Consider the following 44,347-nt stretch of genomic DNA (forward strand, 5'->3'; position numbering starts at 1 on the left):
CCCAGCGCGCCAGATGTCGCCCGCCGGCGGCTGGCGGCCGCGCCCCCCCCCGCCGCGCCGCCCCCCGCCCCCCCCCCCCCCCCCCCCCCCCCCCCCCCCCCCCCCCCCCCACCCGCTGGCCCTCGGGCAGCGGCTGCGCCGCGAGGGGCACGAGCCGCACCTGGTGGCCCTGGCCATGACCCAGGACCGGCTGCGGCGCAAGGCCGTCGCCAAGCTCGGCCCGCGCGGGCGCGAGCTGCTGCTGACGCCCGCCGGCGTCGAGCAGGCCACCCGCGCCGCCGTCGCCGCCGCCCACGCCGCCCGGTACGCGGGCGCCGGGGTGCGCCGCGTGGCCGACCTCGGCTGCGGGATCGGCGCCGACGCGCTGGCGGCGGTCGACGCCGGCCTGGACGTGCTCGCCGTGGACGCCGACCCCCTCACCGCCGCCGTCGCCGCCGCCAACCTCGCCGCCGCCGGGCCCGGGCGCGCGCGGGTGCGCTGCGCGGACGTCACCGCCGGCGTCGTCGACGAGCTCGGCCCCGGCGACGGCGCCTGGTTCGACCCGGCCCGGCGCACCGCGCGCGGCAGGCGCCTGTTCGACCCCGAGGCCACCAGCCCGCCGCTGTCCTTCGTCCTGGCCACCGCGCAGCGGGTGGCCGCCACGGGCGCCAAGCTGGCCCCCGGCCTGCCGCACGAGCTGGTGCCCGAGCGCGCCGAGGCGCAGTGGACGTCCGTGGCCGGCGACGTCGTCGAGTGCGCCCTGTGGTGCGGGCCGCTGGCCCGCCCGGGCGTGCGGCGCAGCGCCCGGCTCCTGGCCGCGGACGGCGCCGCGCACGAGGTCGACGACCGCGACAGCCCGCCCGCCGCGGTCGGCGCGGTCGGCGCGTGGCTGCACGAGCCGGACGGGGCGGTCGTGCGCGCCGGGCTCGTGGGCGCCGTCGCCGAGCGGGTCGGTGGCCGGCTGCTGGACGAGACCATCGCCTACGTCACCACCGACGAGCCGGTGACCACCCCGCTGGCGAGCGCCTGGGCCGTCCACGACGTCCTGCCGTTCGGCCTCAAGCCGCTGCGCTCGTACCTGCGCGGCCTCGACGTGGGCCCGCTGACGGTGAAGAAGCGCGGCACGGCCGTCGACCCCGACGAGCTGCGGCGGCGGCTGGGCCTGCGCGGCTCGCGCGCGGCGACCATCGTGCTGACCCGCGTGGCCGGGCGCCAGAGCGTCCTCGTCGTCTCCCCCGCCGGGGCGTCAGCCGCCGGCTGAGCCGCGCAGGTCCGCGCGCAGGACGAGCGCGTCGACGTCGCCGGGCTGGTAGTAGCGGGCGCGCCGGGCGATGCGCCGGAAGCCCTCCGCGAGGTACAGCGCCTGCGCGGGCTCGTTGTCGGCGCGCACCTCCAGCAGCAGGTGGGTGGCGCCGCCGTCGCGGGCCGCGGCCACCAGCCGCCGCAGCAGCGCCCGGCCCAGGCCCCGCCGCTGGGCGCCGGGGGCGACGCCGAGGGTCTGCACGTCGGCGTCCGCGCCGGGCACGACGACGCCCCCGTAGCCCAGCAGCTCCTCCCCGCCCGGGTCGCCGGGTCCACCCGGCTCCACGGCCACGAGGTAGGTGCGGCCCGGGTGGGCCAGCTCGCCCCAGAAGGTCTCCGCCGACCAGGCCGTGGGGCCGAACAGCTCGCGCTCCAGCCGGTGCACGGCGGCCACGTCCCACCACCGCATCGGCCGGATCTCCACGCCCGCGAGGCTACGCGGAGCCGCGGGCGGGCGGCTCCGGCGCCCGTCCCGGGCTGCGCCCGGCCGCCCCCGCGGCGACCATCGGTGCATGGCGCCCGCACCGACCGCGACCGTCCGGCCGCCCGGCCCCGTCCCCGCCCGGTGCCGCCGCAGAGCGCGCGCGGGGCTGCCGGGGGTGCTGGCGGGCGCGCTCGTGGCGACGCTGGCCGCCTGCTCCGGCCCGCAGGAGGCCGCGGACGCGCAGGACCCGACCGCGTCGGCCCCCGCCGCGGGACCGGCCGGCCCCGGCGACCCGGCCGTCGAGGTGCCCGAGGTCGCGCCGGTGGAGGTCGCCACCACCGACGACGTCGAGACGTCCGGCGACCCGCTGGCCCGCTGGGCCGCCGAGACGGACGCCGAGCCGGTGACGGTCGTCTCCAGCGTCGACGGCGTCGAGCAGGACATGCTGTGGCAGCCGCCGGCCGAGGAGGGCGCGCCGCTGCTGGTGGCGGTGCACTCCTGGAGCAGCGACTGGACGCAGGAGAACGGCATCCCCTACGCGCGGTGGGCCCAGCGCGCCGGGTGGGGATTCGTGCACCCCGACTTCCGCGGCGTCAACGAGCGCCCGGAGGCGACCGGCTCGACGCTGACCACCTCCGACGTGGTGGACGCCGTCGACTTCGCCGTCGCCGAGGGCGGCGTGGACCCGGAGCGCGTGTACGTCGTCGGGTTCTCCGGCGGCGGGACGACGGCGCTGCTGCTGGCCGGCCGGCACCCGGACCGGTTCGCCGGGGCGGTGTCCTGGGTGCCGATCAACGACCTGACCCGCTGGTACGCCTACAACCGCGACGAGCGGCCGGAGGAGGACTACGCCGACCAGATCGCCGCCTCGTGCGGCGGGGACCCGACGGCCGGTGGCGAGGCGGCCGACTCGTGCGCCGGGCGCAGCCCCGCCTCCGTGCTCGGCGCCGCCCGGGAGGCCGCCGTCCCCGTGTACCTGGGGGTCGGGATCCGGGACGAGACGGTGCCGCCCGTGGAGGGGCTGGAGGCGTTCGACGCGCTCGCCGACGAGGAGGACCGGGTGGGCGCCGAGGCGCTGGCCGCCGCGGCGGACGGGCGGCTGCTGCCCGAGGTCGCCGGCCGCGACGAGGCGGACGCCCGCTTCGGCGAGGGCGACCCGCCCGTGCTGGCGACCCTGGCGTCGGCCGCCGCCACCGCGGTGGTCTTCGACGGCGGCCACGCCATGGTCTACAACCCGGGGCTGCGCTGGCTGCTGGAGCTGGACGCGGCGCGCTGAGCGGGCGCCGCGAGCGCGCTCAGCCCGCCGGCTCCTCCCGGTCCAGGGGCAGCGACGGCGCCAGCCGCCGCAGCGTGCGGTAGGTGGGCACCAGCGCCTCGTACAGCTCGGCGAACACCGGCCGCAGCGAGGCGTAGACGGCCGCGTCGGCCGGGTCCGGCCGCAGGCGCGACTCGACCTCGACGAGGTCGGCGGCCACCTCGACGCCGGGCACCAGGCCCAGGGCCTCCATGCCCAGCAGGGCGGCCCCGAAGCTAGAGCCCTCGTAGCCGCCCGCGAAGCCGATCTCGGTGCCCAGGGCGTCGGCGAGCATCTGCCGCCACAGGGGGCTGCGCGCGAACCCGCCGGTGGCGCGCAGCTCGGTGATGTCCAGTCCCGCCGCCCGCAGGGACTGCAGCACCGTGGCCAGCTGCAGGCACACGCCCTCCACCGCGGCGCGCACCAGGTGCTCGCGGCGGTGGGCGCGGGTCAGGCCGACGTAGGCGCCGCGCGGCAGGGAGCTCCAGTGCGGGGCCCGCTCGCTGAGCAGGTACGGCAGCATCAGCAGCCCGCCGGAGCCGGCCGGCACGCGGCCGGCCAGCTCCATCAGCGCCTCCTGCGGCTCCTCGCCCAGGTCGGGCGCGAGGGTGTCCCCGGCCCAGCCGAGGACGACGCCGCCGTTGTTGATCGCCCCGCCGACCACCCACAGGCCGGGGGTCAGGGCGTAGCAGAACACCTGCCCCAGCGGGTCGACGACGGGACGATCGACGACCACCCGCAGCGCCCCGCTGGTGCCGATCGAGCAGGCCGCCACCCCGGGGCGCACGGCGCCGACGCCGACGTTGGCCAGCGGCCCGTCGCTGGCGCCGACCACGACGGGGGTGTCCTCCGGCAGGCCGGTGGCGGCGGCCCCCTCGGCGGTCAGGCCGGGCAGCACGTGCGTGGTGGGCACCGGCTCGGGCAGCTGCTCCAGCTGCACCCCGGCGAGCATCAGCGCCTCGGCGTCCCAGCGCAGCGACGCCAGGTCCAGCAGGCCCGTGGCGGAGGCCACGGAGTGGTCGACGACGAGCGCGCCGGCCAGGTGCAGCAGCACCCACTCCTTGACGCCGATCCAGAAGCTGACGCTCTCGCAGAGCTTGCGCTCCTGCTCGTGGAACCACACGAGCTTGGGCAGCGGGGACATCGGGTGCAGGGGCGTGCCGGTGCGCCGGTGCAGCGCCAGGCCGCCCGTGCCGGCGCGCAGCCGCTCGGCCTGCTCGGCCGCGCGGGTGTCCGCCCACGTCACCAGCGGGGTCAGCGGGCGGTGCTCGGCGTCGATGCCCATGAGGCTGTGCATGGCGGCGCTGAAGGACAGCGCCGCCACCCGCCCGGCGCCGACCTCGGCGACGACGGCGCGCACCGACTCCTGCACGGCCCGCAGGATCAGCTGCGGGTCCTGCACGGCGTGCCCGGGGTGCGGCTCCTCCAGCGGGTAGCCGACCGCGTGCTGGGCCAGCGCCTCGCCGCGCACGTCGAAGGCGACGACCTTGGTGCTGGTGGTGCCGATGTCGACGCCCAGCACGACGTCGCGGGCCCCGTCCGCGAGACCCTCCGCGGGGCCGCTCACAGGACGAGGTAGCCGACGAACGCCAGGCCGAACCCGACGAAGCCGATGATCGTCTCCATCACCGTCCACGTGCGCAGCGTCGTCGGCACGTCCATGCCGAGGAAGCGCCCGACCAGCCAGAAGCCGGAGTCGTTGACGTGGCTGAGGGCCGTGGCGCCCGCCGCGATGGCGATGACGATGAAGCACAGGTCGAGCGTGGTCAGCCCGCCGGTGGCCTCGACGGTGGGGGCGATGAGGCCCGCCGTCGTGGTCAGCGCCACCGTCGCCGAGCCCTGCGCCACGCGCAGGCCCAGGGAGATGACGAACGCGGCGACGATGACGGGCAGCCCGGTCTCGGCCAGCGTGTCCGACAGCGCCTGGCCGATGCCGCTGGCGCGCAGGACGCCGCCGAACATGCCGCCGGCACCGGTGATGAGGATGACCGCGCACACCGGGCCGAGGGCCCCGTTGGCCAGGTCCTCGACCTTGCCGCGGCTGAAGCGGCCGCGGCCGAGCACGACCATCGCCACGAGCACGGCGATGAGCAGCGCGATGGGCGTCTGCCCGATCAGCCGCAGGGTCTGCACCCAGCCGGCGTCGCCGTCGACGGTGCCCGCGGTGGCCAGGGTGTTCAGGCCGGTGTTGAGGAAGATGAGGACCAGCGGCAGCAGCAGGATGAACAGGACGGTGCCGAAGCTGGGCGGCGGGCCGGGCAGGTCGTCGCTCTCGCTGGCCGCGGGCCCGTCGCCGGTCGCCGTGGCGGGGGCGCCGCCGGTGCCGGCCGAGCGGCCCTGGCCGCCGCCGACGTTGGCCGCGACGCGCCCGGCCCACTCCGCGGGCAGCGGCACGTCGATGCGCCTGGCCGCCCACAGGCCGAACAGGTACGCGGAGACGAACCACGTCGGCACGGCGATCACGGTGCCGACGAGGATGAGCACGCCGATGTTCGCGCCCAGCCCGAGCAGCTCACCCGCGGCCACCGGGCCGGGGTGCGGCGGCACGAAGGCGTGCATGATCGCGAAGGCGCCCGCCGAGGGCAGGGCGTAGCGCAGCACGGAGCCGCCGAAGCGGCGGGCGACGGCGAAGATGATCGGCAGGAAGACGACGAAGCCGGCGTCGAAGAAGATCGGGAAGCCGAACAGCAGCGAGGCGATGCCCAGCGCGAGCGGGGCGCGCTGCTCGCCGAAGCGGGCGATGAGGGTGTCGGCGAGCACCTTGGCGCCGCCGGTCACCTCCAGCAGCTTGCCGATGATGACGCCGAACCCGACGAGCAGGGCGACGCTGGCCAGCGTGCTGCCGAACCCGCTGGTGAGGGTGTCGACGATCTCGCCGGTGGGGACGCGGGTGGCGACGGCCGTCAGGGCGCTGACGAGCACGAGCGCCGGGAAGGCGTGCAGCTTGAAGCGGATGATGAGCAGGAGCAGCAGGGCGACGGCGGCGGCGGCGATGAGCAGCAGCGTGCCGGTGCCGTAGGCGGGTTCGACGGTGTCCACGGTGCCTCCAGGGACGGCGGTGTCTCGGCGGCGCACCCTAGCCCACCCCGCGGCCCTATTCGTCGTACTTGTCGAGCCCGACGCCGTGATTCGTGTACGGACGGGACGTGGCGAGCGGGTCCGGCAGGATGTCCGGGTGCCTGACGACGACGAGCCTCCCACCGGGACGACCCCCGGGCACGAGGACGCGCGCGAGGACGGGCGCGGGGAAGGGCACGGGGAAGGGCACGGGCACGACGAGCCGCACGGCGACCTGCACGGCCGCGTCCTGGACCGCCTCGGCCGGCGCGTCGTCGACGGCGAGCTGCCCCCCGGCACCGTCCTCGGCCTGGAGCGCATCGCCGGCGACCACGGCGTCTCGCGCACCGTCGCCCGCGAGGTCGTCCGCGTCCTGGAGTCCCTGCACCTGGTCGCCAGCCGCCGCCGCGTCGGCGTCGTCGTCCAGCCGCCCGAGGGGTGGACGGTCCTGGACCCCCGCGTCGTGCGCTGGCGGCTGGCCGGCCCGCAGCGCCCCGCCCAGCTGCTGGCCCTGTCCGAGCTGCGGCTGGCCGTCGAGCCCGTCGCGGCCGCCCTGGCCGCCGACCGCGCCACGCCCGAGCAGTGCGGCGCCCTCGTCGAGGCCGTCGTCGGGATGAGCGTCACCGCCCGCACCCCCGACCTGGCCGCCTACCTCGAGCACGACGCGCGCTTCCACCGCACCCTGCTCGCCGCCACCGGCAACGACGCCTTCGCCGCGCTCGCCGGCACCCTCACCGAGGTGCTGTCCGGGCGCACCCAGCACCGGCTCATGCCCGCGCGGCCGCTGGCGCGCGCCATCGGCTGGCACCGCGAGGTCGCCGAGGCCGTCGGCGCCCGCGACGCCGCCGCCGCCGAGCGGGCGATGCGCGAGATCGTCACCGAGTCCACCGCGGCGATGACCGCGGCCTTCGCCACGCCCGCCACCACGCCCGCCACCACGCCCACCACCACGCCCGCTCCCGCCGCCCCCGGCGGCTGAGCGCCGTCAGCCGGTGACGCGCTTGGGGCCGGCGGGCACCACGGCGTCCGGCCGGCGCAGGTAGAGCGGCTCCACGGGCAGCAGCGGCAGGCTCGTGCGCCCGGCCAGGGCGAGCACCGCCACCCGGGCCAGCGCCCCGGCGTCCACGTCGAACGGCTCCGCCGCCGGGCCCAGCGCGTCCGGGTGCAGCAGCGTGCCGCGGCCCACCACGGGCAGCCCGCCGCGCTCGACGGCCGCCGGCGCCACCACGTCCGGGCCGGCGGTGCGGTGCAGGCCCGCGAGCGCCTCCCCGCCGTCGCCGGGCGGGTCCAGGCGGTAGCGGGCGGTGTGCACCTCGCGGCGGCGCGCGTCGGTGGCGACGAGGAAGTCCACCGGCTCCCCCGCCCCGGCGCGCACGGTCCCGCGCTCCACGGCGTCCGCGGCGATCGCGTCCAGGGAGCACACGCCGTGCGGGCGAGCGCCCCACGCCAGCGCCAGCGCCTGCGCGGTGACCAGCCCGACCCGCAGCCCCGTGTACGGGCCCGGGCCCACCCCGACGGCCACGTCGGTCACGTCGGCGCGCGCAGCGCCCGCCTCGGCCAGCACGGCTGCGACCGTGGGCGCGAGGACCTCGTTGTGGTGGCGGGCGTCGCCCGCGCGCCGGGAGGCGAGGACCCGCTCGCCGTCGCAGACGGCCACGGCCACGCCGTCGGTCGCGGTGTCCAGGGCGAGCAGCAGCACGCGGGGAGTCTAGGGAGCCGCGTCCGGGCCGGGGCGGAGCAGGGCCGCCAGGTCGACCCCGGCCCAGCGCCCGCCGACCGCCCGCAGCCGGACCGCGCGCGGCTCGACGGGCACGCCGAGCTCCGCGCCGGCGGGGTCCCCGGCGTCCCCGGCGTCCCCGGCGCCGGCCGTCGCGCCGTGCGGGCGCAGCAGGTCCACCTCCAGGCGGTCCTCGGCCAGCTCCTCCACCATCCCGCTGCCCCACTCCACGACCGTCACGGCCTGCCCGGCGGAGGCGTCCAGGTCCAGGTCGTCGACCTCGGCCAGCGAGCCGAGCCGGTAGGCGTCCACGTGGACCAGCGGCGGGCCGCCGACCAGGGAGGGGTGCACGCGGGCGATGACGAAGGTCGGCGAGGTCACCGGCCCGCGCACGCCCAGGCCGTCGGCCAGCCCGCGCGTGAACGTCGTCTTGCCCGCGCCCAGGTCGCCGGCCAGGACGACGAGGTCGCCGGCGCGCAGCAGCCCGCCCAGCCGCCGGCCCAGCGCGGCGGTCGCCTCCGGCGTGGGCAGCTCGCCGTTGCTCGTGCGCTCGCTCACGGGTGCCTCCCGGTCGCCCGGACGTCGGGGACGACCACCTCGTGGGGCGCCGGGCCGCCCCGCTCGACGTGCCCGGTGCCGGGGACGCCACCGCCGGGGCGCCCGGCCACGTGACCCACGTGCCCCACGTGCCCGCGCCCGCCCGGCACGTGCCCGGCGTGGCGCACCTCCCCGGCGCGGGGGTCGGCGGGACGGGCGGCGCGCGCGGGCGGGACGACGGCCCGGCCGGCGACGCGGGCCAGCAGGCGCTCCAGGCGCGCCGTGACGATCCCCGGGTGCTCCAGCATCACCAGGTGCCCGGCGCGGCGGACGAGGACGTGCTCGGCGCCCTCGACCGCGTCGGCGATGCGGCGGCCGTGGTCGGCGGGGGTCATGAGGTCCCGGTCGGCGGTCACGACGAGGACCGGGCGGCCGGACAGCGCGGCCAGCGACCCGTGCAGGTCCAGGGTGCTGAACGCGGGCAGCAGGTCGGCGATGACCTCCACCGTCGTGCCGGCCATCATCCGCGCCGCGAACCGCGACACCTCCGGCGGCACGGGCGAGGCGAAGGACCAGTGGTGGACCAGGCGCTGCTCCACGTCGGCGCCGACCTTGCGCCCGCGCTCCAGCAGCGCCGTGCGGCCGGCGGCGCGGGCCAGCAGCAGCTCCGCCCAGCGCACGAGGTGGCGGCCCAGCAGCGGCAGGCCGTGGTCGTACCCGGCCAGCCCGCCGGCGCTGGTCGCCACGAGCGCGACGCCGCGCACGCGCTCCAGCAGGTCGGGCCGGCGCACCGCCAGCGCCATGATCGTCATCCCGCCGAGGGAGTGCCCGACGAGCACGAGGGGACCCTCGGGCACGACGGCGTCGAGGACCTGCCCCAGGTCGTCGGCCACGCGCTCGACGGTGACGGGGCCGGCCGGTCCGCGCCCGGAGCGCCCGTGCCCGCGGTGCTCGGGCAGGACGAGGCGGTAGCGCCCGCGCAGCGCGCGGCGCTGGAAGTGCCAGGCGTCGGCGGACAGCCCGTAGCCGTGCAGCAGGACGACGGTGGGCGCGGGCTCCTCCCCCGGCGCCCGCCCGGGACCGGGCGCCCCCGCAGCGCCGGCTCCGCCGGTCTCGTCGAGCTCGTCGACCTCCACGTGCAGCAGGGCGCCGTCGTCGGTCTCCACCTCGCGCGCCGACCCGGTCAGGGGCGTGATGTCGCGCCCGCGCCGGGGGCGCGCCGGCAGGAGGCGCAGGCGCCGGGAGACCAGGCTCACGAGCCCGCCCCCGCCGCCGGACCGGCGAGGCGGCCGACGTGCCGGCGCGGCACGCGCGGGCCCAGGCGGGTGACCACCTCGTAGGAGATGGTGCCCGCGGCGTCGGCCCAGTCCTGGGCGGTGGGCTCCAGCGGCCGGCCCGCGGCCGCCCCGGCGCCGAAGACGACGACCGGGTCGCCCGCAGCAGCGTCGTCGTCGGGGCCCAGGTCCACCACGAACTGGTCCATGCACACGCGCCCGGCCACGGGCCGCCGGTGCCCGCCGACGAGGACCTGCCCACCGGCGGGCGCGCCGTCGGCGCCGGTGCGGGAGGAGGCGTGCCGCGGGACGCCGTCGCCGTACCCCAGCGGCACCAGGCCGAGGGTCGTGGCGCGCGGCGCCGTCCACGTCGCGCCGTAGGACACCCCCGCCCCGGCGGGCACGCGGCGCACGTGCGCCAGCCGCGCCGTCAGCGTCATGGCGGGCACCAGCCCCAGCTCGGCGGCGGACGCCCGCGCGGGGGCGGGGGTCAGGCCGAACAGCGCCAGCCCGCAGCGGGCCAGGTCGAAGCGCGAGCGCGGCAGCAGCAGCGCGGCCGCGGAGTTGGCGTGGTGCAGCAGGCCCGGGTCCACCCCGCGCGCGCGGGCGGTGGCGACCGCGGCGGTGAAGGCGTCCAGCTGGGCGCCCACGCCCGGGTCGTCCGGCTCGTCGGCGCTGGCGAAGTGCGCCCACGTGCCGACGACCTCGACGGCGCCCTCGGCGACGGCGGCGGCCAGGGCGTCCAGCAGCTGCGGCCACTCGTGCGGCGAGGCCCCGCCGCGCGACATGCCGCTGTCGACCTCCAGGTGCAGGCGGGCGGCGCGGCCGGTGGCGCGGGCCGCGGCGACGGCCGCGGCCAGCGCCCAGCCGGCCGCGACCGACAGCTCCACGCCGGACGCGACGGCGGGGCGCAGGTCGGTGCCGGGCACGAGCAGCCACGCGAGGACGGGCGCCTCGATCCCGGCGGCCCGCAGCTGCAGGGCCTCGGCGACGTGGGCGACGCCGAGGCGGGTGGCGCCGCCGGCCAGCGCGGCGCGGGCGGCGGGGACGGCCCCGTGCCCGTACCCGTCGGCCTTGACGACGGCCATCAGCTCGGCGCCGCCCAGCCGCCCGCGCAGCAGCGCCGCGTTGGCGGCCACGGCGTCGAGGTCGACGACCGCCTCGGCGGGCAGCCCGGTGGACGGCTCGGGCGACGGCGCGGGCGCGGGCTCCGGCGAGCGCTCGGACGGGTCCGCGGGCGCGGCGGTGGACGAGCTCACGCTGCGACCGTACCCGCGCTCACCAGCCGGGCAGCGAGGTGAGCGCGGCGGGCAGCGCCTCGGCGACGTCGGCGGCGGCCACCGGTCCTCCGGCGCTGGCCAGGGCCGCGGCCCGCCCGTGCAGCACGGCCGCGGCCGCGGCGACGTCGGCGGCCCGCTCCGGGTGCTCGCCGAGCTCGGCGGCGCGGGCGGCGAGCATCGTGCCCAGCAGCCCGGCCAGCACGTCGCCGGCCCCGGCGGTCGCCAGCCACGGCGGCGCGGCGGCCGCCGTCAGCAGCCGCCCGTCGACGGCCGCGACGGTCGTCACGGTCCCCTTGAGCAGGACGGTCGCGCCGGTCAGGTCGGCCGCGCGGCGCGCGGCGGCGGCCGGGTCGGCCTCCACCGCGGCGCGGTCGGCGTCCTCGCCGAGCAGGCCCAGCAGCCGGGACAGCTCCCCGGCGTGCGGGGTCAGCACGTGGGCGGGCCCCAGCTGCGGGGGCAGGCCCGCGAGGGCACCCGCATCGACGACGGCCGGCTCCCCCGAGGTCAGCGCCGCGCGGACACGGCCCTGCTGCTCCTCGTCGTCCGGGGACACCCCCGGCCCCAGCACCCACGCCTGGACCCGGCCGGCGCCCGGGACCGCCTCGGGGCGGTGGTGGCGCACGAGCTCGGCCGGGTGCTCGGGGCCGAGGTAGCGGACCATCCCGGCGCCGGCGCGCACCGCCGCGTCCACGGCCAGGAGGGCCGCGCCGGTGTAGTCCGGGCCGCCGGCGACGACGCCGACGACCCCGCGGGAGTACTTGTCGTCGCCCGGCACGGGCCGCCGCCACGCGGCCGCGACGTCGGCGGGCTCGATCCGGCGCACGACGGGCTCGGGCAGCTCACCGGCCACGCCGATGTCGGCGACGACCAGGCGCCCGCAGCGCCCGGCGGCCGGGCCGAGCAGGTGGGCGGGCTTGGCGGTGCCGAAGGTGACGGTGAGGTCGGCGCTCAGCACGGTCCCGGTCACGGCGCCCGTGTCGGCGTCCAGCCCGCTGGGCAGGTCCACGGCCACCACGACGGGACCGGCCACCCGGTCGGCCGAGGTCGCCGGCAGCGCGTCCAGCGGGGCGCGCAGCCCGCCGCGCCCGCCGATCCCGACCACCCCGTCGAGCAGCAGGTCCGCGCCGGCGCAGGCACCGCCGGGCGCGGTGTCGGCGGCGGTCAGCGCCCGGACGCGGCACCCGGCGGCGCGGGCGGCGGCCAGCCCGGCGGCGTGGGAGCGGTCGGAGGTCAGCAGCACGAGCACCCCGGCGCCGCGGCGGGCCAGCAGGGCCGCGGCGAACAGCGCGTCCCCGCCGTTGTCGCCCGCACCGGCCAGGACGACGACGCGTCGCCCGCTGACCCCGCCGGCCGCCGCGCGCAGCGCCCCGGCGCACTCGACCGCGAGCGCCGTCGCGGCCCGCTGCATGAGCGTGCCCGCGGGCAGCCGCGCGGCGACGGCGGCCTCCGCGGCGCGCACCTGCGCGGCGGTGGCGGCGCCGATCACGGCAGGCCGCCCTCGGCGACGACCACCGCCGAGGCGATGCCGGCGTCGTGCGACAGGGACAGGTGGAAGCGCTGCACACCCAGCTCGGCGGCGCGGGCCGCGACGCTGCCGCGCACGACGACCTCGGGGCGGTGGCCGTCCTCGCGCTCGACGCTGCAGTCGGTCCACACCAGCCCCACGGGGGCGCCCAGGGCCTTGGCGACGGCCTCCTTGGCGGCGAAGCGCGCGGCCAGCGACTCGGCGGGCAGCCCGCGCTCGCCGTCCCCGAACAGCCGGTCGACCAGCCGGGGCGTGCGCTCCAGCTGCCGCGCGAACCGCGCGACGTCGACGACGTCGATCCCCACTCCGACGATCATGCTCGCCCCCTCCGGCAGGGCAGCACCGTCCCACGGGGGTGCGGCGCCCCCGCCGCCGGGGTCCCGCGGGCCGGGACCCCGGTGCCGGGGCGGCGCGGCGTCACTCCACGGTGACGGACTTGGCCAGGTTGCGCGGCTGGTCGACGTCCAGGCCCTTGGCGGTGGCCAGCTCGCAGGCGAACACCTGCAGCGGCACCACGGCCAGCAGCGGCGACAGCAGCGTGGACGTCTGCGGGACGCGGATGACCACGTCGGCGTACGGCTCGACGGCCGTGTCGCCCTGCTCGGCGATGACGAGGGTGCGCGCGCCGCGGGCCCGCACCTCCTGGATGTTGGAGACGACCTTCGCGTGCAGGGAGTCGCGCCCGCGCGGGCTGGGGACCACGACGAACACCGGCTGGCCGGGCTCCACCAGCGCGATCGGCCCGTGCTTGAGCTCACCGGCCGCGAAGCCCTCGGCGTGGATGTACGCCAGCTCCTTCAGCTTCAGCGCCCCCTCCATCGCCACCGGGTAGCCGACGTGCCGGCCCAGGAACAGCACCGAGCGGGTGTCGGCCATGTAGCGGGCGATCTCGCGCACCTGCTCCAGACCCTCGAGGACCTGGCGCAGCTGGTCGGGGATCTCCTGCAGCTGCTCGAGGACGACCCCGACCTCGTCGGCGAACTTGTTCCCGCGCAGCTGCGCCAGGTACAGGCCCAGCAGGTAGCAGGCGGTGATCTGGGCGAGGAACGCCTTCGTCGAGGCGACCGCGACCTCCGGGCCGGCGTGCGTGTACAGCGCCGCGTCGGCCTCGCGCGGGATCGTCGAGCCGTTGGTGTTGCAGATCGCCAGGACCTTCGCGCCCTGCTCGCGGGCGTGCCGCACCGCCATGATCGTGTCCATCGTCTCCCCCGACTGGGAGATCGCGACGACGAGCGTGCGCTCGGACAGCACCGGGTCGCGGTAGCGGAACTCGTGGGCCAGCTCCACCTCGACCGGGATGCGGCACCAGTGCTCGACGGCGTACTTGGCGACCTGCCCGGCGTAGGCGGCCGTCCCGCACGCCACCACGACGATCTTGTCGACGCTGCGCAGGTCGGCCTCGTCGATCTTCATCTCGTCCAGGACGAGGCGGCCGGAGGGGTCGGTGCGGCCCAGCAGCGTGTCGGCCACGGCCTGCGGCTGGTCGTGGATCTCCTTGGCCATGAAGCTGGGGAACCCGCCCTTCTCGGCGGCGGAGGCGTCCCAGTCCACGTGGTAGCGCCTGCCCTGCGCGGGCCGGCCGTCGAAGCCGGTGACGACGACGTCGTCGGGGGTGATGGTGACGACCTGGTCCTGGCCCAGCTCCAGCGCGTCGCGGGTGTGCGCGATGAACGCGGCCACGTCGGACCCGAGGTAGTTGGCGCCGTCGCCGAGGCCGACGACGAGCGGGGAGTTGCGGCGCGCGCCGACGATCGTGCCGGGGTGGTCGGCGTGCACGGCCAGCAGCGTGAACGCGCCCTCCAGGCGGGCGCAGGTGCGGCGCATGGCCTCGGCCAGGTCGCCGGGGCCGTCCCCGGTGCGGGTGCCCCCGTAGGCGGCGGCCAGCAGGTGCGCGACGACCTCGGTGTCGGTCTCGGACGCGAAGTCGGCGCCGGCCTCCTCCAGCTCGGCGCGCAGCACCGCGAAGTTCTCGACGATGCCGTTGTGGATGACGGCCACGCGCCCGCCGGTGCCGACGTGCGGGTGGGCGTTGACGTCGGTGGGGCCGCCGTGGGTGGCCCAGCGGGTGTGCCCGATCGCGGTCGGCGAGGACGGCAGCGGCTCGGTGTCCAGCGCCTCGACGAGGTTGGCGAGCTTGCCGGCGCGCTTGCGCACGTCCACCCCGTCGGGCGTGACGACGGCGATGCCCGCCGAGTCGTACCCGCGGTACTCCAGGCGCCGCAGCCCCTCCAGGACGACGGCGCACCCCTCCAGCTGCTCGCCCGAGGTGGTGGCGCCCGCACCCGGCCCGACGAAACCCACGATCCCGCACATGAGGGGCAGCGTACGGCGGGGCACCGGCCCTCACGGTCCGTCGACACCGGGGGCACCCGCTGGGCGCAGCGGGTGAGCGGTGCGCTGCTCCGCACGGGGTACCGTGCCGCCGGTGAGCACCGCCGGCCGCACGTCCGCCGTCCCGGTCACCGAGGACCACGGGCAGGGGCACGGGCAGGCGCCCTCGCCGTACGTCGTGCTCGACCGCGACGAGTGGAGCCGGCTGCGCGACTCCACCCCGATGACGCTCACCGCGCAGGACCTGGCGCGCGTGCGGGGCCTCGGCGACCGCATCGACCTGCGCGAGGTCGAGGAGGTCTACCTGCCGCTGAGCCGGCTGCTGACGCTGTACGACCGGGCCACCGGCGGCCTGCACGCGGCCACCTCCACGTTCCTGGGCGAGCGGGCCCAGCGCACCCCGTTCGTCATCGCCGTCGCCGGGTCGGTGGCCGTGGGCAAGTCCACCACCGCGCGCATCCTGCGCGAGCTGCTGTCGCACTGGCCGGAGACCCCGCGCGTGGAGCTGGTGACCACCGACGGCTTCCTGCTGCCCAACGCCGAGCTGGAGCGGCGCGGGATCCTGCACCGCAAGGGGTTCCCCGAGTCGTACGACCGGCGCGCGCTGCTGCGCTTCGTCTCCGGGGTGAAGTCCGGCGCGGCGGAGGTGCGCGCCCCCGTCTACTCGCACCTGACGTACGACATCGTCCCCGGCGAGGAGGCGGTCGTGCGCCGCCCCGACGTGCTCATCCTCGAGGGCCTGAACGTGCTGCAGCCGGCGCGGGTGCGCGCCGACGGCACCCAGGGCGTGGCCGTCAGCGACTACTTCGACTTCTCCCTGTACGTCGACGCCCGCACCGACGACGTGCGCAGCTGGTACGTGTCGCGCTTCCTGGAGCTGCGCCGCACGGCGTTCTCCCGGCCCGAGTCGTACTTCCGCCGCTACGCCGCGCTCAGCGACGAGCAGGCCGTCGAGCGCGCCGAGCGCATCTGGGCGGACATCAACGGCCCGAACCTCGCCGAGAACGTGCGGCCCACGCGCGGCCGGGCCACCTGCGTGCTGCGCAAGGGGCCCGACCACGCGGTGCAGCAGGTGCGGCTGCGCAAGCTGTAGCGGGGACGTCAGGCCGGTGCGCCGGCGGTGGTGCCGACGCCGCTGGTGGCGCGCGCGGCCAGCGCCGCCCGCACGGTCGCCAGCGGCGCCTCGAGGTCCACGCTCGTCTCGTCCCAGCGGAAGCCCATCGCCTCGTTGACGGCGATCATCGGAGCGTTGGACACGGCGTTCCACGTCGAGACCCGGCGCGCGTCGGGGGCGTCGGCGGTCGCCACCCGCAGGCACGCCAGCTTCAGCAGCAGGCCCAGCCGGTGGCCGCGGTGCTCGCGCAGGACGAGGGTGTCCCACTGCAGCAGCCGCTCCGGCTCGTGCGCGGACTGCACGAGCATCGTGTACCCGGCCAGGGACCCGTCGGGCGCCTGCGCCAGCGCCAGCCACTGCCTCCGGCCCTGCGCGGCGCGCAGCGCCTCCCCCTCGCGCACCCGGGCGGCGTCCCAGCGCTCCGGCTCGACGGTCAGCTCCCCCTGCGGGGCGTCGGTGCTCATCCGCGCCATGAGGGCGGCGACGGCGTCCACGTCGGCGTCGTCGACCGGGCCGCGCACCGTGCGCACCCGGTAGCCGGCGGCGTGCGGCAGCGCCTCCTCCTCCAACCGGCGCAGCACCTCCTCGGCCACGGGCAGGTCGAGCTGGCGGCGGGCCTCCTCCAGACCGGGGACGAAGCCCCACGCGCGGGCGGCGAGCACCCCCGGCCAGGTGGCCGCGACGCGCTCGCGCTCGGCGGCCGGGCCCGCGGGGGGCACGTCGACGTCGGCCTGCAGGGTGCCGCGCCCGGCCGCGGCGGCGACCTCGACGGCCTCGGCGAGCAGCCGGGTGGCCAGGCCGCGGCGGCGGTGCGCCGGCGCGGTCGTCACCGCGACGTACGCGGTGCCCGTGTTGTCCAGCGAGGGCAGGAGCAGCTCCGCGGCGGCCACCGGCTCGTCACCGGCGCGCAGCAGCAGGCGGTGCACGACGGCGTCGGCGCGGCCCCGCTCGGTCTCGGCGCGCAGCTCCGCGCGCTGCCAGGGGGCCGGGTCGGTGCGCCCGACGGCCTGGCCGGCGACGAGGACGTCGTACCAGTCGTCGAAGGAGGCGGCCAGCCACGCGCCGCGGTCGGGGTCGTCGGTGGCGGTGCGCTCCACGCGCAGCGCGGGGTCGGTGGCGTCCACCCGCCCAGAGCACCACCGCGGCCCGCGGCGGCACCAGCGGTTTTCGCCGCGCCTCAGAGCGCGAGGCGCTCCCGCACGACGACGGCCAGGCGGTCGGCGACGGCCTGGGCCTGCTCCTGCTCGGCGGCCTCCACCATGACCCGCACGAGCGGCTCGGTGCCCGAGGGGCGCAGCAGGACCCGGCCGGTGGAGCCCAGCTCCTCCTCGGCGGCGCGCACGGCCGCCAGCAGCTCCGCGTCGCTGCTCGCGCGGGACTTCTGCACGCCGGGCACGTTGACGAGCACCTGCGGCAGCCGCTGCACGACCCCGGCCAGGTCGGCCAGGGACCGGCCCGTGGCGGCCGCGCGGGCCAGCAGGTGCACGGCGGTCAGGACGCCGTCGCCGGTGGTGGCGTGCGCGGGCAGGACGACGTGGCCGCTCTGCTCCCCGCCGATGCTCCACCCGCCGCGGCCGAGGGCCTCCAGCACGTAGCGGTCGCCCACGGCGGTCTCCACCAGGGTGACGCCCTCGCGCTGCATGGCCAGGCGCAGGCCCAGGTTGCTCATGACGGTGGCGACGAGGGTGTCCTCGCGCAGCTCGCCGCGCTCCTTCATCGCCAGCGCGAGCACGGCCATGATCTGGTCGCCGTCGACGACCTCGCCGGTGGCGTCCACGGCCAGGCAGCGGTCGGCGTCGCCGTCGTGGGCGATGCCGGCGTCGGCGCCGAGGTCCAGCACGGCGCGCTGCAGCGGGCCCAGGTGGGTCGAGCCGACCCCGTCGTTGATGTTCAGCCCGTCCGGGGAGGCGTTGATCGCCGTGACGCGGGCCCCGGCCTCGGCGAGCACGCGCGGCGCGACGGTGCTCGCCGCGCCGTGGGCGCAGTCGACGACGACGTGCAGGCCGGACAGGTCGTGCGGCAGGGAGGCGACGACGTGCGCGACGTAGGTGTCCACGGCCTCGCGCTCGACGGCGTCGCCGCGGCGCACGCGGCCGACCTCGGCGCCGGTGGGCCGGTGCTCCACGCCCGTGCGGTACTCGGCCTCGATGGCGTCCTCGACGCGGTCGGGCAGCTTGGTGCCGCCGCGCGCGAACACCTTCAGCCCGTTGTCGGGCATGGGGTTGTGCGAGGCGGAGAGCATGACGCCGAAGTCGGCGCGCCAGGCGTCCACGAGGTGGGCCAGGGCGGGCGTGGGCACGACGCCGACGTCGCGGACGTCGACCCCGGCGCTGGCCAGCCCGGCGGTCACGGCCGCGGACAGGAACTCCCCCGAGGCGCGCGGGTCGCGCGCCACGAGGGCCGTCGTCCGCCCGCCGCGCTCGGCGCCGAGCACCCCGGCCGTGGCCACGGACAGGCCCACCGCCATCTCGACCGTGAGGTCGACGTTGGCCAGCCCCCGCACGCCGTCGGTCCCGAACAGTCGTCCCACGCCGTCGTCCTCCCCCTCGCGGTCCCGTACCTGCCGACACGAGAACGGCCCCGGGGACGAGCCCCGGGGCCGTTCTCGCTGCTGTGGCTCCCGCTGCCGCGGGGCCGGATCAGCGCTTGCTGAACTGCGGCGCCTTGCGGGCCTTCTTCAGGCCGGCCTTCTTGCGCTCGGTGGCCCGCGGGTCGCGGGTCAGGAAGCCGGCCTTCTTCAGCGCCGGGCGGTTCGCCTCGAGGTCGATGGCGTTCAGCGCGCGGGCCACGCCCAGGCGCAGGGCGCCGGCCTGGCCGGAGCTGCCGCCGCCGGAGATGCGGGCGATGACGTCGAACGAGCCCTCGAGCTCGGTGACGCGGAACGGCTCGTTGACGAGCTGCTGGTGGACCTTGTTGGGGAAGTACCCCTCCAGGTCACGCCCGTTGATCGTCCAGCGGCCGGTGCCGGGGACGATGCGGACGCGGGCGATGGCCTCCTTGCGGCGGCCGGTGGCCGCGCCGGGGGCGATGATGCTCGAACCGCCGGTCCGCGGCTGGGCGGACTCGGTGGTGTAGGTGCCGGTGAAGTCGTCGGACTCGGTGACGTCCTCGACGGTCTCGGTCGTGTACTCGGCCACGGTTCTCCTCGGTGGGTCTGCTCAGCGGTGTCGCGGTGGGCGTGCCGCGACTACTGCGCGACCTGGGACAGCTCGAAGGCCTGCGGCTGCTGGGCCGCGTGCGGGTGCTCGGGACCCGCGTACACCTTGAGCTTGGACAGCATCTGGCGGCCGAGGGTCGTCTTCGGCAGCATCCCGCGGACGGCCTTCTCGACGGCGCGCTCGGGGTTCTTCTCCAGCAGCTCGGTGTAGCCGGTGGCCTTCAGGCCGCCGGGGTACCCGGAGTGCCGGTAGGCGAGCTTCTGGTCGCGCTTGGAGCCGGTCAGGGCCACCTTGGCGGCGTTGACGATGATGACGTGGTCACCGTTGTCGACGTGCGGGGCGAAGGTCGGCTTGTGCTTGCCGCGGAGCAGGATCGCCGTCTGCGACGCCAGGCGGCCGAGCACGACGTCCTCCGCGTCGATGACGAGCCAGCGGCGGTCGATGTCGCCGGGCTTCGGGGTGAACGTGCGCACGGGGCTTGCCCATCTCCTCGAGACGATTACCGGACGGCCCCCGCCTGGGGCCTCGCCGGGAAGGGCGGGCAACTGCGCGGGCACAACGGCCAGTGACGATACCCGTCGCCCCGCCGCCCGGTCAAAACGGCTGCGCGGGCGGCCCCCGGACGGCCCGGGACCGCCCCCGCGCCGTCAGCGGGCGCGCGCCACCCGGGCGACGTCCCAGACCGGCTCCGCGCTCTCCACGACCCGTCCGTCGGCGCCGAAGACGAGGAAGCGGTCGAAGCCGCGGGCGAACCACCGGTCGTGCGTCACCGCCACCACCGTGCCCTCGAAGGCGGCCAGCGCGCGCTCCAGCGCCTCGGCGGAGTGCAGGTCCAGGTTGTCGGTCGGCTCGTCCAGCAGCAGCAGGGTGGCCCCCGACAGCTCCAGCAGCAGGACCTGCAACCGGGCCTGCTGCCCGCCCGAGAGGTCCTCGAAGCGCTGCTCGGCGGCGGCGGCCAGCCCGTAGCGGTCCAGCGCCCGCGCCGCCGCCTCGCGGTCCATCCCGGCCCGGTGGGCGGTGCCGCGGTGCAGCACGTCCAGGAGGGTGCGCCCCACCAGCGCCGGCTGCTCGTGCGTCTGGGCGAACCAGCCCGGCCGCACCCGGGCGCCCAGGCGGGCCGTCCCGGTGTGCGGCACCGGCGCCACGGCGTGCTCGTCCACGGGGGCGTGCTCGGGGTCCGGGTCGGAGCCGCCGGCCGCCAGCAGCCGCAGGAAGTGCGACTTGCCCGAGCCGTTGGAGCCCAGCACCGCCACCCGGTCGCCCAGGTGCAGCTCCGCGTCGAAGGGCGCCATCAGCCCCGTCAGCTCCAGCCCCTCGCACACCACCGCCCGCTTGCCCGTGCGGCCCCCGCGCAGGCGCATCCGCACGTCCTGCGCGGCCGGCGGCGCCTGCGGCGGGCCGGCCTCCTCGAACCGGGCCAGGCGGGTCTGCGCCGCCGCGTAGCGCGAAGCCACCCCGTCGTTGAACTTCGCCTTCTCCCGCAGCGACAGCACCAGGGCGCGCAGCTTCGCGCGGTCCTCGTCCCAGCGCCGGCGCAGCTCCTCCAGGCGCTCCCCGCGCGCGGTGCGCGCGGCGCCGTAGGTGGCGAACGAGCCGCCGTGCACCCAGGAGACGGCGCCCAGCGCGCCCGGCTCCAGGGTGACGACGCGGTCGGCGGCCGCGGCGAGCAGCTCGCGGTCGTGGCTGACCAGCAGCACCGACTTGGCCGTGGCCCGCAGCTGCTCCTCCAACCACCGCTTGCCCGGCACGTCGAGGTAGTTGTCCGGCTCGTCCAGCAGCAGCACCTCGTCCGGGCCGCGCAGCAGCGCCTCCAGCACCAGGCGCTTCTGCTCGCCGCCGGAGAGGGTGCGCACCAGGCGGTGCCGGCACGCCTCGAACGGCACCCCCAGGGCCGCGGCGGTGCACTCGTCCCAGCCCACCTCGGCCTCGTAGCCGCCGACGTCGCCGAAGTCGGCCAGCGCCTGCGCGTAGCGCAGCTGCTCGCGCTCGGCGTCGGTCTCGAGCATCGCCAGCTCGGCCGCCTCCACGGCCGCGGCCGCCGCGCGCAGCGGCGGCGGGGCCACCGACAGCAGCAGCTCGCCGACCGAGGTGGCGTCGCGCACCGAGCCGACGAACTGGCGCATCACGCCCAGGCCGCCGCTGCGGGCGACCGCGCCGGACTGCAGCGGCTCGTCCCCGGCCACCAGGCGCAGCAGCGTCGTCTTGCCGGTGCCGTTGGGGCCCACCAGCGCGGTGGTGGTGCCGTCGGCGACGCGGAAGGACACCTCGTGCAGCAGGGGCCGCCCGTCGGGCAGCTCGTGGCTGACGGCCTGGACGTCGACGTGACCCACGAGCGGTCAGTCTGCCCGGCCGCGCCCGCCGGGCGCCCCCGGGTTCCCGGCCCCCGCCCGGCTCACGCGCGCGGGGTGGCGGTGGCGCGCAGCGAGCAGCTGGTGGTGTCGGCGTCGGCCCACGGCCCGGCCACGTCGAGGACGGCGATCCCGCACGTGCGCAGCTGCAGCACCTCGCCCGTCAGGGCCTCCACGAGGTCGCTCAGCCCCGGGTTGTGGCCCACGAGCACGACGGTGCCGTCCGGCCCCGACAGGCCGCCCGGGGCCCCGGGAGCGGCCGCCGGACCGTCGCCGGGGTCGGCGTCCAGGCCCCGCACGACGCGCAGCAGGTCGCCCAGCGTGGCCTCGTAGAGCCGCTCCTCGTCCACGACGGGCGGTTCGGCGTCCCAGGCGTCCAGGACGCGCGCGGTGGTCTCCTCGGTGCGGCGCGCCGGGGAGGTGACGACCAGGGAGGGCAGGCCGACGTGCTCGGCCAGCCACCGGCCGGCCGCCTCGGCGTCGGCGCGGCCGCGCTCGGCCAGGGGGCGGGCGATGTCCTGGAGCCCCGGGGGGGTGTCGGCCTTGGCGTGGCGGAGCACGACGAGCGTGGGCACGGGCCCACAGCCTGCCGGACGCCCGCGCGGGCGCGGCGCCCGGGGGTGCGGCTCAGCAGCAGGGCGGGACGACGGGGCCGACGGGCGCGGACGGCGCGGAGGGAGCACCGGGGGCGGTGCGCACGGCGCGCGCCTGGGCGGCGCGCGCGGCGAGGTCGACGTCGGCCGGGTAGACGACCTCCTCGAGGACGAGGCCGTGCGGGGCGACGACGGCCACGCCGGGGTCGCGGCGGCCGGCGGCGAGGACGCGGGCGGGCCAGTCGACCTCACGGCGCCCCTCCCCCACCGCCAGGACGGCGCCGACGAGGGCGCGGACCATGGAGTGGCAGAAGGCGTCGGCCTGCACGTCGGCCTCGAGCAGCCCGTCGTGGCGGCGCGTCCAGGCGTAGCGCAGCAGGGTCCGCACGGTGGTGGCGCCCTCGCGGGGCCGGCAGTACGCGGCGAAGTCGTGCAGACCCGTCAGGCGGGCCGCCGCCGCGTCCATGGCGACCGCGTCGAGCGGGCGCCGGTGCGCCAGCACGTGCGAGCGCAGCAGCGGCGGGGCGCCGGCGGGCGCGTCGCTGACGCGGTAGGCGTAGCGGCGGCGCAGGGCGCCGAAGCGGGCGTCGAAGCCCTCCGGCGCCTCGCGGGCGCCGTGCACGCGCACGTCGGGCGGCAGCACGCCGGCCAGGCGGCGCACGAGCGCCGCGCCGGGCGGGGCGTCGGAGCGGCCGGGCGCGGCCAGCCAGGCGGCGCGCGGCACGTCGACGTGGCACACCTGGCCGGCGGCGTGCACGCCCGCGTCGGTGCGCCCGGCCACGACCAGGCGCGGCGGCTCGTCCAGCCGCAGGACGCGCTGCAGACCGTGGGCGAGCACGCCCTGGACGGTGCGCAGACCGGGCTGCTCGGCCCAGCCGGAGAACGCGCCGCCGTCGTAGCCCAGGTCCAGGCGCAGCCGCACGGGGGCTGCGGCGGGAGCGCCGGCGGGCCCGCTCGCGTCCGCGGGGTCCGGCGCGCCCGCGGGCACGACGGCGACGAGCCCGCCCTCCCCGGTGGGGAGGGCGGGCTCGTCGGGCGGCGGGGAGGCGGTCAGGCCTTCTCCTCGCCGGTGCCCTGGGCGTCCGTGGACGTCTCGGGCGTGGTGCCGGTGGACTCGTCGCTCGGGTCGGCCTCGGCGGCGTCGACCTCGGCGCCGGTGTCAGCGCCGGGCGCACCCTCGGGGAGGGTGTCGGGCTGGTCGACCGAGCCGGGCTCGACGTCGGTGGCCTCGGTGGCCGCCGCGGCGGTGGCGGCGGCCGCCGCGCCCGCGGTCGCGCGCTCGGCCTCGCGGACGGTGGCCTGCTTGGCGCTGACCGGCTCCATGACGAGCTGGATGACCGCCATGGGGGCGTTGTCGCCCTTGCGCGGGCCGATCTTCACGATGCGGGTGTACCCGCCCTGCCGCTCCGACATCGCCGGGGCGATCTCGGTGAACAGGAAGTGCACGACGGACTTGTCGCGGATGGTGCGCATGACCTGCCGGCGCGAGGCGAGGTCGCCCTTCTTGGCGAAGGTGACCAGCTTCTCCGCGAACGGGCGCAGGCGGCGGGCCTTGGCCTCGGTCGTGGTGATGCTGCGGTGCTCGAAGAGCTGCGTCGCCAGGTTGGCGAGGATGAGCTTCTCGTGGGCCGGCCCGCCGCCGAGCCGCGGTCCCTTGGTGGGCGTGGGCATGGTTGTCGATCTCCTCGGGGTCGCCGCCGCCCGCTGGTGCGGGCGGCGGTCAGCGGACGGTCAGAGCTGCTCGTCCTCGGCGAAGGACGTGTCGTCCTCCTCGAAGTCGTTGACGACGGCGCTCGGGTCGAACCCGGGCGGGGAGTCCTTCAGGTGCAGGCCCATGCCGGCGAGCTTGGCCTTCACCTCGTCGATGGACTTCTGCCCGAAGTTGCGGATGTCGAGCAGGTCGGCCTCGCTGCGCGAGACGAGCTCCCCGACGGAGTGGATGCCCTCGCGCTTGAGGCAGTTGTAGGAGCGGACCGTGAGGTCCAGCGCCTCGATCTCCAGCGCCAGGTCGGCGGCCAGGGCCGCGTCGGTCGGCGAGGGGCCCATGTCGATGCCCTCGGCCTCGACGTTGAGCTCGCGGGCCAGGCCGAACAGCTCGGTGAGCGTCTTGCCGGCGGAGGCGACGGCGTCGCGCGGGGTGATGGCGCGCTTGGTCTCGACGTCGACCACGAGGCGGTCGAAGTCGGTGCGCTGCTCCACGCGCGTGGCCTCGACCTTGTACGTCACCTTCAGCACGGGCGAGTAGATGGAGTCGACCGGGATCCGGCCGATCTCCTGCTCGCCGCTCTTGTTCTGCGCCGCGGAGACGTAGCCGCGACCGCGCTCGACGGTCAGCTCCATCTCGAGCTTGCCCTTGCCGTTGAGCGTGGCGATGTGCAGGTCGGGGTTGTGCACCTCGACACCGGCCGGGGGCGCGATGTCGGCGGCGGTCACGGCGCCGGGGCCCTGCTTGCGCAGGTACATGACGACCGGCTCGTCGTGCTCGGAGGAGACGACGAGGTTCTTGATGTTGAGGACGAGCTCGGTGACGTCCTCCTTGACCCCGGGGACGCTGGTGAACTCGTGCAGCACGCCGTCGATGCGGAGGCTGGTCACGGCCGCGCCCGGGATGGAGGACAGCAGGGTCCGGCGCAGCGAGTTGCCCAGGGTGTAGCCGAAACCCGGCTCCAGGGGCTCGATGACGAAGCGCGAGCGGTACTCGTCGACGACGTCCTCGGTGAGGGTGGGGCGCTGAGCGATCAGCACGGAGTCTTCCTTCCCGCGGGCGTCCGCCATATGACGCCCCGCACGCCCGTCAGCATCGGTCCACCGACGGGGTCTGGCTCGATCGAGGGTGAGGTTCGACCGGGACGGACCGCAGCGCCCGCCGCCCGAGGGGCGGGGGCGCTGGGTCCGGGGAGGTCAGACGCGCCGGCGCTTGGGGGGCCGGCAGCCGTTGTGCGGGCTGGGGGTGACGTCCTGGATCGCGCCGACCTCCAGGCCGGTGGCCTGCAGCGAGCGGATCGCGGTCTCGCGGCCCGAGCCCGGGCCCTTGACGAAGACGTCGACCTTGCGCATCCCGTGCTCCTGCGCACGGCGCGCGGCGGCCTCGGCGGCCATCTGCGCGGCGAACGGCGTCGACTTGCGCGAGCCCTTGAAGCCGACCTGGCCGGCGGAGGCCCACGCGATCACGGCACCGGTCGGGTCCGTGATCGAGACGATGGTGTTGTTGAAGGTGCTCTTGATGTGCGCGTGGCCGTGGGAGACGTTCTTCTTCTCCTTGCGGCGCGGCTTGCGCGTCGCCGTGGCCTGACGGCTCTTGGGAGGCATGGTGTCCGGACTCCAGTGGACGAGGGGGCGGGTGTACGAGGGCGGGGCGTGACCCCGGCAGCGGCGCCCGGTGCGGGCGGCGCGTCAGCGCTTACTTGCGGCCGGCCTTCTTCTTGCCGGCGACCGTGCGCTTCGGGCCCTTGCGGGTGCGGGCGTTGGTCTTCGTGCGCTGACCGCGCACGGGCAGACCGCGGCGGTGCCGCAGGCCCTCGTAGGAACCGATCTCGACCTTGCGGCGGATGTCCGCGGCCACCTCGCGCCGCAGGTCGCCCTCGACGCGGTAGTTGGCCTCGATGTGGTCGCGCAGCGCGACCAGCTCGTCGTCGGACAGGTCGCGCACGCGGCGGTCCGGGCTGACGCCGGTGGCGGTCAGGGTCTCCAGGGCGCGGGTGCGTCCGACGCCGAAGATGTAGGTGAGCGCGATCTCCAGCCGCTTCTCGCGGGGGAGGTCGACGCCGACGAGACGTGCCATGCGGGTTCGTGTCCCTCGTTCGTCGGAGGTCTGCCGCACCACCTGCCCCGGCCTCGTCAGACGGGTCCCCGGCCTCCGACCGGGGGTGTCACCGCACCGGTCCGGGGACGTGCCCCGGGGCGGTGCGGCGGGTGGTGCGATGGTCCGGCCGCCGCGGTGCGGCGGCCGGGTGGTGCTGCGTCAGCCCTGGCGCTGCTTGTGGCGCAGGTTGTCGCAGATGATCATGACCCGGCCGTGGCGGCGGATCACCTTGCACTTGTCGCAGATCTTCTTGACGCTCGGCTTGACCTTCATCGTGTCTCCGGTCGTGCGGGCCGCGAACAGCCCGCGGGCGCGGGAGGTCGCCGGCCGGCGGCCAGTGGGCTCACTTGTAGCGGTAGACGATGCGCCCGCGGGACAGGTCGTACGGGCTGAGCTCGACGACGACCCGGTCCTCGGGGAGGATCCGGATGTAGTGCTGGCGCATCTTCCCGGAGATGTGCGCCAGGACCTTGTGGCCGTTGCTCAGCTCGACGCGGAACATCGCGTTGGGCAGGGCTTCGACCACGGTGCCCTCGATCTCGATGACGCCGTCCTTCTTCGGCATAGCCTCCGCTTCCATGTGTGGGGTTCGTGCCCGCCTCCACCGACGTGCGGGTGCACGACGGAGGCACGGCGGACCGACGGTCAAGCTTACGCGACGGCGCGCCGGATCCGAAATCGGCCCCGCCGCCCCCCGAGGTCGGGTGTGTCGCAGCGCTTCCCGGGACCGCCCGGGGTGGCCGTGCCGCCCGCGGCGCCGCCGGGGCGCCGGCGGGGCGCTACTCCTGGGGGACGGTGACGCCGAGGGGCGCGAGCTCCTCGGCGCCGCCGTCGGGGGCGGTGAGCACCCACAGGGCGTCGTCGAGCACGGCGACGGTGTGCTCCCAGTGCGCCGCGCGCGAGCCGTCGGCCGTCACCACGGTCCACTCGTCGGCCAGCACCTCGGTGTCGACCCCGCCGCGGGTGCACATGGGCTCCACGGCCAGGCACATGCCGGTGCGGACCTTCGGTCCCCGGTCGCGCGTGCGGTAGTTCAGGACGTCCGGGGGCATGTGCATGGCGGTGCCGATGCCGTGGCCGGTGTAGCCGTCGACGATGCCGAAGCGGCCGTCCACGGCGTCCTCGACGGCGTCGCCCACGTCGCCGACGCGACCGCGGCGGGCCAGCGCCGCGATGCCGCGCCACAGCGCCTGCCGGGTGACCTCCACGAGCTCGGCGTCGGCGGCCTCGCGCGGCTCGCCGACGATCTGCGTGAAGGCGGAGTCGCCGTGCCAGCCGTCCACGACGCACCCGCCGTCGATCGAGACGACGTCGCCCTCCTCGAGGACCTGGTCACCGGGGATGCCGTGCACCACCACGTGGTTGACCGAGATGCACAGCGTGGCCGGGTAGCCGTGGTACCCGAGGAAGTTGGGCGTCCCTCCCCCGGAGCGGATGACGTCCTCGGCGAGCGCGTCGAGCTCGCGGGTCGTGACGCCCGGGCGCAGCGCGCTGCGGGCCGTGTTGAGGGCCGCGTACGTCAGCAGCCCGGCCTTGCGCATCGCGAGCACCTGCTCGGGCGTCTTCAGCTCGATCTTCTCCCGGCCCAGCACGAGCGCCCCTCAGGCCTCGTCGGTGCGGCCGAGCGCGTCGAGCAGGCGGGCGGTCACGGCGGGGACCTCCCCCAGGCCGTCGACGCTGCGCAGCAGGCCGCGCTCGGCGTAGACCTGCACCAGCGGGGCGGTCTGCTCCTTGTAGACCTCCTGGCGGGTGCGCACGACGTCCTCGGTGTCGTCGCTGCGGCCCTCCAGCTGCGCGCGCCGGGTCAGCCGGCGCACGAGCTCGTCGGTGTCCGCGGTGATCTCCAGGACGGCGTCCAGCTTGCCGCCGCGCTCGGTGAGCATGTCGTCCAGCTCGCGGACCTGGTCGGTGGTGCGCGGGTAGCCGTCGAGGATGAAGCCGTCCTGCGCGTCGGCCTCGGCCAGGCGGTCGCGGACCATCGCGTTGGTGACGCTGTCGGGCACGTAGCGGCCCGCGTCCATGTACTCCTTCGCGGTGCGGCCCAGCTCGGTGCCCTGCGCGACGTTGGCGCGGAAGATGTCGCCCGTGGAGATGGCGGGGATGCCCAGGCGGGTCGACAGGAGCTTGGCCTGGGTGCCCTTGCCGGCACCGGGGGGACCGAGGAGCACGAGACGCGTCATCGCAGGAACCCTTCGTAGTTGCGCTGCTGGAGCTGGGACTCGATCTGCTTCACGGTCTCCAGACCGACGCCGACGATGATGAGGATCGACGTGCCCCCGAAGGGGAAGTTCTGGTTCGCGTTGAACGCGACGAACGCGATCAGCGGCAGCAACGAGATCAGGCCAAGGTACAGCGACCCCGGCAGCGTGATGCGCGTGAGGATGTAGTCCAGGTACTCCGCGGTGGGCCGGCCCGCCCGCACGCCGGGGATGAAGCCCCCGTACTTGCGCATGTTCTCCGCGACCTCGTCCGGGTTGAACGTGATCGCCACGTAGAAGAACGCGAAGAAGATGATCAGCAGGAAGTAGACGGCCATGTAGACCGGGTGGTCGCCCCGGGTGAAGTGCTCGTTGATCCACAGCACCCAGCCGGCGTTCTGGTCGGCGGCGAACTGCGAGACCAGGGCCGGCAGGTACAGCAGCGACGAGGCGAAGATGATCGGGATGACGCCGGCCATGTTGACCTTCAGCGGGATGTAGGTGCTGCTGCCGCCGTACACGCGACGGCCGACCATCCGCTTGGCGTACTGCACCGGCACGCGGCGCTGGGACTGCTCGACGGCCACGACCGCCGCCACCACGACCAGCCCGATGGCGAGGATGCCGGCGAAGGTGATCCAGCCCTGCTCGCGCCCGATGGCCCACAGCGAGGTGGGGAAGGTGGCCGCGATCTGCGTGAAGATCAGCAGGGACATGCCGTTGCCGACGCCGCGCTCGGTGATGTTCTCGCCGAGCCACATGATCAGGCCGGTGCCGGCGGTCATGGTCAGGACCATGAGCGCGATGGTCGGCAGGCTCTGGTCGGGCACCACCTGCGCGCAGTCCACCTGGAAGAGCCGGACCGGGTCGCGGGCGATGGACACGTACGTCGTCGACTGCAGGACCGCGAGGGCGATGGTGAGGTAGCGGGTGTACTGCGTGAGCTTGGAGGTGCCCGCCTGCCCCTCCTTCTTCAGCTCCTCGAAGCGCGGGATCACGACCGTCAGCAGCTGCACGATGATGCTCGCCGTGATGTACGGCATGATCCCGAGCGCGAAGACGGACAGCTGCAGGAGCGCGCCGCCGGAGAAGAGGTTGACGAGGCCGAGCAGGCTGTTGCCCGTCTCGGCCTGCGCGATGCACTGCTGCACGGCGGCGTAGTCGACGCCGGGCGTCGGCACGAAGGAGCCGAGGCGGACGAGCACGATGATGCCGAGCGTGAACAGCAGCTTGCGGCGCAGGTCCGGCGTGCGGAACGCGCGGCCCAGAGCGGTGAGCACTTCAACCTCCTGCACCGCCCTCCTCGCGGCGGGCGCGGGAGACGGGGTGGGGACTGTCGGACGGGGCGAACGGGTGGTGCCGGTGGTGCGGGTGGTGCCGTCGAGGGACGTCACCGCCCCTCGGGGGAACCCTACAGTCCCCCACAACGACCACGCGGCGGTAGCAGACGATCACTCGTCGCTACCGCCGCGTGGCGGAGGGCCCGGGGGCCGGTGGTGCGCCGGCTCAGACCGTGGTGGCCGAGCCGCCGGCGGCGGCGATCTTCTCGGCCGCCGAGCCGGAGAACTTGTGCGCGCTGACCTGCAGCGCCACGGACACCTCGCCGGTGCCGAGGACCTTGACCAGGTGGCCCTTGCGGACCGCGCCCTTGGCCACGAGGTCGTCGACCGTCACCGCGCCGCCCTCGGGGAAGAGCGTCGCGAGCTCCCCCACGTTGACGACCTGGTACTCGACCCGGAAGGGGTTCTTGAAGCCGCGGAGCTTGGGCAGCCGCATGTGCAGCGGCATCTGCCCGCCCTCGAAGGCCTCGGGCACCTGGTAGCGGGCCTTGGTGCCCTTGGTGCCGCGACCCGCGGTCTTGCCCTTGCTGGCCTCACCGCGGCCGACGCGCGTCTTGGCCGTCTTCGCGCCCGGGGCGGGGCGCAGGTGGTGCACCTTGAGGACGTGCTCGCCCGTGTCGTTCGCCATGTCAGTCAACCTCCTCGACCGTCACGAGGTGCTCGACGGTCTTGGCCATCCCGCGGAACTCGGGCTTGTCGTCCTTGACGACGCTCTGCCCGATGCCGCGCAGCCCGAGGCTGCGCAGCGTCTCCCGCTGGTTCTGCTTGCCGCCGATGGCGGACTTGACCTGCGTCACCTTGAAGCGTCCCATCAGGCGCTCACCCCCGCGGCGCGGGCGCGCAGCAGCGCGGCCGGGGCGACGTCCTCGACGGGCAGACCGCGGCGGGCCGCGACCTGCTCGGGACGCTCGAGACCGCGCAGGGCCTCGATCGTCGCCTGCACGATGTTGATCGCGTTGTCCGACCCGAGCGACTTGCTCAGGACGTCGTGGACGCCCGCGCACTCCAGCACGGCGCGCACCGGGCCGCCGGCGATGACACCGGTACCCGGGGAGGCCGGGCGCAGCATGACCACGCCGGCCGCCTTCTCGCCCTGGATGGGGTGCGGGATGGTGCCCTGGATGCGGGGCACGCGGAAGAAGTTCTTCTTGGCCTCCTCGACGCCCTTGGCGATCGCCGCGGGCACCTCCTTGGCCTTGCCGTAGCCGACACCGACGGTGCCGTCGCCGTCGCCCACGACCACGAGGGCCGTGAAGCTGAAGCGGCGGCCGCCCTTGACGACCTTGGCCACGCGGTTGATGGTCACCACGCGCTCGACGAAGTTGCCGCGGTCGCCCGCGTCACCCCGTCCGCGCTGGTCGCGGCCGCCGTCGCGGCGGTCCCGACGGTTGTCGTTGCGGTCACCGCCGGCGCCGGCCGCACCGGCGCCGGCGCCTCGGCGCTGGGGTCCAGGCATCAGACGTTCCTCATCTCGATCGTCGTCGTCATGACGGGGCGGGTCGTCACAGGGACAGCCCCGCCTCGCGGGCGCCGTCGGCGATGGCCGCCACGCGCCCCGCGTAGCGGTTGCCGCCGCGGTCGAAGACCACGGCCTCGATGCCGGCCGCCTTGGCGCGCTCGCCGACGAGGACGCCGACGGCCTTGGCCTTGGCCGACTTGTCGTCGCCGCTGGCGCGCAGGTCCGCCTCCATGGTCGAGGCCGACACCAGCGTGTGACCGGCGGCGTCGTCGATGACCTGCACGAAGACGTGCCGCGTGGAGCGGGTGACCACCAGGCGCGGTCGCACGGCGGTGCCGACGACCTTCTTGCGCACGCGGACGTGGCGGCGCTTGCGAGCGGCCGCGGTGCCCTTCTGGGTGCGCTGCACGGAGAGAGCCATCACTTACCAGCCTTTCCGACCTTGCGGCGGATCTGCTCGCCGGCGTAGCGCACGCCCTTGCCCTTGTACGGGTCGGGCTTGCGCAGCTTGCGGATGTTGGCGGCGACCTCGCCCACCTGCTGCTTGTCGATGCCCGCCACCGAGAAGCGGGTGGGGTTCTCGACCGCGAAGGTGATGCCGTCCGGGGCCTTGACGACCACCGGGTGGCTGAAGCCGAGCGCGAACTCGAGGTCCGAGCCGCGGGCCGTGACGCGGTAGCCCGTGCCCACGATCTCCAGGCGCTTCACGTAGCCGTTCGTGACGCCCTCGACCATGTTGGCCAGGAGCGTGCGGGTCAGGCCGTGCAGCGCGCGGGACGTGCGCTCGTCGTCCGGGCGCGAGACCCGCAGGGCGCCCTCGTCCGTGCGCTCCACCGCGATGGGCGCCGGGACCGTGTGCGACAGGGTCCCCTTGGGGCCCTTGACCGTGACGGCGGGGCCGTCCACGGTCACGTCCACGCCCGAAGGCACCTGGACGGGGAGTCGACCGATGCGCGACATGAGTCCTCCTCCCTCACCAGACGTAGGCGAGGACTTCCCCGCCCACGCCCTTCTTGTTGGCCTGCCGGTCGGTCAGCAGCCCGCTGGACGTGGACAGGATCGCCACGCCGAGGCCACCGAGGACGCGGGGCAGGTTCGTCGACTTCGCGTAGACCCGCAGACCGGGCTTGCTCACGCGGCGCAGGCCGGCGATCGCACGCTCGCGGTTGGGGCCGAACTTGAGGTTCAGCGTCAGCTTCTTGCCGACCTCGGCGTCCTCGACGGTCCACGAGGCGATGTAGCCCTCGGCCTGGAGGATCTCGGCGATGTGCGACTTCAGCTTGCTGTACGGCATGGAGACGGTGTCGTGGTACGCCGAGTTGGCGTTGCGCAGACGCGTCAGCATGTCCGCGATGGGATCGGTCATCGTCATCGGGCTCGTCCGCCCTTCCTCGCCGGGGTTTCCGCACCGCGGGGCGCGGTGCGGACCTTCGGCGTCGTCGTGATGTTGGAGGTCACCAGCTGCTCTTGGTCACACCGGGCAGCTCGCCGCGGTGCGCCATCTCCCGCAGGCAGATGCGGCAGATGCCGAACTTGCGGAACACCGCGTGCGGGCGCCCGCAGCGCTGGCAGCGGGTGTAGGCGCGGACAGCGAACTTCGGCTTGCGCGCGGCCTTGGTAACGAGAGCGGTCTTCGCCACGGTCAGTTCTCCTTGAACGGGAAGCCCAGCGCGCGGAGCAGCGCGCGGCCCTCGTCGTCGGTCTTGGCAGTCGTCACGACCGTGATGTCCATGCCGCGGACGCGGTCGATCTTGTCCTGGTCGATCTCGTGGAACATCGACTGCTCCGTGAGACCGAAGGTGTAGTTGCCGTTCCCGTCGAACTGCTTCGGCGACAGACCGCGGAAGTCCCTGATCCGGGGCAGCGCGAGCGACACCAGGCGGTCCAGGAACTCCCACATCCGGTCGCCGCGCAGCGTGGTGTGCGCGCCGATCGGCATGCCCTCGCGCAGCTTGAACTGGGCGATGGACTTGCGGGCCCGGGTCACCTGCGGCTTCTGACCGGTGATCACGGTCAGGTCGCGCACGGCGCCGTCGATGAGCTTGGAGTCGCGGGCGGCCTCGCCGACACCCATGTTCACCACGACCTTGACCAGGCCGGGGACGAGCATGACGTTGGCGTAGCCGAACTGCTCGTGCAGCTGGCCCTTGATCTCGTCGCGGTAGCGCTGCTTCAGGCGGGGAAGGGCGCGGGTCTGGGTCTCAACAGTCATCAGATGTCCTTGCCGGAGCGCTTGGCGACGCGGATGCGCTTGGTCTTCGTGCGCCCGTCGCGCTCCACCTGCTCGGTGCGGATGCCCACGCGGGTCGGCTTGCCCGTCTCCGGGTCCACCAGCTGCACGTTGCTGATGTGGATCGGGGCCTCGCGGACCTCGATGCCGCCGGCCACGCCGGGGCGGGCCTTGGTGTGCCGCTTCATCTGGTTGACGCCCTCGACCAGCACGCGCTGCGTGTCGGCGAAGACCTCCAGGACCTTGCCCTGCTTGCCGAGGTCGGACGTCTTGGTGCCGTCGTCGTTGCGGCGACCGCGCACGCGGGTGATGACCTGGACCAGGTCACCCTTCTTGATGCGGATCTTCCCCATGGTCAGAGCACCTCCGGAGCCAGCGAGATGATCCTCATGAACTTCTTCTCGCGCAGCTCGCGACCGACGGGCCCGAAGATGCGGGTCCCGCGCGGGTCGCCGCCGTCGGCGCGGAGGATCACGGCGGCGTTCTCGTCGAAGCGGATGTAGGAACCGTCGGCGCGGCGACGCTCCTTCTTGGTGCGGACGATCACGGCCTTGACCACGTCGCCCTTCTTCACGTTGCCACCGGGGATCGCGTCCTTGACCGTGGCCACGATCACGTCACCGATGCCCGCGTAGCGGCGGCCGGAACCGCCGAGCACGCGGATGCACAGGATCTCCTTGGCACCCGTGTTGTCGGCGACCTTGAGCCGCGACTCCTGCTGGATCACTCTCTACTCCTTCGTCGCGCCGGTTCTCGGCGCCCCGCGAGGGGCGCCGAGCCTGGCCGAACGGACATGGGGTACGGGGGGCGGTGCGCGCCGGGCGCTCCGCCCGAGGTCACTTGGCGCGCTCGAGGACCTCGACGACGCGCCAGCGCTTGGTGGCGGACAGCGGCCGGGTCTCGGCGATGAGGACGAGGTCGCCCACACCGGCCGAGGAGGCCTCGTCGTGCGCCTTCACCTTGGTGGTGCGGCGGATGACCTTGCCGTAGAGCGCGTGCTTGACGCGGTCCTCGACCTCGACCACCACGGTCTTCTGCATCTTGTCGCTGACGACGTAGCCGCGGCGGGTCTTGCGGTAGCCGCGCTCCGTCGCCGGCGTCGCGCTCGTGGCGCTCTGCTCGCTCACTTGGCGACCTCCTCGCTGGTCGGCGCGTCGCTGATGCCGAGCTCGCGCTCGCGCATCGTCGTGTAGATGCGGGAGATGTCCCGCTTGACCGCCTTCAGCCGGCTGTTGTTCTCCAGCTGACCGGTCGCGGACTGGAAGCGGAGGTTGAACAGCTCCTCCTTGGCCTTCCGCAGCTCCTCGACCAGCTTGGCGTCGTCGAACCCGCGCAGCTCGTCGGCGCTCAGGCCCTTCGTCCCGACGGCCATCACTCACCACCCTCGCGGCGCACGATCTTGCACTTGACGGGCAGCTTGTGGATGGCGCGGGTCAGCGCCTCCGAGGCCACCTTCTCGTTGGGGAACGACAGCTCGAACATCACGCGCCCGGGCTTGACGTTCGCGATCCACCACTCGGGCGAACCCTTGCCGGACCCCATGCGGGTCTCGGCCGGCTTCTTCGTCAGCGGGCGGTCCGGGTAGATGTTGATCCAGACCTTGCCGCCACGACGGATGTGCCGGGTGATGGCGATACGAGCCGACTCGATCTGCCGGTTCGTGATGTACCCGCCCTCGACGGCCATGATCCCGTACTCACCGAAGGTGACCCGGGTGCCGCCGGTGGCCGCGCCGCGGCGCGTGGGGTGGTGCTGCTTGCGGTGCTTGACTCGGCGTGGGATCAGCACGGGTCAGGCCTCCGTTCCGTTGGTGCCCTTGCCGGTGGCGGGCTGCTGGGCGGCCTCGCCGGTCGGCGCGCCGGCACCGGCCGCGGCCTCGGCCACGGGAGCACCGGCGGTCTCCTGCGTCGGACGGCGACGCCCGCCGCGCTCACCGCGCTCGCCGCGCTCCCCGCGACGGGGGGCGCGCGGAGCGGCGGCCTGCGACTGGGCCAGCTCGCGGCTGGTCACGTCACCGTGGTAGATCCACACCTTCACGCCGATGCGGCCGAACGTGGTGCGGGCCTCGTAGAAGCCGTAGTCGATGTTCGCGCGCAGCGTGTGCAGCGGCACACGACCCTCGCGGTAGAACTCCGACCGGCTCATCTCCGCGCCGCCCAGGCGGCCGGCGCAGTTGACGCGGATGCCCTTGGCGCCCGAGCGCAGCGAGGTCTGCATGCCCTTGCGCATGGCGCGCCGGAAGGACACGCGGCTCGCGAGCTGCTCGGCGATGCCCTGGGCCACCAGCTGCGCGTCGACCTCGGGGTTCTTGACCTCGAGGATGTTCAGCTGCACCTGCTTGCCCGTGAGCTTCTCCAGCTCGCCGCGCAGGCGGTCGGCCTCCGCACCACGACGGCCGATGACGATGCCCGGCCGGGCGGTGTGGATGTCGACGCGCACGCGGTCGCGGGTGCGCTCGATCTCCACCTTCGAGATGCCGGCGCGCTCCATGCCCTTGGACAGGAGGCGGCGGATCGCGACGTCCTCCTTGACGTAGTCGGCGTAGCGCTGACCCGTCTTGGTGGAGTCCGCGAACCAGCGGCTCTTGTGGTCGGTCGTGATGCCCAGTCGGAACCCGTGCGGGTTGACCTTCTGTCCCACTATCGGGTCCTCCTCGTCTTCTTGGCGCCGGGAACCTTCGGCGCGACGACCACGGTGATGTGGCTCGTGCGCTTCAGGATGCGTCCCGCGCGGCCCTGGGCGCGGGGACGGAACCGCTTCATCGTCGGGCCCTCGTCGACGTGGATCGCCTGGACGACGAGCGTGTCCGGGTCGAACGCCTCCGAGTGCTTGTCGGCGAGGAACCGCGCGTTGGCGATCGCGCTCTCGACGAGCTTGCGCACCGGCTCGGCCGCCGACTGCGGGGCGAACGTGAGCACGGCGACGGCTTCGGTGGCCTGCTTGCCACGGACCATGTCGACGACTCGGCGCGCCTTCTGGGGCGTGACGCGGAGGTACCGCGTCTGCGCCTTGGCTTCCATCCCTGTCCTGCCTTCTGGTCTCAGTCTCGGTGACTGCTGTTCGTGTCGCGGACCCGGAGGGTCAGCGGCGACGGCCCTTGCGGTCGTCCTTCTCGTGGCCGCGGAAAGTCCGCGTGGGCGCGAACTCGCCGAGCTTGTGCCCGACCATCGACTCCGTCACGAAGACGGGGACGTGCTTGCGACCGTCGTGCACCGCGAACGTGTGGCCCAGGAAGTCCGGCGTGATGAGCGAACGGCGGGACCAGGTCCGGATGACGTTGTGCGTGCCCGCTTCGTTCTGGGCGTCCACCTTCTTCTGGAGGTGGTCGTCGACGAAGGGGCCCTTCTTCAAGCTGCGAGGCATGGGTGGCCGGTCTCCTGTCAGCGCTTCTTGCCGGTGCGGCGGCGACGGACGATGAGCTTGTCGCTCTCCTTGCCCGGGCGGCGCGTGCGACCCTCGGGCTGGCCCCACGGGCTGACCGGGTGGCGGCCGCCGGAGGTCTTGCCCTCACCACCACCGTGCGGGTGGTCGATCGGGTTCATGGCGACACCGCGGACGGTGGGACGACGGCCCTTCCAGCGCATGCGGCCGGCCTTGCCCCAGTTGATGTTCGACTGCTCCGCGTTGCCGACCTCGCCGATGCTCGCGCGGCAGCGGACGTCGACGTTGCGGATCTCGCCCGACGGCATGCGCAGCTGGGCGAAGCGGCCCTCGCGCGCCACGAGCTGGACGCTCGCGCCGGCGGAGCGGGCGATCTTCGCGCCGCCGCCGGGGCGGAGCTCGATCGCGTGGATCACGGTGCCGACGGGGATGTTGCGCAGCGGCAGGTTGTTGCCCGGCTTGATGTCGGCCGTGGGGCCGTTCTCGATCCGGTCGCCCTGCTTCAGGCGGGTCGGCGCGATGATGTAGCGCTTCTCGCCGTCGGCGTAGTGCAGCAGCGCGATGCGCGCCGTGCGGTTGGGGTCGTACTCGATGTGCGCGACCTTGGCGGGCACGCCGTCCTTGTCGTCACGACGGAAGTCGATGACGCGGTAGGCGCGCTTGTGCCCCCCGCCGATGTGGCGGGTGGTGATGCGGCCGGAGGCGTTGCGGCCACCGGTCTTGGTCAGCGGGCGGACGAGCGACTTCTCCGGCTCGCTCCGCGTGATCTCGACGAAGTCGGCGACGGACGAGCCGCGGCGGCCCGGCGTCGTCGGCTTGTACTTGCGGATTCCCATGGCGTCGTTCCTCGGGTTCGAAGGTGTCTACGGCAGTCGTGCGAGCCCTGGGGCTCAGGCGACCGAGCCGCCGAAGATGTCGATCGTGCCCTCGCGCAACGTCACGATGGCCCGCTTGGTGTCCTTGCGGCGGCCGGTGCCGAACCGCGTGCGGCGGGCCTTGCCCTGCCGGTTCGCGGTGTTGACCGACGCCACCTTCACGCCGAAGACCTTCTCCACGGCGATCTTGATCTCGGTCTTGTTCGCGCCCGGGTCCACGACGAACGTGTACTTGCCCTCGTCGATGAGCCCGTAGCTCTTCTCGGAGACGACGGGCGCGATGAGGATGTCGCGCGGGTCCTTGCGGGTTCCGCCGATGGCGCTCACAGGGTGCTCCCTTCGGACTCAGCGGCCACCGCGGTGGCGCTGCGGCCCGTGGGCGGGCCGGCGACGAACGCGTCCAGCGCGTCGCGGGTGAACACGACGTCGTCGGACTTCAGGACGTCGTAGGTGTTGAGCTGGTCCGCCGGCAGGACGTGCACCCCGGCGATGTTGCGCAGGCTCTTCACCGAGACCTCGTCGGCGCGGGTGAGCACCACGAGGACGTTCTTGCGGCCCGAGAGCGCCTGCAGCAGCTTCACGGCGGTCTTCGTCGAGGGGGCGTCCCCGCCGACGAGGCCCTCGACCACGTGCAGGCGGTCGTGGCGCACCCGGTCGGAGAGCGCACCGCGCAGGGCGGCCGCCTTCATCTTCTTGGGCGTCCGCTGCGAGTAGTCGCGCGGCTGCGGGCCGTGGACCGTGCCACCGCCGGTGAACTGCGGGGCGCGCAGCGAGCCCTGGCGGGCGCGGCCGGTGCCCTTCTGCTTGTAGGGCTTCTTGCCACCGCCGCGGACCTCGCCGCGGGTCTTGGTGGCGTGCGTGCCCTGGCGGGCCGCGGCCAGCTGCGCGGTCACGACCTGGTGGATCAGCGGGATGTTGACCTGGCGGCCGAAGTCCTTCGCCGGCAGCTCGACGGTCCCGTTGGTGCCACCGTCGGCCGTGCGCAGCGGGACGGTGATCGCCTGGGCGGCTTCCGTCGTCGCAGTCATCTCAGGCCTCCTTCACGCGCGCCTTGGCGGCGCTCTTGACGAGGACCACGGCACCGCGGGGGCCGGGGACGGCGCCCGTGATGAGCAGCAGGCCCTTCTCCGCGTCCACCGCGTGGACCGTCAGGTTCTGGGTCGTCTGGCGCACGGCGCCCATGCGCCCGGCCATCCGCATGCCCTTGAAGACGCGGCCCGGGGTGGCGCAGCCGCCGATCGAACCGGGCTTGCGGTGGTTGCGGTGCGCACCGTGGGAGGCGCCGACACCGGCGAAGCCGTGGCGCTTCATGACACCGGCGGTGCCCTTGCCCTTGGTGGTGCCCACGACGTCGACCACGACGCCGGAGTCGAACACCTCGGCGGTGACCTCCTGGCCGAGCGAGTACTCGGCGGCGTCGGTGGTGCGCAGCTCCACCAGGTGGCGGCGCGGCGCCACGCCGGCCTTCGCAAAGTGGCCAGCCGCGGGCTTGTTGGCCTTGCGGGCGGCGATCGCCGTGGTGGCGATCTGGACGGCCTCGTAGCCGTCGGCGTCCGTGGTGCGGACCTGGGTCACGACGTTGGGCTCGACCTTGACGACCGTCACGGGCACGAGGCGGTTCGCCTCGTCCCACAGCTGCGTCATGCCGAGCTTGGTGCCGAGCACCCCTCGCACTTGCCTGTCGCTCATCGTCGTTGAGTCCCTCAGAGCTTGATCTCGATGTCGACGCCCGCCGGCAGGTCGAGGCGCATGAGCGAGTCGACCGTCTTCGGCGTCGGGTCGATGATGTCGATGAGGCGCTTGTGGGTGCGCATCTCGAAGTGCTCGCGGCTGTCCTTGTACTTGTGCGGCGAGCGGATGACGCAGTAGACGTTCTTCTCGGTCGGCAGCGGCACGGGCCCGGCCACCGAAGCGCCCGTCCGGGTCACCGTGTCGACGATCTTGCGCGCCGAGCTGTCGATGACCTCGTGGTCGTAGGCCTTGAGCCTGATGCGGATCTTCTGTCCCGCCATGGCGTCGTCTGACTCTCTCTCTTCGTCCCGCTACTGACTCGCGCGCGGCGCGGGGCCCTGCGGCCCCGACCCCCGAGGTCGGGCGTGTCGCGCTCTCGCACGTTCTGCACCCTCACCCGGCTGCCCGGTGTGGTCCTCGCCGTGGCGTGCCACGACTGTCGTCCTGTTCAGGTAGACCGTCCGCCGCCCGCCCCGGGCGGTCAGCGCCGGTGTCGTTCGACGTTCGCGGTCGCCGGCTACCAGGCGGGACGGACCCGCGGCGGCACAGCAACCCCGACAGTCTGCCAGACAGCACGGCCACCGGTCCAATCGGGCTCCGGCGGCACCGGCGGCCGGGCCGCTCCCCCGCCGCGCGCGGGGTGGCCTCGCACGACGGCGGGGCGGGTCCCGGTCAGGACCCGCCCCGCAGCGCCGAGCGGTCCGGCGGGGAAGCTGGACGCTCCCCCGCCGGCGCGGCTCACTTGATGATCTTCGTGACCCGACCGGCGCCGACGGTGCGGCCACCCTCGCGGATCGCGAACTTCAGGCCCTCTTCCATCGCGATGGGCTGGATGAGGTCGACCTTCATCTCGGTGTTGTCACCGGGCATGACCATCTCGGTGCCCTCGGGCAGCGAGACGACGCCCGTGACGTCGGTCGTCCGGAAGTAGAACTGCGGACGGTAGTTGTTGTAGAACGGCGTGTGACGGCCACCCTCGTCCTTGGACAGGATGTACGCCTGGCCCTCGAACTCGGTGTGCGGCGTGATCGAGCCGGGCTTGGTCACGACCTGACCCCGCTCGACGTCGTCGCGCTTGAGACCGCGCAGCAGCAGGGCGGCGTTGTCGCCGGCCTGGCCGGTGTCCAGCATCTTGTTGAACATCTCGATGCTGGTCACGGTGGTCTTGGTGGACGCCGGACGGATGCCGACGACCTCGACCTCCTGGTTGACGTTGAGGACACCGCGCTCGATGCGGCCGGTCACGACGGTGCCGCGGCCGGTGATCGTGAAGACGTCCTCGATCGGCATCAGGAAGGGCTGGTCGATCGCGCGCTGGGGCTCGGGGATCGCGGTGTCGACCGCGTCCATGAGCTCCATGAGCTTGTCGCCCCACTCGGCGTCGCCCTCGAGGGCCTTGAGCGCGGACACGCGCACGACCGGCACGTCGTCGCCCGGGAACTCGTAGGACGAGAGGAGCTCGCGCACCTCCATCTCGACGAGCTCGAGGAGCTCCTCGTCCTCCACCATGTCGGCCTTGTTCAGGGCGACGACGATGTAGGGGACGCCGACCTGGCGGGCCAGGATGACGTGCTCCTTGGTCTGCGGCATCGGGCCGTCGGTGGCGGCGACCACCAGGATGGCGCCGTCCATCTGCGCCGCACCGGTGATCATGTTCTTGATGTAGTCCGCGTGACCGGGGCAGTCGACGTGCGCGTAGTGGCGCGCCTCGGTCTGGTACTCGACGTGCGCGATCGAGATCGTGATGCCGCGCTGACGCTCCTCGGGAGCCTTGTCGATCTGGTCGAACGCCGAGGCCTTGTTCAGCTCCGGGAACTTGTCGTGCAGCACGCGGGTGATCGCCGCCGTCAGCGTCGTCTTCCCGTGGTCGATGTGACCGATCGTGCCGATGTTGACGTGCGGCTTAGTCCGCTCGAACTTCGCCTTCGCCACTGGGGGTCCTCCTCGGGACTGTCGCTTCTGCCCCGACCCGGTGGGTCGGGTGGGTGGGTGTCCGGCCCACCAGTGTGGTGACCCGGGGTTCGTCTGTCCCGGGGGCGCGTGGCCCCCGGGACGGCCGCAGCGGGCTTACTCCCCGCGCACCTTCTTGACGATCTCGTCCGCCACGTTGCGCGGGACCTCCGCGTAGTTGGCGAACTGCATCGTGTAGACGGCGCGACCCTGGGTCTTGGACCGGAGGTCGCCGACGTAGCCGAACATCTCCGACAGCGGGACGCTGGCCTTGACGACCTTGGCGCCGCTGACGTCCTCCATGGACTCGATCTGGCCGCGCCGGGAGTTCAGGTCGCCGATCACGTCGCCCATGTAGTCGGCGGGCGTGCGCACCTCGACGGCCATGACCGGCTCGAGCAGGACCGGGTCCGCGCGCTTGACGGCCTCCTTGAGGACCATCGAGCCGGCGATCTTGAAGGCCATCTCGGAGGAGTCGACGTCGTGCGCCGCACCGTCGAGCAGGGTCGCCTTCACGCCGACCAGCGGGTAGCCGGCCACGACGCCCAGCTGCATGGCGTCCTGGATGCCCGCGTCCACCGACGGGATGTACTCGCGCGGGACGCGCCCACCGGTGACCTTGTTCTCGAACTCGTAGAACTGGCCGTCGGAGGTGTCCAGCGGCGCGATGGTCACCTGGACCTTCGCGTACTGGCCCGAGCCACCCGTCTGCTTCTTGTGGGTGTAGTCCATCTTCTCGACCGCGCGGCGGATGGTCTCGCGGTAGGCGACCTGCGGCTTGCCGACGTTCGCCTCGACCTTGAACTCGCGCTTCATGCGGTCCACGAGGATGTCGAGGTGGAGCTCGCCCATCCCCTTGATGATCGTCTGGCCCGTCTCCTGGTCCAGCTCGACCTGGAAGGTCGGGTCCTCCTCGGCCAGGCGCTGGATCGCGGTGCCCAGCTTCTCCTGGTCGCCCTTGGTCTTCGGCTCGATCGCCACGGAGATGACGGGCTCGGGGAACGTCATCGACTCCAGGACCACCTGGTCCTGCGGGTCCGACAGCGTGTCGCCGGTCGTCGTCTCCTTGAGGCCGATCATCGCGTAGATGTGGCCCGCGCGGGCCTCCTCGACCGGGTTCTCCTTGTTGGAGTGCATCTGGAAGAGCTTCCCGATGCGCTCCTTCTTGCCCTTGGTCGAGTTGACGACCTGCGAGCCGGCGGCGATGCGCCCGGAGTACACGCGGACGTAGGTCAGCTTCCCGAAGAACGGGTGCGCGGCGACCTTGAAGGCCAGGCCGGAGAACGGCTCGTCGGCGTCGGAGTGGCGGACGATCTCCACCGACTCGTCGCCGACCTTGTGGCCGACCATGGGCTTCACGTCCAGCGGCGAGGGGAGGTAGTCCAGGACCGCGTCGAGCATGGGCTGCACGCCCTTGTTCTTGAACGCGGAGCCGCAGAAGACCGGGTAGACCTCGCTGTTGATCGTCAGCTGGCGGACGCCGGCCTTGATCTCCTCGGGGGTCAGGTCCTCGCCGCCCAGGTACTTCTCCAGCAGCGCCTCGTCGGTCTCGGCGACGCGCTCGACGAGCTTCTGGCGGTACTCCTCGGCCTGCTCCTGCAGCTCGGCCGGGATCGGGCCCTTCTCGTAGGCCTCGCCCTTGGCGGCGTCCGCGCTCCACGTCAGGGCGCGCATGTAGACGAGGTCAACGACGCCCTGGAAGTCGTTCTCCGAGCCGATCGGGATCTGCATGACCAGCGGCTCGGCGCCGAGGCGGTCGACGATGGTGCGGACGGTGAAGAAGAAGTCCGCGCCGAGCTTGTCCATCTTGTTGACGAAGCAGATGCGGGGGACGTCGTACTTGTCCGCCTGCCGCCACACCGTCTCGGACTGGGGCTCGACGCCCTCCTTGCCGTCGAAGACGGCGACCGCGCCGTCGAGGACGCGCAGCGACCGCTCGACCTCGACCGTGAAGTCGACGTGGCCGGGCGTGTCGATGATGTTGATCTGGGTGCCCTCCCAGAAGCAGGTGGTGGCGGCGGAGGTGATGGTGATCCCCCGCTCCTGCTCCTGCTCCATCCAGTCCATCGTCGCCGCGCCGTCGTGGACCTCACCGATCTTGTAGTTGATCCCCGTGTAGAAGAGGATCCGCTCGGTGGTCGTGGTCTTGCCGGCGTCGATGTGGGCCATGATGCCGATGTTGCGGACCTTGGTCAGGTCCGTCAGCACGTCCTGTGCCACGGTTTACTGCCTCTTCCCTGGGATCGAGGGGGTTCGTCGGCGAGGTGCCGCTGGGATCACCAGCGGTAGTGCGCGAAGGCCCGGTTCGACTCGGCCATCTTGTGGGTGTCCTCGCGGCGCTTGACCGCGGCACCGAGGCCGTTCGAGGCGTCGAGGATCTCGTTGAGCAGGCGCTCGGTCATCGTCTTCTCGCGGCGCTGCCGGGCGTAGCCGACGAGCCAGCGCAGCGCGAGCGTCGTCGAGCGGCTCGGGCGCACCTCGATCGGCACCTGGTAGGTCGAGCCGCCGACGCGGCGCGAGCGGACCTCGAGCGCGGGCTTCACGTTGTCCAGCGCGCGCTTGAGGATCACGACGGGGTCGTTGCCGGTCTTCGTGCGGGCGCCCTCGAGCGCGCCGTACACGATGTTCTCGGCGACGGACTTCTTGCCGTCGAGGAGGATCTTGTTGACGAGCTGCGTCACGAGCGGCGACTGGTAGACGGGGTCGACGACCAGGGGACGCTTGGGGGCGGGACCCTTGCGCGGCATCAGCTCTTCTCCTTCTTCGCGCCGTAGCGGCTGCGGGCCTGCTTGCGGTTCTTCACGCCCTGCGTGTCGAGCGAACCGCGGACGATCTTGTAGCGGACACCCGGCAGGTCCTTCACGCGACCGCCGCGCACCAGGACCATCGAGTGCTCCTGGAGGTTGTGGCCGACGCCCGGGATGTAGGCGGTGACCTCGATGCCGCTGGTGAGCTTCACGCGCGCCACCTTGCGCAGCGCGGAGTTGGGCTTCTTGGGCGTAGTGGTGTAGACGCGGGTGCACACGCCGCGTCGCTGCGGGCTGCCCTTGAGCGCGGGCGTCTTGGTCTTGACGACCTTGTCCTCCCGGCCCTTGCGGACCAGCTGCTGGATGGTGGGCACCCTGTCTCCGTGTTCGTTCTCGATCTGGCGTGTCGGCTCGGTGGTTCACCGGGTGGTCCCCGGCCGCGCCGCCCGTCCTGGGCCGGCGCTCGACACCCCGCCGACCCACGAGGTCGGGCGTGTCGTTCGTCTGAGGACCCGGGAAGGCGACGTCCTGTCACCTGGTCGCGGGCACTCTCGTGTCAAGCGCACACGAGCCTACCCGCCGCGTTTCTGGCGGTCAAAACGGCTCCGGGCCGCCCGGCCGCGCGGCGGCGGGGGGGGGGGGGGGGGGGGGGGGGGGGGGGGGGGCCGGCGGGGGCCGCGGCGGCCCGCGGGGCCGGGCGG

The 44,347-nt window shown here is 74.5% G+C and carries 55 protein-coding genes; 4 read left to right on the forward strand and 51 right to left on the reverse strand.

Features of this window, described 5'->3' with window-relative positions; genetic code table 11:
* The first annotated feature begins 163 nt into the window (after positions 1 to 163).
* A complete protein-coding gene (locus ACRYMY_RS14810) occupies positions 164 to 1,240 on the forward strand; it encodes a class I SAM-dependent methyltransferase (RefSeq protein ID WP_432548019.1) in 1,077 nt (358 codons plus the stop codon).
* Here ACRYMY_RS14810 and rimI read toward each other — a convergent pair.
* Positions 1,226 to 1,705, reverse strand: coding sequence for a ribosomal protein S18-alanine N-acetyltransferase (gene rimI / locus ACRYMY_RS14815; RefSeq protein WP_432548020.1), 480 nt, complete (start codon positions 1,703 to 1,705; stop codon positions 1,226 to 1,228). The two genes, ACRYMY_RS14810 and rimI, sit on opposite strands and share 15 nt — an antisense overlap.
* A gap of 88 nt (positions 1,706 to 1,793) precedes the next feature.
* Between rimI and ACRYMY_RS14820 the strand changes: the two genes are divergently transcribed.
* Positions 1,794 to 2,981 (forward strand): alpha/beta hydrolase family protein, encoded by a 1,188-nt coding sequence (locus ACRYMY_RS14820; protein ID WP_432548021.1) that lies wholly within the window; start codon positions 1,794 to 1,796, stop codon positions 2,979 to 2,981.
* A gap of 19 nt (positions 2,982 to 3,000) precedes the next feature.
* Here the strand turns inward: ACRYMY_RS14820 and ACRYMY_RS14825 are convergent, their stop codons facing one another.
* Positions 3,001 to 4,566, reverse strand: a complete 1,566-nt coding sequence (locus ACRYMY_RS14825; RefSeq protein ID WP_432548022.1) for a gluconokinase — start codon at positions 4,564 to 4,566, stop codon at positions 3,001 to 3,003.
* Complete coding sequence (locus ACRYMY_RS14830) at positions 4,563 to 6,038, reverse strand: GntP family permease (protein ID WP_432548023.1); 1,476 nt, start codon at positions 6,036 to 6,038, stop codon at positions 4,563 to 4,565. The genes ACRYMY_RS14825 and ACRYMY_RS14830 overlap by 4 nt, the downstream gene beginning before the upstream one ends.
* 253 nt (positions 6,039 to 6,291) lie before the next feature.
* Between ACRYMY_RS14830 and ACRYMY_RS14835 the strand changes: the two genes are divergently transcribed.
* Complete coding sequence (locus tag ACRYMY_RS14835) at positions 6,292 to 7,035, forward strand: FadR/GntR family transcriptional regulator (RefSeq protein ID WP_432548050.1); 744 nt, start codon at positions 6,292 to 6,294, stop codon at positions 7,033 to 7,035.
* 6 nt (positions 7,036 to 7,041) lie between these two features.
* On the opposite strand, the gene tsaB is transcribed toward ACRYMY_RS14835, so the two are convergent.
* The 7 genes from tsaB to glmS all read right to left on the reverse strand — a co-directional run bounded on the left by tsaB (position 7,042) and on the right by glmS (position 14,702).
* Positions 7,042 to 7,755: a tRNA (adenosine(37)-N6)-threonylcarbamoyltransferase complex dimerization subunit type 1 TsaB gene (gene tsaB / locus ACRYMY_RS14840; protein WP_432548024.1), complete on the reverse strand. Its 714-nt coding sequence runs from the start codon at positions 7,753 to 7,755 to the stop codon at positions 7,042 to 7,044.
* A 9-nt stretch (positions 7,756 to 7,764) separates the two neighbouring features.
* Positions 7,765 to 8,331, reverse strand: a complete 567-nt coding sequence (tsaE, locus tag ACRYMY_RS14845) for a tRNA (adenosine(37)-N6)-threonylcarbamoyltransferase complex ATPase subunit type 1 TsaE (RefSeq protein ID WP_432548025.1) — start codon at positions 8,329 to 8,331, stop codon at positions 7,765 to 7,767.
* Positions 8,328 to 9,566 carry an alpha/beta fold hydrolase gene (locus tag ACRYMY_RS14850; RefSeq protein WP_432548026.1) on the reverse strand — a complete coding sequence of 413 codons (1,239 nt, stop codon included), beginning with the start codon at positions 9,564 to 9,566 and terminating at the stop codon, positions 8,328 to 8,330. Before ACRYMY_RS14850 ends, tsaE begins: the two co-directional genes overlap by 4 nt.
* Positions 9,563 to 10,843, reverse strand: a complete 1,281-nt coding sequence (gene alr, locus ACRYMY_RS14855; RefSeq protein ID WP_432548027.1) for an alanine racemase — start codon at positions 10,841 to 10,843, stop codon at positions 9,563 to 9,565. Before alr ends, ACRYMY_RS14850 begins: the two co-directional genes overlap by 4 nt.
* 19 nt (positions 10,844 to 10,862) lie before the next feature.
* Positions 10,863 to 12,350: an NAD(P)H-hydrate epimerase gene (locus ACRYMY_RS14860; protein ID WP_432548028.1), complete on the reverse strand. Its 1,488-nt coding sequence runs from the start codon at positions 12,348 to 12,350 to the stop codon at positions 10,863 to 10,865.
* Complete coding sequence (locus ACRYMY_RS14865; protein ID WP_432548029.1) at positions 12,347 to 12,706, reverse strand: holo-ACP synthase; 360 nt, start codon at positions 12,704 to 12,706, stop codon at positions 12,347 to 12,349. Before ACRYMY_RS14865 ends, ACRYMY_RS14860 begins: the two co-directional genes overlap by 4 nt.
* A 100-nt stretch (positions 12,707 to 12,806) precedes the next feature.
* Positions 12,807 to 14,702, reverse strand: a complete 1,896-nt coding sequence (glmS, locus tag ACRYMY_RS14870) for a glutamine--fructose-6-phosphate transaminase (isomerizing) (RefSeq protein WP_432548030.1) — start codon at positions 14,700 to 14,702, stop codon at positions 12,807 to 12,809.
* Between the two features lie 112 nt (positions 14,703 to 14,814).
* Between glmS and coaA the strand changes: the two genes are divergently transcribed.
* Positions 14,815 to 15,813: a type I pantothenate kinase gene (coaA, locus tag ACRYMY_RS14875; RefSeq protein WP_432548031.1), complete on the forward strand. Its 999-nt coding sequence runs from the start codon at positions 14,815 to 14,817 to the stop codon at positions 15,811 to 15,813.
* Positions 15,814 to 15,821: 8 nt separating this feature from the next.
* On the opposite strand, the gene ACRYMY_RS14880 is transcribed toward coaA, so the two are convergent.
* The 41 genes from ACRYMY_RS14880 to rpsL form a co-directional block, all read right to left on the reverse strand.
* Positions 15,822 to 16,958, reverse strand: coding sequence for a GNAT family N-acetyltransferase (locus tag ACRYMY_RS14880; protein ID WP_432548032.1), 1,137 nt, complete (start codon positions 16,956 to 16,958; stop codon positions 15,822 to 15,824).
* Between the two features lie 53 nt (positions 16,959 to 17,011).
* The gene (gene glmM / locus ACRYMY_RS14885) at positions 17,012 to 18,364 is read right to left on the reverse strand and encodes a phosphoglucosamine mutase (protein WP_432548033.1); all 1,353 of its coding nucleotides are present in this window, start codon (positions 18,362 to 18,364) and stop codon (positions 17,012 to 17,014) included.
* 109 nt (positions 18,365 to 18,473) lie between these two features.
* Complete coding sequence (rpsI, locus tag ACRYMY_RS14890; RefSeq protein ID WP_369055774.1) at positions 18,474 to 18,971, reverse strand: 30S ribosomal protein S9; 498 nt, start codon at positions 18,969 to 18,971, stop codon at positions 18,474 to 18,476.
* 50 nt (positions 18,972 to 19,021) lie between these two features.
* On the reverse strand, positions 19,022 to 19,465 hold the full coding sequence (gene rplM / locus ACRYMY_RS14895) for a 50S ribosomal protein L13 (RefSeq protein ID WP_369055775.1): 444 nt from the start codon (positions 19,463 to 19,465) through the stop codon (positions 19,022 to 19,024).
* Positions 19,466 to 19,639: 174 nt separating this feature from the next.
* Complete coding sequence (locus ACRYMY_RS14900; RefSeq protein WP_432548034.1) at positions 19,640 to 21,322, reverse strand: ATP-binding cassette domain-containing protein; 1,683 nt, start codon at positions 21,320 to 21,322, stop codon at positions 19,640 to 19,642.
* 62 nt (positions 21,323 to 21,384) lie between these two features.
* Complete coding sequence (locus tag ACRYMY_RS14905) at positions 21,385 to 21,915, reverse strand: SixA phosphatase family protein (RefSeq protein WP_432548035.1); 531 nt, start codon at positions 21,913 to 21,915, stop codon at positions 21,385 to 21,387.
* A gap of 52 nt (positions 21,916 to 21,967) precedes the next feature.
* Positions 21,968 to 22,837, reverse strand: a complete 870-nt coding sequence (locus ACRYMY_RS14910) for a tRNA pseudouridine synthase A (protein WP_432548051.1) — start codon at positions 22,835 to 22,837, stop codon at positions 21,968 to 21,970.
* 146 nt (positions 22,838 to 22,983) lie between these two features.
* Entirely contained in the window at positions 22,984 to 23,604 is a 621-nt protein-coding gene (gene rplQ / locus ACRYMY_RS14915; RefSeq protein WP_432548036.1) for a 50S ribosomal protein L17, read from the reverse strand.
* Positions 23,605 to 23,664: 60 nt separating this feature from the next.
* Complete coding sequence (locus ACRYMY_RS14920) at positions 23,665 to 24,678, reverse strand: DNA-directed RNA polymerase subunit alpha (RefSeq protein WP_432548037.1); 1,014 nt, start codon at positions 24,676 to 24,678, stop codon at positions 23,665 to 23,667.
* A 156-nt stretch (positions 24,679 to 24,834) separates the two neighbouring features.
* Entirely contained in the window at positions 24,835 to 25,242 is a 408-nt protein-coding gene (gene rpsK / locus ACRYMY_RS14925) for a 30S ribosomal protein S11 (RefSeq protein WP_369055781.1), read from the reverse strand.
* Positions 25,243 to 25,333: 91 nt separating this feature from the next.
* Positions 25,334 to 25,714: a 30S ribosomal protein S13 gene (gene rpsM / locus ACRYMY_RS14930; RefSeq protein ID WP_369055782.1), complete on the reverse strand. Its 381-nt coding sequence runs from the start codon at positions 25,712 to 25,714 to the stop codon at positions 25,334 to 25,336.
* 180 nt (positions 25,715 to 25,894) lie between these two features.
* Entirely contained in the window at positions 25,895 to 26,008 is a 114-nt protein-coding gene (gene rpmJ / locus ACRYMY_RS14935; protein ID WP_106209588.1) for a 50S ribosomal protein L36, read from the reverse strand.
* A 70-nt stretch (positions 26,009 to 26,078) separates the two neighbouring features.
* Positions 26,079 to 26,300, reverse strand: a complete 222-nt coding sequence (gene infA, locus ACRYMY_RS14940; protein WP_166605559.1) for a translation initiation factor IF-1 — start codon at positions 26,298 to 26,300, stop codon at positions 26,079 to 26,081.
* A 214-nt stretch (positions 26,301 to 26,514) separates the two neighbouring features.
* On the reverse strand, positions 26,515 to 27,327 hold the full coding sequence (map, locus tag ACRYMY_RS14945) for a type I methionyl aminopeptidase (protein WP_432548038.1): 813 nt from the start codon (positions 27,325 to 27,327) through the stop codon (positions 26,515 to 26,517).
* A gap of 9 nt (positions 27,328 to 27,336) precedes the next feature.
* A complete protein-coding gene (locus tag ACRYMY_RS14950; RefSeq protein ID WP_432548039.1) occupies positions 27,337 to 27,915 on the reverse strand; it encodes an adenylate kinase in 579 nt (192 codons plus the stop codon).
* Positions 27,912 to 29,213 (reverse strand): preprotein translocase subunit SecY, encoded by a 1,302-nt coding sequence (gene secY, locus ACRYMY_RS14955; RefSeq protein ID WP_432548052.1) that lies wholly within the window; start codon positions 29,211 to 29,213, stop codon positions 27,912 to 27,914. Before secY ends, ACRYMY_RS14950 begins: the two co-directional genes overlap by 4 nt.
* 226 nt (positions 29,214 to 29,439) lie before the next feature.
* On the reverse strand, positions 29,440 to 29,901 hold the full coding sequence (gene rplO / locus ACRYMY_RS14960) for a 50S ribosomal protein L15 (protein WP_432548040.1): 462 nt from the start codon (positions 29,899 to 29,901) through the stop codon (positions 29,440 to 29,442).
* Position 29,902: 1 nt separating this feature from the next.
* On the reverse strand, positions 29,903 to 30,085 hold the full coding sequence (gene rpmD / locus ACRYMY_RS14965; RefSeq protein ID WP_432548041.1) for a 50S ribosomal protein L30: 183 nt from the start codon (positions 30,083 to 30,085) through the stop codon (positions 29,903 to 29,905).
* Complete coding sequence (gene rpsE, locus ACRYMY_RS14970) at positions 30,085 to 30,729, reverse strand: 30S ribosomal protein S5 (protein WP_369055788.1); 645 nt, start codon at positions 30,727 to 30,729, stop codon at positions 30,085 to 30,087. The genes rpmD and rpsE overlap by 1 nt, the downstream gene beginning before the upstream one ends.
* A 46-nt stretch (positions 30,730 to 30,775) precedes the next feature.
* Positions 30,776 to 31,153 carry a 50S ribosomal protein L18 gene (rplR, locus tag ACRYMY_RS14975; protein WP_369055789.1) on the reverse strand — a complete coding sequence of 126 codons (378 nt, stop codon included), beginning with the start codon at positions 31,151 to 31,153 and terminating at the stop codon, positions 30,776 to 30,778.
* On the reverse strand, positions 31,153 to 31,692 hold the full coding sequence (rplF, locus tag ACRYMY_RS14980) for a 50S ribosomal protein L6 (protein WP_432548042.1): 540 nt from the start codon (positions 31,690 to 31,692) through the stop codon (positions 31,153 to 31,155). Before rplF ends, rplR begins: the two co-directional genes overlap by 1 nt.
* A gap of 13 nt (positions 31,693 to 31,705) precedes the next feature.
* On the reverse strand, positions 31,706 to 32,104 hold the full coding sequence (gene rpsH, locus ACRYMY_RS14985; protein WP_369055791.1) for a 30S ribosomal protein S8: 399 nt from the start codon (positions 32,102 to 32,104) through the stop codon (positions 31,706 to 31,708).
* A gap of 82 nt (positions 32,105 to 32,186) precedes the next feature.
* Positions 32,187 to 32,372, reverse strand: a complete 186-nt coding sequence (locus ACRYMY_RS14990; RefSeq protein WP_369055792.1) for a type Z 30S ribosomal protein S14 — start codon at positions 32,370 to 32,372, stop codon at positions 32,187 to 32,189.
* Positions 32,373 to 32,374: 2 nt separating this feature from the next.
* Positions 32,375 to 32,944 (reverse strand): 50S ribosomal protein L5, encoded by a 570-nt coding sequence (gene rplE / locus ACRYMY_RS14995; RefSeq protein ID WP_369055793.1) that lies wholly within the window; start codon positions 32,942 to 32,944, stop codon positions 32,375 to 32,377.
* Complete coding sequence (gene rplX / locus ACRYMY_RS15000) at positions 32,944 to 33,315, reverse strand: 50S ribosomal protein L24 (RefSeq protein ID WP_369055794.1); 372 nt, start codon at positions 33,313 to 33,315, stop codon at positions 32,944 to 32,946. Before rplX ends, rplE begins: the two co-directional genes overlap by 1 nt.
* 2 nt (positions 33,316 to 33,317) lie before the next feature.
* On the reverse strand, positions 33,318 to 33,689 hold the full coding sequence (gene rplN, locus ACRYMY_RS15005) for a 50S ribosomal protein L14 (protein ID WP_242126750.1): 372 nt from the start codon (positions 33,687 to 33,689) through the stop codon (positions 33,318 to 33,320).
* Positions 33,690 to 33,798: 109 nt separating this feature from the next.
* Positions 33,799 to 34,089: a 30S ribosomal protein S17 gene (gene rpsQ, locus ACRYMY_RS15010; RefSeq protein ID WP_369055795.1), complete on the reverse strand. Its 291-nt coding sequence runs from the start codon at positions 34,087 to 34,089 to the stop codon at positions 33,799 to 33,801.
* Positions 34,086 to 34,334 carry a 50S ribosomal protein L29 gene (rpmC, locus tag ACRYMY_RS15015; RefSeq protein ID WP_432548043.1) on the reverse strand — a complete coding sequence of 83 codons (249 nt, stop codon included), beginning with the start codon at positions 34,332 to 34,334 and terminating at the stop codon, positions 34,086 to 34,088. The genes rpsQ and rpmC overlap by 4 nt, the downstream gene beginning before the upstream one ends.
* Positions 34,334 to 34,750, reverse strand: coding sequence for a 50S ribosomal protein L16 (gene rplP / locus ACRYMY_RS15020; RefSeq protein ID WP_369055797.1), 417 nt, complete (start codon positions 34,748 to 34,750; stop codon positions 34,334 to 34,336). The genes rpmC and rplP overlap by 1 nt, the downstream gene beginning before the upstream one ends.
* Positions 34,751 to 34,753: 3 nt before the next feature.
* On the reverse strand, positions 34,754 to 35,602 hold the full coding sequence (gene rpsC / locus ACRYMY_RS15025) for a 30S ribosomal protein S3 (RefSeq protein ID WP_432548044.1): 849 nt from the start codon (positions 35,600 to 35,602) through the stop codon (positions 34,754 to 34,756).
* Positions 35,602 to 35,982, reverse strand: coding sequence for a 50S ribosomal protein L22 (rplV, locus tag ACRYMY_RS15030; RefSeq protein ID WP_369055799.1), 381 nt, complete (start codon positions 35,980 to 35,982; stop codon positions 35,602 to 35,604). Before rplV ends, rpsC begins: the two co-directional genes overlap by 1 nt.
* Before the next feature lie 61 nt (positions 35,983 to 36,043).
* Positions 36,044 to 36,325, reverse strand: coding sequence for a 30S ribosomal protein S19 (gene rpsS / locus ACRYMY_RS15035; protein WP_369055800.1), 282 nt, complete (start codon positions 36,323 to 36,325; stop codon positions 36,044 to 36,046).
* Positions 36,326 to 36,342: 17 nt separating this feature from the next.
* The gene (gene rplB / locus ACRYMY_RS15040; protein WP_432548045.1) at positions 36,343 to 37,179 is read right to left on the reverse strand and encodes a 50S ribosomal protein L2; all 837 of its coding nucleotides are present in this window, start codon (positions 37,177 to 37,179) and stop codon (positions 36,343 to 36,345) included.
* Positions 37,180 to 37,233: 54 nt separating this feature from the next.
* Positions 37,234 to 37,545: a 50S ribosomal protein L23 gene (gene rplW / locus ACRYMY_RS15045; protein WP_432548046.1), complete on the reverse strand. Its 312-nt coding sequence runs from the start codon at positions 37,543 to 37,545 to the stop codon at positions 37,234 to 37,236.
* Positions 37,542 to 38,246, reverse strand: coding sequence for a 50S ribosomal protein L4 (gene rplD, locus ACRYMY_RS15050; protein WP_432548047.1), 705 nt, complete (start codon positions 38,244 to 38,246; stop codon positions 37,542 to 37,544). The genes rplW and rplD overlap by 4 nt, the downstream gene beginning before the upstream one ends.
* Before the next feature lies 1 nt (position 38,247).
* Positions 38,248 to 38,907, reverse strand: a complete 660-nt coding sequence (gene rplC / locus ACRYMY_RS15055; RefSeq protein ID WP_369055803.1) for a 50S ribosomal protein L3 — start codon at positions 38,905 to 38,907, stop codon at positions 38,248 to 38,250.
* A gap of 14 nt (positions 38,908 to 38,921) precedes the next feature.
* Positions 38,922 to 39,230 carry a 30S ribosomal protein S10 gene (gene rpsJ / locus ACRYMY_RS15060; RefSeq protein ID WP_012084982.1) on the reverse strand — a complete coding sequence of 103 codons (309 nt, stop codon included), beginning with the start codon at positions 39,228 to 39,230 and terminating at the stop codon, positions 38,922 to 38,924.
* 457 nt (positions 39,231 to 39,687) lie between these two features.
* Positions 39,688 to 40,881 carry an elongation factor Tu gene (gene tuf, locus ACRYMY_RS15065; RefSeq protein ID WP_432548048.1) on the reverse strand — a complete coding sequence of 398 codons (1,194 nt, stop codon included), beginning with the start codon at positions 40,879 to 40,881 and terminating at the stop codon, positions 39,688 to 39,690.
* 135 nt (positions 40,882 to 41,016) lie between these two features.
* Positions 41,017 to 43,119, reverse strand: a complete 2,103-nt coding sequence (fusA, locus tag ACRYMY_RS15070) for an elongation factor G (protein ID WP_432548049.1) — start codon at positions 43,117 to 43,119, stop codon at positions 41,017 to 41,019.
* Between the two features lie 56 nt (positions 43,120 to 43,175).
* Entirely contained in the window at positions 43,176 to 43,646 is a 471-nt protein-coding gene (gene rpsG, locus ACRYMY_RS15075) for a 30S ribosomal protein S7 (protein WP_369055806.1), read from the reverse strand.
* Positions 43,646 to 44,020: a 30S ribosomal protein S12 gene (gene rpsL, locus ACRYMY_RS15080; RefSeq protein WP_012084987.1), complete on the reverse strand. Its 375-nt coding sequence runs from the start codon at positions 44,018 to 44,020 to the stop codon at positions 43,646 to 43,648. The genes rpsG and rpsL overlap by 1 nt, the downstream gene beginning before the upstream one ends.
* Positions 44,021 to 44,347: the final 327 nt, after the last annotated feature.

This window comes from Kineococcus haloalkalitolerans (assembly GCF_050871905.1).
Lineage (GTDB): Bacteria > Actinomycetota > Actinomycetes > Actinomycetales > Kineococcaceae > Kineococcus.

Coding starts and splice junctions, on each gene's coding strand:
- rplC (WP_369055803.1), bottom strand. CDS start 38,907: ATGAGCGACAGGCAAGTGCGAGGGGTGCTCGGCACCAAGCTCGGCATG.
- rplO (WP_432548040.1), bottom strand. CDS start 29,901: ATGGCGAACGACACGGGCGAGCACGTCCTCAAGGTGCACCACCTGCGC.
- rpsH (WP_369055791.1), bottom strand. CDS start 32,104: ATGACGATGACCGATCCCATCGCGGACATGCTGACGCGTCTGCGCAAC.
- rplR (WP_369055789.1), bottom strand. CDS start 31,153: ATGGCTCTCTCCGTGCAGCGCACCCAGAAGGGCACCGCGGCCGCTCGC.
- rpsK (WP_369055781.1), bottom strand. CDS start 25,242: ATGCCTCCCAAGAGCCGTCAGGCCACGGCGACGCGCAAGCCGCGCCGC.
- rplX (WP_369055794.1), bottom strand. CDS start 33,315: ATGGGGAAGATCCGCATCAAGAAGGGTGACCTGGTCCAGGTCATCACC.
- rpsM (WP_369055782.1), bottom strand. CDS start 25,714: ATGGCACGTCTCGTCGGCGTCGACCTCCCCCGCGAGAAGCGGCTGGAG.
- rpsS (WP_369055800.1), bottom strand. CDS start 36,325: ATGCCTCGCAGCTTGAAGAAGGGCCCCTTCGTCGACGACCACCTCCAG.
- rpsG (WP_369055806.1), bottom strand. CDS start 43,646: ATGCCGCGCAAGGGTCCCGCCCCCAAGCGTCCCCTGGTCGTCGACCCC.
- ACRYMY_RS14820 (WP_432548021.1), top strand. CDS start 1,794: ATGGCGCCCGCACCGACCGCGACCGTCCGGCCGCCCGGCCCCGTCCCC.
- rplB (WP_432548045.1), bottom strand. CDS start 37,179: ATGGGAATCCGCAAGTACAAGCCGACGACGCCGGGCCGCCGCGGCTCG.
- rplD (WP_432548047.1), bottom strand. CDS start 38,246: ATGACTGCGACGACGGAAGCCGCCCAGGCGATCACCGTCCCGCTGCGC.
- rplQ (WP_432548036.1), bottom strand. CDS start 23,604: ATGCCCACGCCCACCAAGGGACCGCGGCTCGGCGGCGGGCCGGCCCAC.
- ACRYMY_RS14865 (WP_432548029.1), bottom strand. CDS start 12,706: ATGATCGTCGGAGTGGGGATCGACGTCGTCGACGTCGCGCGGTTCGCG.
- ACRYMY_RS14950 (WP_432548039.1), bottom strand. CDS start 27,915: ATGACGCGTCTCGTGCTCCTCGGTCCCCCCGGTGCCGGCAAGGGCACC.
- rpsE (WP_369055788.1), bottom strand. CDS start 30,729: ATGCCTGGACCCCAGCGCCGAGGCGCCGGCGCCGGTGCGGCCGGCGCC.
- rplF (WP_432548042.1), bottom strand. CDS start 31,692: ATGTCGCGCATCGGTCGACTCCCCGTCCAGGTGCCTTCGGGCGTGGAC.
- glmS (WP_432548030.1), bottom strand. CDS start 14,702: ATGTGCGGGATCGTGGGTTTCGTCGGGCCGGGTGCGGGCGCCACCACC.
- rpmJ (WP_106209588.1), bottom strand. CDS start 26,008: ATGAAGGTCAAGCCGAGCGTCAAGAAGATCTGCGACAAGTGCAAGGTG.
- rplE (WP_369055793.1), bottom strand. CDS start 32,944: ATGACTGTTGAGACCCAGACCCGCGCCCTTCCCCGCCTGAAGCAGCGC.
- rpmC (WP_432548043.1), bottom strand. CDS start 34,334: ATGGCCGTCGGGACGAAGGGCCTGAGCGCCGACGAGCTGCGCGGGTTC.
- rplV (WP_369055799.1), bottom strand. CDS start 35,982: ATGGAAGCCAAGGCGCAGACGCGGTACCTCCGCGTCACGCCCCAGAAG.
- rpsJ (WP_012084982.1), bottom strand. CDS start 39,230: ATGGCGGGACAGAAGATCCGCATCAGGCTCAAGGCCTACGACCACGAG.
- infA (WP_166605559.1), bottom strand. CDS start 26,300: ATGCCGAAGAAGGACGGCGTCATCGAGATCGAGGGCACCGTGGTCGAA.
- rpmD (WP_432548041.1), bottom strand. CDS start 30,085: ATGGGACGCTTCAAGGTGACGCAGGTCAAGTCCGCCATCGGCGGCAAG.